Annotated in this window: 55 protein-coding genes (2 of these 55 cut by a window edge); 29 read left to right on the top strand and 26 right to left on the bottom strand. The window is 61.0% G+C overall.

What is annotated here, in order from left to right:
- Positions 1–596, bottom strand: partial view of a 30S ribosomal protein S2 gene (gene rpsB / locus AB5Y47_RS14950; protein WP_010673403.1) — the 5' portion only. It extends 133 nt beyond the left edge of the window; 596 of the gene's 729 nt are visible here — the first part of the coding sequence; its start codon is at positions 594–596; the stop codon falls past the left edge of the window.
- Between the two features lie 358 nt (positions 597–954).
- Here rpsB and map point away from each other — a divergent pair, with 358 nt between their 5' ends.
- The 4 genes from map (at position 955) to AB5Y47_RS14930 (ending at position 6,114) form a co-directional block, all read left to right on the top strand.
- Positions 955–1,743, top strand: coding sequence for a type I methionyl aminopeptidase (map, locus tag AB5Y47_RS14945; protein ID WP_010673402.1), 789 nt, complete (start codon positions 955–957; stop codon positions 1,741–1,743).
- Between the two features lie 64 nt (positions 1,744–1,807).
- Positions 1,808–4,450 carry a bifunctional uridylyltransferase/uridylyl-removing protein GlnD gene (gene glnD, locus AB5Y47_RS14940; protein ID WP_201888672.1) on the top strand — a complete coding sequence of 881 codons (2,643 nt, stop codon included), beginning with the start codon at positions 1,808–1,810 and terminating at the stop codon, positions 4,448–4,450.
- 178 nt (positions 4,451–4,628) lie between these two features.
- Positions 4,629–5,456, top strand: coding sequence for a 2,3,4,5-tetrahydropyridine-2,6-dicarboxylate N-succinyltransferase (gene dapD / locus AB5Y47_RS14935; protein ID WP_010673400.1), 828 nt, complete (start codon positions 4,629–4,631; stop codon positions 5,454–5,456).
- A 274-nt stretch (positions 5,457–5,730) separates the two neighbouring features.
- A complete protein-coding gene (locus tag AB5Y47_RS14930) occupies positions 5,731–6,114 on the top strand; it encodes a DUF3461 family protein (protein ID WP_368220349.1) in 384 nt (127 codons plus the stop codon).
- Positions 6,115–6,275: 161 nt separating this feature from the next.
- Here the strand turns inward: AB5Y47_RS14930 and ptsG are convergent, their stop codons facing one another.
- The 3 genes from ptsG to AB5Y47_RS14915 form a co-directional block, all read right to left on the bottom strand.
- Positions 6,276–7,709: a PTS glucose transporter subunit IIBC gene (ptsG, locus tag AB5Y47_RS14925; protein ID WP_045523587.1), complete on the bottom strand. Its 1,434-nt coding sequence runs from the start codon at positions 7,707–7,709 to the stop codon at positions 6,276–6,278.
- A 429-nt stretch (positions 7,710–8,138) separates the two neighbouring features.
- Entirely contained in the window at positions 8,139–9,113 is a 975-nt protein-coding gene (locus AB5Y47_RS14920) for a MalM family protein (RefSeq protein WP_042015533.1), read from the bottom strand.
- 90 nt (positions 9,114–9,203) lie between these two features.
- Positions 9,204–10,529 (bottom strand): maltoporin, encoded by a 1,326-nt coding sequence (locus tag AB5Y47_RS14915; protein ID WP_069651741.1) that lies wholly within the window; start codon positions 10,527–10,529, stop codon positions 9,204–9,206.
- A gap of 315 nt (positions 10,530–10,844) precedes the next feature.
- Between AB5Y47_RS14915 and AB5Y47_RS14910 the strand changes: the two genes are divergently transcribed.
- Positions 10,845–10,985, top strand: a complete 141-nt coding sequence (locus AB5Y47_RS14910) for a hypothetical protein (RefSeq protein ID WP_010673395.1) — start codon at positions 10,845–10,847, stop codon at positions 10,983–10,985.
- A 72-nt stretch (positions 10,986–11,057) separates the two neighbouring features.
- Here the strand turns inward: AB5Y47_RS14910 and AB5Y47_RS14905 are convergent, their stop codons facing one another.
- From AB5Y47_RS14905 to AB5Y47_RS14895, 3 genes are all read right to left on the bottom strand, one after another.
- Complete coding sequence (locus AB5Y47_RS14905; RefSeq protein ID WP_039039423.1) at positions 11,058–11,498, bottom strand: flavodoxin; 441 nt, start codon at positions 11,496–11,498, stop codon at positions 11,058–11,060.
- Between the two features lie 184 nt (positions 11,499–11,682).
- On the bottom strand, positions 11,683–12,462 hold the full coding sequence (gene truC, locus AB5Y47_RS14900; RefSeq protein WP_368220348.1) for a tRNA pseudouridine(65) synthase TruC: 780 nt from the start codon (positions 12,460–12,462) through the stop codon (positions 11,683–11,685).
- A complete protein-coding gene (locus AB5Y47_RS14895) occupies positions 12,459–12,794 on the bottom strand; it encodes a YqcC family protein (RefSeq protein WP_134997583.1) in 336 nt (111 codons plus the stop codon). Before AB5Y47_RS14895 ends, truC begins: the two co-directional genes overlap by 4 nt.
- Positions 12,795–12,991: 197 nt before the next feature.
- On the opposite strand from AB5Y47_RS14895, the gene AB5Y47_RS14890 reads away from it, so the two are divergent.
- From AB5Y47_RS14890 to AB5Y47_RS14870, 5 genes are all read left to right on the top strand, one after another.
- The gene (locus tag AB5Y47_RS14890) at positions 12,992–14,020 is read left to right on the top strand and encodes a DUF3549 family protein (protein WP_069785581.1); all 1,029 of its coding nucleotides are present in this window, start codon (positions 12,992–12,994) and stop codon (positions 14,018–14,020) included.
- Between the two features lie 68 nt (positions 14,021–14,088).
- On the top strand, positions 14,089–14,385 hold the full coding sequence (locus AB5Y47_RS14885) for a DUF3301 domain-containing protein (protein WP_039039421.1): 297 nt from the start codon (positions 14,089–14,091) through the stop codon (positions 14,383–14,385).
- 59 nt (positions 14,386–14,444) lie between these two features.
- Complete coding sequence (locus AB5Y47_RS14880; protein WP_039039420.1) at positions 14,445–14,681, top strand: DUF2789 domain-containing protein; 237 nt, start codon at positions 14,445–14,447, stop codon at positions 14,679–14,681.
- A 181-nt stretch (positions 14,682–14,862) separates the two neighbouring features.
- Positions 14,863–15,168 carry a DNA-binding protein gene (locus AB5Y47_RS14875; RefSeq protein WP_069651743.1) on the top strand — a complete coding sequence of 102 codons (306 nt, stop codon included), beginning with the start codon at positions 14,863–14,865 and terminating at the stop codon, positions 15,166–15,168.
- A gap of 9 nt (positions 15,169–15,177) precedes the next feature.
- Positions 15,178–15,963, top strand: coding sequence for a Zn-ribbon-containing protein (locus AB5Y47_RS14870; RefSeq protein ID WP_125117466.1), 786 nt, complete (start codon positions 15,178–15,180; stop codon positions 15,961–15,963).
- An 86-nt stretch (positions 15,964–16,049) separates the two neighbouring features.
- Here the strand turns inward: AB5Y47_RS14870 and syd are convergent, their stop codons facing one another.
- The gene (gene syd, locus AB5Y47_RS14865) at positions 16,050–16,598 is read right to left on the bottom strand and encodes a SecY-interacting protein (RefSeq protein ID WP_128343641.1); all 549 of its coding nucleotides are present in this window, start codon (positions 16,596–16,598) and stop codon (positions 16,050–16,052) included.
- A gap of 105 nt (positions 16,599–16,703) precedes the next feature.
- Here syd and queF point away from each other — a divergent pair, with 105 nt between their 5' ends.
- The 7 genes from queF (at position 16,704) to AB5Y47_RS14830 (ending at position 25,772) form a co-directional block, all read left to right on the top strand.
- Entirely contained in the window at positions 16,704–17,552 is an 849-nt protein-coding gene (gene queF / locus AB5Y47_RS14860) for an NADPH-dependent 7-cyano-7-deazaguanine reductase QueF (protein ID WP_368220347.1), read from the top strand.
- Positions 17,553–17,668: 116 nt separating this feature from the next.
- Positions 17,669–19,939: a hypothetical protein gene (locus tag AB5Y47_RS14855; protein WP_134997579.1), complete on the top strand. Its 2,271-nt coding sequence runs from the start codon at positions 17,669–17,671 to the stop codon at positions 19,937–19,939.
- 85 nt (positions 19,940–20,024) lie between these two features.
- A complete protein-coding gene (locus AB5Y47_RS14850; protein WP_029313929.1) occupies positions 20,025–21,626 on the top strand; it encodes a diguanylate cyclase in 1,602 nt (533 codons plus the stop codon).
- Positions 21,627–21,784: 158 nt separating this feature from the next.
- Positions 21,785–23,140: a nucleotide 5'-monophosphate nucleosidase PpnN gene (gene ppnN / locus AB5Y47_RS14845; RefSeq protein WP_010673382.1), complete on the top strand. Its 1,356-nt coding sequence runs from the start codon at positions 21,785–21,787 to the stop codon at positions 23,138–23,140.
- A 120-nt stretch (positions 23,141–23,260) separates the two neighbouring features.
- Positions 23,261–24,058: a flap endonuclease Xni gene (xni, locus tag AB5Y47_RS14840; RefSeq protein ID WP_010673381.1), complete on the top strand. Its 798-nt coding sequence runs from the start codon at positions 23,261–23,263 to the stop codon at positions 24,056–24,058.
- Between the two features lie 142 nt (positions 24,059–24,200).
- A complete protein-coding gene (locus tag AB5Y47_RS14835) occupies positions 24,201–25,208 on the top strand; it encodes an isocitrate dehydrogenase (protein ID WP_010673380.1) in 1,008 nt (335 codons plus the stop codon).
- Between the two features lie 120 nt (positions 25,209–25,328).
- Positions 25,329–25,772 carry a hypothetical protein gene (locus tag AB5Y47_RS14830; protein ID WP_010673379.1) on the top strand — a complete coding sequence of 148 codons (444 nt, stop codon included), beginning with the start codon at positions 25,329–25,331 and terminating at the stop codon, positions 25,770–25,772.
- Positions 25,773–25,838: 66 nt separating this feature from the next.
- Here the strand turns inward: AB5Y47_RS14830 and rlmM are convergent, their stop codons facing one another.
- The 6 genes from rlmM to dinB all read right to left on the bottom strand — a co-directional run bounded on the left by rlmM (position 25,839) and on the right by dinB (position 32,466).
- The gene (gene rlmM, locus AB5Y47_RS14825) at positions 25,839–26,933 is read right to left on the bottom strand and encodes a 23S rRNA (cytidine(2498)-2'-O)-methyltransferase RlmM (RefSeq protein WP_010673378.1); all 1,095 of its coding nucleotides are present in this window, start codon (positions 26,931–26,933) and stop codon (positions 25,839–25,841) included.
- The gene (locus AB5Y47_RS14820) at positions 26,926–27,312 is read right to left on the bottom strand and encodes a DUF423 domain-containing protein (RefSeq protein WP_010673377.1); all 387 of its coding nucleotides are present in this window, start codon (positions 27,310–27,312) and stop codon (positions 26,926–26,928) included. The genes rlmM and AB5Y47_RS14820 overlap by 8 nt, the downstream gene beginning before the upstream one ends.
- A 43-nt stretch (positions 27,313–27,355) precedes the next feature.
- Positions 27,356–27,991, bottom strand: coding sequence for an alpha/beta fold hydrolase (locus AB5Y47_RS14815; RefSeq protein WP_010673376.1), 636 nt, complete (start codon positions 27,989–27,991; stop codon positions 27,356–27,358).
- A gap of 12 nt (positions 27,992–28,003) precedes the next feature.
- Positions 28,004–28,924 carry a transcriptional regulator GcvA gene (locus AB5Y47_RS14810; RefSeq protein ID WP_029313926.1) on the bottom strand — a complete coding sequence of 307 codons (921 nt, stop codon included), beginning with the start codon at positions 28,922–28,924 and terminating at the stop codon, positions 28,004–28,006.
- 286 nt (positions 28,925–29,210) lie between these two features.
- Positions 29,211–31,346 (bottom strand): methyl-accepting chemotaxis protein, encoded by a 2,136-nt coding sequence (locus AB5Y47_RS14805; protein ID WP_010673374.1) that lies wholly within the window; start codon positions 31,344–31,346, stop codon positions 29,211–29,213.
- A gap of 67 nt (positions 31,347–31,413) precedes the next feature.
- A complete protein-coding gene (gene dinB, locus AB5Y47_RS14800; RefSeq protein ID WP_010673373.1) occupies positions 31,414–32,466 on the bottom strand; it encodes a DNA polymerase IV in 1,053 nt (350 codons plus the stop codon).
- Positions 32,467–32,682: 216 nt separating this feature from the next.
- Here dinB and AB5Y47_RS14795 point away from each other — a divergent pair, with 216 nt between their 5' ends.
- Positions 32,683–32,892 (top strand): hypothetical protein, encoded by a 210-nt coding sequence (locus tag AB5Y47_RS14795; protein ID WP_010673372.1) that lies wholly within the window; start codon positions 32,683–32,685, stop codon positions 32,890–32,892.
- A gap of 80 nt (positions 32,893–32,972) precedes the next feature.
- On the opposite strand, the gene nqrM is transcribed toward AB5Y47_RS14795, so the two are convergent.
- The 9 genes from nqrM to AB5Y47_RS14750 form a co-directional block, all read right to left on the bottom strand.
- Positions 32,973–33,197 carry a (Na+)-NQR maturation NqrM gene (nqrM, locus tag AB5Y47_RS14790; protein ID WP_010673371.1) on the bottom strand — a complete coding sequence of 75 codons (225 nt, stop codon included), beginning with the start codon at positions 33,195–33,197 and terminating at the stop codon, positions 32,973–32,975.
- An 11-nt stretch (positions 33,198–33,208) separates the two neighbouring features.
- The gene (locus AB5Y47_RS14785; RefSeq protein WP_029313924.1) at positions 33,209–34,246 is read right to left on the bottom strand and encodes an FAD:protein FMN transferase; all 1,038 of its coding nucleotides are present in this window, start codon (positions 34,244–34,246) and stop codon (positions 33,209–33,211) included.
- A 3-nt stretch (positions 34,247–34,249) separates the two neighbouring features.
- On the bottom strand, positions 34,250–35,473 hold the full coding sequence (nqrF, locus tag AB5Y47_RS14780; protein ID WP_010673369.1) for an NADH:ubiquinone reductase (Na(+)-transporting) subunit F: 1,224 nt from the start codon (positions 35,471–35,473) through the stop codon (positions 34,250–34,252).
- A gap of 17 nt (positions 35,474–35,490) precedes the next feature.
- Positions 35,491–36,087 (bottom strand): NADH:ubiquinone reductase (Na(+)-transporting) subunit E, encoded by a 597-nt coding sequence (gene nqrE, locus AB5Y47_RS14775; RefSeq protein WP_005303538.1) that lies wholly within the window; start codon positions 36,085–36,087, stop codon positions 35,491–35,493.
- Between the two features lie 3 nt (positions 36,088–36,090).
- The gene (locus AB5Y47_RS14770) at positions 36,091–36,723 is read right to left on the bottom strand and encodes an NADH:ubiquinone reductase (Na(+)-transporting) subunit D (RefSeq protein ID WP_368220346.1); all 633 of its coding nucleotides are present in this window, start codon (positions 36,721–36,723) and stop codon (positions 36,091–36,093) included.
- Positions 36,716–37,504: a Na(+)-translocating NADH-quinone reductase subunit C gene (locus tag AB5Y47_RS14765; RefSeq protein WP_045523606.1), complete on the bottom strand. Its 789-nt coding sequence runs from the start codon at positions 37,502–37,504 to the stop codon at positions 36,716–36,718. Before AB5Y47_RS14765 ends, AB5Y47_RS14770 begins: the two co-directional genes overlap by 8 nt.
- Positions 37,494–38,723 (bottom strand): NADH:ubiquinone reductase (Na(+)-transporting) subunit B, encoded by a 1,230-nt coding sequence (locus AB5Y47_RS14760; RefSeq protein WP_010673367.1) that lies wholly within the window; start codon positions 38,721–38,723, stop codon positions 37,494–37,496. The genes AB5Y47_RS14765 and AB5Y47_RS14760 overlap by 11 nt, the downstream gene beginning before the upstream one ends.
- A gap of 3 nt (positions 38,724–38,726) precedes the next feature.
- Positions 38,727–40,070, bottom strand: coding sequence for a Na(+)-translocating NADH-quinone reductase subunit A (locus tag AB5Y47_RS14755; protein ID WP_029313920.1), 1,344 nt, complete (start codon positions 40,068–40,070; stop codon positions 38,727–38,729).
- 419 nt (positions 40,071–40,489) lie between these two features.
- Positions 40,490–40,798: a BolA family transcriptional regulator gene (locus tag AB5Y47_RS14750; protein ID WP_010673364.1), complete on the bottom strand. Its 309-nt coding sequence runs from the start codon at positions 40,796–40,798 to the stop codon at positions 40,490–40,492.
- A gap of 207 nt (positions 40,799–41,005) precedes the next feature.
- Here AB5Y47_RS14750 and AB5Y47_RS14745 point away from each other — a divergent pair, with 207 nt between their 5' ends.
- The 6 genes from AB5Y47_RS14745 (at position 41,006) to AB5Y47_RS14720 (ending at position 46,198) form a co-directional block, all read left to right on the top strand.
- Positions 41,006–42,139, top strand: a complete 1,134-nt coding sequence (locus tag AB5Y47_RS14745) for a methyltransferase (RefSeq protein ID WP_010673363.1) — start codon at positions 41,006–41,008, stop codon at positions 42,137–42,139.
- A 24-nt stretch (positions 42,140–42,163) separates the two neighbouring features.
- Positions 42,164–42,736, top strand: a complete 573-nt coding sequence (locus AB5Y47_RS14740) for a YajG family lipoprotein (RefSeq protein WP_010673362.1) — start codon at positions 42,164–42,166, stop codon at positions 42,734–42,736.
- A gap of 14 nt (positions 42,737–42,750) precedes the next feature.
- Positions 42,751–43,302 (top strand): peptidylprolyl isomerase, encoded by a 552-nt coding sequence (locus AB5Y47_RS14735; protein ID WP_010673361.1) that lies wholly within the window; start codon positions 42,751–42,753, stop codon positions 43,300–43,302.
- 114 nt (positions 43,303–43,416) lie between these two features.
- Positions 43,417–43,746 carry a hypothetical protein gene (locus tag AB5Y47_RS14730; RefSeq protein ID WP_010673360.1) on the top strand — a complete coding sequence of 110 codons (330 nt, stop codon included), beginning with the start codon at positions 43,417–43,419 and terminating at the stop codon, positions 43,744–43,746.
- 187 nt (positions 43,747–43,933) lie between these two features.
- Positions 43,934–45,235 (top strand): MFS transporter, encoded by a 1,302-nt coding sequence (locus AB5Y47_RS14725; protein WP_041201460.1) that lies wholly within the window; start codon positions 43,934–43,936, stop codon positions 45,233–45,235.
- A 156-nt stretch (positions 45,236–45,391) separates the two neighbouring features.
- Positions 45,392–46,198 carry an outer membrane protein OmpK gene (locus tag AB5Y47_RS14720; protein ID WP_039040713.1) on the top strand — a complete coding sequence of 269 codons (807 nt, stop codon included), beginning with the start codon at positions 45,392–45,394 and terminating at the stop codon, positions 46,196–46,198.
- Between the two features lie 103 nt (positions 46,199–46,301).
- Here AB5Y47_RS14720 and AB5Y47_RS14715 read toward each other — a convergent pair whose 3' ends face one another.
- Positions 46,302–46,784: a YajQ family cyclic di-GMP-binding protein gene (locus AB5Y47_RS14715; protein ID WP_010673357.1), complete on the bottom strand. Its 483-nt coding sequence runs from the start codon at positions 46,782–46,784 to the stop codon at positions 46,302–46,304.
- A 358-nt stretch (positions 46,785–47,142) separates the two neighbouring features.
- On the opposite strand from AB5Y47_RS14715, the gene AB5Y47_RS14710 reads away from it, so the two are divergent.
- From AB5Y47_RS14710 to AB5Y47_RS14700, 3 genes are all read left to right on the top strand, one after another.
- Positions 47,143–48,090 carry a ketopantoate reductase family protein gene (locus AB5Y47_RS14710; RefSeq protein WP_201888485.1) on the top strand — a complete coding sequence of 316 codons (948 nt, stop codon included), beginning with the start codon at positions 47,143–47,145 and terminating at the stop codon, positions 48,088–48,090.
- A 30-nt stretch (positions 48,091–48,120) separates the two neighbouring features.
- Positions 48,121–48,696 (top strand): DJ-1 family glyoxalase III, encoded by a 576-nt coding sequence (locus AB5Y47_RS14705; RefSeq protein ID WP_069785018.1) that lies wholly within the window; start codon positions 48,121–48,123, stop codon positions 48,694–48,696.
- Between the two features lie 319 nt (positions 48,697–49,015).
- Complete coding sequence (locus AB5Y47_RS14700) at positions 49,016–50,506, top strand: SulP family inorganic anion transporter (protein ID WP_368220345.1); 1,491 nt, start codon at positions 49,016–49,018, stop codon at positions 50,504–50,506.
- Between the two features lie 148 nt (positions 50,507–50,654).
- Here AB5Y47_RS14700 and AB5Y47_RS14695 read toward each other — a convergent pair whose 3' ends face one another.
- Together AB5Y47_RS14695 and AB5Y47_RS14690 are read right to left on the bottom strand one after the other, a co-directional pair.
- Positions 50,655–51,734, bottom strand: coding sequence for an ATP-binding protein (locus AB5Y47_RS14695; protein WP_010673353.1), 1,080 nt, complete (start codon positions 51,732–51,734; stop codon positions 50,655–50,657).
- Positions 51,731–52,459, bottom strand: a complete 729-nt coding sequence (locus tag AB5Y47_RS14690; protein WP_010673352.1) for a response regulator — start codon at positions 52,457–52,459, stop codon at positions 51,731–51,733. The genes AB5Y47_RS14695 and AB5Y47_RS14690 overlap by 4 nt, the downstream gene beginning before the upstream one ends.
- A 155-nt stretch (positions 52,460–52,614) precedes the next feature.
- Here AB5Y47_RS14690 and AB5Y47_RS14685 point away from each other — a divergent pair, with 155 nt between their 5' ends.
- Together AB5Y47_RS14685 and AB5Y47_RS14680 are read left to right on the top strand one after the other, a co-directional pair.
- Positions 52,615–53,772 (top strand): efflux RND transporter periplasmic adaptor subunit, encoded by a 1,158-nt coding sequence (locus AB5Y47_RS14685; RefSeq protein ID WP_010673351.1) that lies wholly within the window; start codon positions 52,615–52,617, stop codon positions 53,770–53,772.
- Positions 53,773–53,786: 14 nt separating this feature from the next.
- A protein-coding gene (locus tag AB5Y47_RS14680; RefSeq protein WP_368220343.1) for a multidrug efflux RND transporter permease subunit crosses the window boundary here: on the top strand, positions 53,787–56,267 show its 5' portion. The gene runs 645 nt beyond the window's last position; the window shows 2,481 of its 3,126 coding nt (coding positions 1–2,481); its start codon is at positions 53,787–53,789; its stop codon lies beyond the right edge, outside the window.

Raw genomic sequence — 56,267 nt, 5'->3', positions numbered from 1 at the left:
ACATAGTCAACGCCGTCCGGGTTGGAGTTGGTATCAACGATGGAAACTACCGGGATACCCAGGTTGTTGGCTTCTTTGATAGCGATGTGCTCGTGGTCGGCATCGACAACGAACAGAACGTCAGGCAGGCCGCCCATGTTCTTGATACCACCCAGGCTCTTCTCCAGCTTTTCCATTTCGCGAGTACGCATCAGCGCCTCTTTCTTGGTCAGCTTGTCGAAGGTACCGTCTTCGCTCTGGGTTTCCAGATCTTTCAGGCGCTTGATGGACTGACGAACGGTTTTCCAGTTGGTCAGCATGCCGCCCAGCCAGCGGTGGTTTACATAGAACTGGTCGCAACGCTCAGCGGCTTCTTTGACGGCTTCAGACGCGGCACGCTTGGTACCTACGAACAGTACCTTGCCTTTCTTGGCAGCTACGGAGCTGATGAAGTTCATGGCATCGTCAAACATCGGAACGGTTTTTTCCAGGTTGATGATGTGAACTTTGCTGCGGGCGCCGAAGATGTAGGACTTCATTTTCGGGTTCCAGTAACGAGTCTGGTGACCGAAGTGAACGCCGGCTTGCAGCATGTCGCGCATAGAAACTTTAGCCATTTTATACCTCTGTATTGGGGTTAGGCCTCCACACATCCCATATAACCGACCCGTTAAGGCACCCCGGCATATGTGTCGATGTGTGTGTGTTGTTGAGTAAGGGTGATGGCATGAGGACACGAGTTCCCCATTCCGGCGCGCTTTATACCATAACTTTGGTCATGACACCACCAGCCCGGGTGCTAAAAATGGATCCCGGACCATGGTGCGACCGCCTGATGACGTTGCGATGACGATCACACTGGAAGTAAACGGGGGTTGGGGATAAAATTTCGCCCTGATTGCAAACGCATCTATTTTTCATTACCTGGTTGTTGGGCATCGGCAGGATGCGCAATCAGGCCCCAAGAGAGATCCCATGTCCATTAAAATCAAGACACCGGAAGAGATTGAAAAAATGCGTGTCGCCGGCCAGCTGGCCGCCGACGTGCTGGTCATGATCGCCCCCCACGTCAAGGCGGGCGTCACCACAGACGAACTGAATACCCTCTGCCACGACTACATCGTCGACGTGCAGCAGGCCATCCCCGCGCCGCTCAATTACCACGGTTTCCCCAAGTCCATCTGTACTTCGGTGAACGATGTCATCTGCCATGGCATCCCGAACCACAAGAAGCTGCGGGAAGGGGACATCATCAATCTGGACATCACCGTCATCAAGGATGGCTATCACGGCGATACCTCCGCCATGTTCATCGTGGGCCAGACCACCCCCCTGCGCCGCCAGCTCTGCAAGGTGGCCCAGGATAGCCTCTATGCCGCCATCAAGCGGGTGCGCCCGGGCATGTGCATCACCGAGATCGGCGCCGTCATCCAGCCCATCGTCGAGCAGGCCGGCTTCTCCGTGGTACGCGACTACTGCGGCCATGGCATCGGTGCCGAGTTCCACGAAGAGCCGCAGATCCTCCACTACCGCAACGGCGGCAAGCTGGAGCTGAAAGCGGGCATGTGCTTCACCATCGAGCCCATGGTCAACAGCAAGAAGTACCACTGCAAGGTCAATCCGAAGGATGGCTGGACCGTGACCACCAAGGACGGCGGCGACTCCGCCCAGTGGGAGCACACCCTGCTGGTGACCGAGGATGGCTGCGAGGTCCTGACCCTGCGCCCCGACGACACTATCGAGCGTTTTATCCGCCACGTTTGACATTCAACCCCGGCCGCGCGCCGGGGTTGCTCTTTACCCGGCCCGACCGAGAGTGTGACATGCCATGGATGCCAGCCTGCTTTCTCCCCATCTGCTCCCAGACGATCAGCTCACCCGTGACAACTGCAAGGAGTACCTGAGCCGCTTTCTCGCCTGGCTGCACGAGCGCTTCGACGCCGGTGACAACATCATCGAACTGGTGGCCACCCGCTCCGAATACATGGACGCGCTGCTGACCAGGCTCTGGCACAAGTTCGGCTTCGACAGGACCGAACTCACCCTGATCGCGGTAGGCGGCTATGGCCGCGGCGAACTCCATCCCCACTCCGACATCGACCTGCTGATCCTCTACGAAGGAGATGAACTGGACGAGGTGCTGGGGCTTCGCATCGGCGAGTTCATCACCCTCTTGTGGGATCTCAAGCTGGAAGTGGGGCAGTCGGTGCGCAACGTGGCCGAGTGCATCGAGCAGGGTCGCAACGACATCACGGTTGCCACCAACCTCATCGAGGCCCGTTACATCACGGGTCGCCTGGCGGGATTCGAGCAGTTGCAGGCGGCCACCCAGCCCCAGCACTTCTGGCCGAGCGAAGCCTTCTTTCGTGCCAAACGCGAAGAGCAGGCCCTGCGCCACCAGCAGTTTCTCGGCACCGCCTACAAGCTGGAGCCGGATCTCAAGAACAATCCCGGGGGCCTTCGCGACATCCAGACCCTGGCCTGGGTCGCCCGCCGCCACTTCGGCGCCACCACCCTGTTCGAGATGACCAGCCACGGTTTTCTCAACCGGGCCGAGTACCGGGAGCTGCTCGACTGTCAGAACTTCCTGTGGAAGGTGCGCTTCGCCCTGCACATGGCCATCAACAAGGGGGACAACCGCCTCTTGTTCGACCGCCAGCGCACCGTGGCCCAGATGCTGGGGTTCGAGGGGGAAGGAAACGGCCCGGTCGAGCAGATGATGAAGCGCTTCTACCAGACGGTGCGACGGGTGGCCGAACTCAACGAGATGCTGCTGCAACTCTTTGACGAGGCCATTCTCGGCAACACCGCCATGGACGTGCGCCGCATCAGCGACGAATTCCAGCTGCGCGGCCGCCTCATCGATGCGGTGGACTCCGAGCTGTTCGGCCGGGATCCTGCCGCCATCCTGCGACTCTTCTACCAGATAGCCCAGCACCCGGAGATTGCCGGCATCCACTCCGCCACCTTGCGCCAGTTGCGCGAGGCCAGACGCACCCTCAACTGCTGGCTGCAAGATCTACCCGAGTGCCGCCGTCTCTTCATGGCGCTCCTGCGCCACCCCAACGGCATCGGCCAGCCGCTCACCCTGATGCACAAGTACGGGATCCTCGCGGCCTACCTGCCCCAGTGGAACCTCATCGTCGGCCAGATGCAGTTCGACATGTTCCACGCCTACACGGTGGACGAGCACACCCATCGGCTGCTGCAGAACATCCATCGCTTCCCGAATCCGGCCAGCCGCCAGACTCACCCGCTCTGCCACGAGGTGTTCACCCAGTTGCGCAAGCCCGAGCTGCTCAGCATCGCCGCCCTCTTCCACGACATCGCCAAGGGCAGGCGCGGCGATCACTCCGAACTCGGGGCCGTGGATGCGCTGGAGTTCTGCCAGTTGCACGGGCTGGATCGCTACGAGAGCCGACTGGTCGCCTGGCTGGTGCGCCACCATCTGCTGATGTCGGTCACCGCCCAGCGCCGCGACATCTACGACCCGGATGTGGTCACCGACTTCGCCCAGAAGGTGCGGGATGAATTGCACCTCGACCTGCTCTATTGCCTGACCGTGGCCGACATCTGTGCCACCAACGACAGTCTGTGGAACGACTGGAAGGGCACCCTGCTGCGCGAACTCTACTTCGCCACCCAGAAGGCCCTGCGCCAGGGGTTGGAAAACCCGCCGGACATGCGCCTCAAGATCCGTGAAAACCAGCGCCAGGCCAGGCAGATCCTGACCCAGCGCGAGGTGCCACAGGAGGCGGTCACCGCCCTCTGGAACGACTTCAAGGCCGATTACTTCCTGCGCCACAGCCCGGAGCAGATCGCCTGGCACTGTCGCAAGATCATCGCCCACGGTGACAACCCGTCCCCCCTGGTGCTCATCGGCAAGCATCCCATACGGGGCGGTAGCGAGGTGTTCATCTATTGTCGCGATACTCCCAACCTCTTTGCCACCGTGGCCTCGGCGCTGGATCAGAAGAACCTCAGCATCCACGACGCCCAGATCATGAATTCGCGCAACGACTACGTGCTCGATACCTTCATCGTGCTGGAGCCAAACGGCGAGCCCATCAGCCCCAACCGTACCGCCACCATCAAGAAGGCGCTGGAGAAAGCCCTTCAGGAGCCGGGCAAACTGGTACTGCGCAGCAAGCCCCTGTCCAGACGCCACCGCCAGTTCAGCGTGCCGACCAGGGTGGTCTTCCTGCCCCACAAGGGGGAAAACCGCCACACCCTGCTGGAGCTGACAGCCCTGGATACCCCGGGCCTGCTGGCCCGTATCGGTGCCGTGTTCCAGCAGTGCGGCCTCTCCCTCCATGCCGCCAAGATCACCACCATCGGTGAGCGGGTGGAGGACTTCTTCAGCCTCACCACCCTGGCCGGAGAGCCGCTGAACCCGGAGGAGCAGCAAGCCCTCGAGGAGAGGCTGGTCAATCAGCTCAACCCCCAGGAACCGGTTGGCGAGAGTGCCTGACACGCTCGGATGAAGCCTCGAAAGAGGCTTTTTGACATATTGATTCCTCAATCAGAACAAATGGTTGGACCACTCAAGTACAATAAATCGCCCTGATTCTGAAGAAATCGGCGAGAGCCCTTAAAAACGATTGGAAAAGTGTGATACAACAAACAGAATTTTATAAAGGAAACCTGTCATGACCCAGTTGCAACAGACCATCGAAGCGGCCTTCGAGCGCCGTGACTCCATCACCCCCGGCTCCGTCGATGCCGCCACCAAGGCCGCCATTCTGGAAGCCATCGACCTGCTGGACTCCGGCAAAGCCCGGGTTGCCGAGAAGATTGCCGGCGAGTGGGTCGTCCACCAGTGGCTGAAGAAGGCCGTGCTGCTCTCCTTCCGCATCAACGACAACGGCATCATCAAGGGCGACGATGCCCAGTACTACGACAAGGTTCCCCTGAAGTTCTCCAACTACACCGAAGAGCAGTTCAAGGCTGCCGGTGTACGCGTCGTGCCGCCCGCGACTGCGCGCAAAGGCTCCTTCATCGCCCCGAACACCGTGCTGATGCCCTCCTACGTCAACATCGGCGCCTTCGTCGATGAAGGCACCATGGTCGACACCTGGGCCACCGTGGGCTCCTGCGCCCAGATCGGCAAGAACGTACACCTCTCCGGCGGCGTCGGCATCGGCGGCGTACTGGAGCCACTGCAGGCCAACCCGACCATCATCGAAGACAACTGCTTCATCGGTGCCCGTTCCGAAGTGGTGGAAGGGGTGATCGTCGAGGAAGGCTCCGTCATCTCCATGGGGGTCTTCATCGGCCAGTCCACCCGCATCTATGACCGCGAAACCGGTGAAATCCACTACGGCCGCGTCCCGGCCGGCTCCGTGGTCGTTTCCGGCTCCCTGCCCTCCAAGTGCGGCAAGTACAGCCTCTACGCCGCCGTCATCGTCAAGAAGGTGGATGCCAAGACCCGCGCCAAGGTCGGCATCAACGCCCTGCTGCGCTCCATCGACGAGTAATCCACGTCGATGTCATCAAGGGCACCTCTGGTGCCCTTTTTCATGCCCGCTCTCATGGGCGGGCGCCAACTCCCCTGCCCCACCATCACTGCACACCCCCATGAGACGATACCGCTTATCGCAGCGCTGACTAGGCATCACCCTTCCTCCTTGGCTCATTGATTAAATAAGACCCTTTTGACACCAATTTGAATTTGGCGCGCCTGTCACAGGCAAGGCGTCCGGACTCGGGTAAGATAGAGGGGTCAGGATCGTTTCAAACCAAGGAAGCCCGATGTACGAGAATCTCAAGAGCCTGGGGATCCAGGAACCCACCTCGGTGGACAGCTACACCCTGCGCCAGGAAGCCAACCACGACATCCTCAAGATCTATTTCAAGAAGCAGAAGGGTGAATTCTTCGCCAAGAGCGTCAAATTCAAATACCCCCGCCAGCGCAAGACCATGCTGGTCGACTCGGGGACCCATGAGTACAAGGATGTCACCGAGATCAACGCCAACCTCAAATACGTGGTGGATGAGCTGGACAATCTGACCCAGGGCGGCCAGCCTTCCGCCGATCCGGACATCAAGCAGAAGATACTGCGCGACCTGCGTCATCTGGAAAAGGTGGTGCAGAACAAGATCAGCGAGATAGAACGGGATCTCGAAAGGCTTTAGCCGGGCTGATGCAGCAAAGGCGCCCAGGGGCGCCTTTTTCATTGGGTAACACCATGCTGGCGCCGTCAGGAAAGTCCCCGCACATGTCCCGCCACCAAACGCAACCCAGCAAAAAGGGAGGCTTGCGCCTCCCTTTTCGGAACTCGGATATCGGAGCGCAATCAGTTGCTCTTCATCCAGATGTCCATTTCAGTTTTCAGGTTGTCGGACTTGGTGCCGAAGATGGCTTGTACACCGGAACCAGCCACCACCACACCGGCGGCACCCAGCTTCTTCAGACCAGCCTGGTCAACCTTGGCCACATCCTTCACACCGACACGCAGACGGGTGATGCAGGCGTCCAGAGAGGCGATGTTCTCTTTGCCACCGAAGGCGGAGACCAGTGCAGCAGACATCTCGTCCTTGCTTTGACTGGCAGAGGACTCTTGAGCGGCTTCGTCTTCACGACCCGGAGTTTTCAGGTTCATGGCACGGATGACCACGGTGAAGACCACGTAGTAGATGACCGCGTATACCAGACCCAGACCCACCAGCAGCAGCATGTTGTCGGCACGCGGGGATTGCACCACGAAGTCGATGAAGCCGTTGGAGAAGGTGTGACCGTGAACGACACCCAGCATGTTGGTCAGGACATAGGCCAGACCGGCCAGCAGAGCGTGGATGGCGTAGAGTACCGGGGCCACGAACAGGAAGGAGAATTCGATAGGCTCGGTGATACCGGTCAGGAAGGAGGTCAGGGCAGCAGAAGCCATGATACCTACGATCTTGGCGCGGTTTTCCGGCTTGGCGGAGTGCGCAATGGCAAACGCGGCAGCAGGCAGACCGAACATCTTGAACAGGTAGCCACCCGCCAGTTGACCGAAGCCGTTACCGGCAGCACGGGAAGCGTCATCAGCAGTCAGGAAGCAGGTCATGATGCCGTGTACGGTTTCACCGGCGGCGTTGACGCAGGTACCAGCCTGATAGAAGAACGGCACGTTCCAGATGTGGTGCAGACCGAACGGGATCAGGGAGCGCTCAACCACGCCGTAGATGCCGAAGGCCAGGACCGGGTTCTGGTTGGCAGCCCAGTCGGAGAAGGCACCGATGGCACCACCAATCGGCGGCCAGATGAAGGAGAGCACGACACCCAGACCGATGGAAACAAAACCGGTGATGATGGGCACGGCGCGCTTGCCAGCGAAGAAGCCGAGGTACTCGGGCAGCTGGATCTTGTAGAAGCGGTTGAACGCCCAGGCAGCCACGCCACCGGCGAGGATACCACCCAGCACACCGGTATCGATCTTCTCGACACCCATCACAGGCGCCATCACAGTCAGGGTGGCGGTCATGATGCCGTAGCCGACGATGGCGGACAGGCCGGAAACACCGTCGTTATTGGTGAAGCCAAGGGCGACGCCCACGGCGAACAGCAGAGCCATTTGGCCGAATACGGAACCACCGGCCTGCTCCATCAGTTGGGAGACGATTTCCGGCAACCAGCTGAAGTGGGCAGCACCCACCCCCAGCAGAATACCTGCAACGGGCAAGACCGATACGGGCAGCATCAGCGCCTTACCGACCTTTTGCAGATTAGAGAAAGCATTTTTTAACATGTGTGCGCTCCTGAATGGATTTTTTTCCGACAACGACTCAGGGCAGTTTATTGATGACGATGTGCTTCATCCGTCACTGCGCCAAGTGCGTTTTCCGGGTTGCTTATTTTGACCAGCAGAATATAACCCAGCGGGGGTGGAAATGCCTCTGTCGGAAACAAGGGAATAATAAATTTGGAGGAGAGATCACAAGATAATAAATAAGCAGAGAGGGGACTGTCTTGAATATTATTTCGTATTGTTATAGCTTCGCCGCAAAAAGAAATAAACCACTTCAAAATAAATCAAAAAGAAACCTAATAATGCCCAATGATACTCACTGTAACTTAATGTAACTTATTGCGGATTTATATTATCCAGTCTACCGATTAAAAAGGCCTCCAACAAGGGAGGCCTCCAATAAATATCGATTTTAATAAACCGAGATATTTAGTTCTTCTGTGAACGTTTCACTGCATCAATAAAGACCGATTTCGCCTTGGTTGAACCGGCACGCTCGGCTTCATTCACGAGTTGCATCGCCTTGTCGATGTCACCGGCCTTCACCGCTTTCTCGATCTGGGCGTTGTAGAAGCTCTCGGTCTCGCTCAGCATGGCGGGAGCCGGTTTGCTCGGCGCTGCGGCAACGGCTGCCGTGGTGGCCGCCGTCGCAGCCACGGCAGTGGTAGCAGGCTTGGCCTGGCTCATCGCCACCTTGTCGGCGTATTCAGGCTTGAACACGGCTTCCAGGCCTTGTCCCTTGGCCATGTCCGTGACCTTTATCTGTACCAGACCCCAGGGCGAATGCGGGATCACGGGGTCCTTGATATCCGGCTCGACCGTGCCGTTGGCACGGGCAAAGGCCTTCGCGGGGTGCAAGATGGTGGTGCTGCCCGCCGTCTCGTTGGCCGGCGCATAGACCACCATATAGGTTTCAGTGGCGGGATTGCCCGGCATGCTGCGGTCCACAAACACGCGCCCCTCAATCCTGTCGTTGTCGAGCAGGTGGGCTGGTTGATAGGCAAAGACCGATTCACCCAGCACGCGAGTCACTTTGAACTGGGCATCCAGCATGATCACCTTGGGAACCAGGACCGTCTTGCTGACCTGGGAGGCCAGGGTGATGGCCAGATTGCCGGTATTGGCCGGCAGACGATAGGCGGCAAAATAGCTCATGCCCTCGTCAAACTGATAACTGGGCTGCTTGCCGTCGATGGCCAGCAGCGTCTCGCCTTCCGGCAGGGAGACATAATTGAATTCGTTGAACCCTGTGCAACAACTGGTTGCCTGGGAGAGCGCCTGCTTGGCCTGATCGGCATTACTCAGAATGGAGGCGTGCTCCTGCACGGGCACCACCATGCTACCGGAACAACCGGCCAGCAGCGCGGTAACCATGGCCGCGATAGACATCTTTACCAGTTTCATTCTTCTTATCTCCATAACCCGGTTGCCACATCATGCGAAACAAAACTGCCCCCATAAGGGGGCAGTGACTAACTTAACTGAAGATATTGCTTACCACCAGGCTTCTGCTTGTACGCCAACCTGATAGGTGTCTTTGGAGGTGTTGCCTTCGAAGACTTCTTGATCTTCTGTGTTGGCCAAGTAAGAGGCGAACACCCGGATTTCCGGACGGGCCCAGAAGCTGGAGCCAGCGGACCAGGCCTGAGCCAGGGTCAGCTTGTAACCGCCATCCTTGTCGCTTCCGCCGTTGTTATAACTGGTCTTGTCCTTGAACACACCACCTTCGAAGATGGTCTTGTTGAAGTCATCCCACTTGTACATCGGGCGGACTACGGCAGACATGGTTTCGGTCTTGTCGTGGCCATTCCACATCTCGTTGCCTACCCCGTAGACCAGCTGGTGGCCCATCTCCCAGGAGTTGCCCATCGGGATGACGCCCCAGTTGATGAAGCGGTAGCCGTCGGCACCGGCTTTGGCTTCGGCACCGTACCAGGAACCGTCACCGTAGTAGGCCATGGTCTTGGAGTAGCCTTCGGTACCGTACTGCAGCACGGTCTTGTTGAAGCCACCGAAGATGCCTTGGGTCAGTTCGGCAGTCAGCATGACGCCGTTCTTCATGTTGTCGTTCTTCAGATCTTTCTGGGCGTCGGTCTCATTGACCAGGGCATACATGGCGCCCACTTCCAGAGAGCCGTCCTGCCACAGCGGGATGCCGGCATAACGTACATCCAGGGTGTTGACGTTCAGATCTTCGTTTTTACGATAGATGGGGTCGCCAGTATTCGGATCGGTACCAATCTGGTTGTACTGACCGAACACATCGGCCGCGCTGCGGTCGTTGCGTACCCAGGCCAGAGAGAGCTTGCCAGGACCAGCCTGGATGCCTTCGATACCAGCACCCGGACCAGAGATGTTCCAGTAGTAGAAGTCAGAGATGTGGATGTCGTGACGTTGGTAGAAACGCTTACCGGCCCACAGGGTGGCTTCCGGCGCGAAGCCCAGCAGACCCTTGGCTTGCACGTTGAACTGACGCAGTGCGAATTCGGAATCGCCATTGCACTGCTTGGCGTCGAAGTTACAGACGGTACCAGTACCTTCCCAGTCGTTGGAGCCGTTGGAGGTCATGGCAAACATGGAGTCTACGTAGAAAGTCTTGCCATCTTTGTTGAAGACTTCCTGACCCAGCTGGACTTCGCCGTAGGTATCATTTTCGTTACCCAGACGACCAACCTTGTTGACGTTGTATTTGACCATGTCCCCGTCACCGGAAACACCGACACCGGAACGGAAGTAGCCGTGGAAATCAACGGCGAAGGCGGCTTGAGAAGCCAGGGCTGCGGTTACTGCTGCAGCGATCGGGAGCCACTTTGCTTTCATTTTCATTTTCCTTATTCCCGCTGAGAGGAGTGTGATCCTGATATTCAAGTTCTTATCACCGGAAAAACGTTTTGGTGATAACCGGGGTCGATTATAGGTACCCAAATTCCCTGCAAACATGAGCTGATTCACAAAACGATGACAAATCGCACACCACAGACAGCCGCAGCAACAAAATGTCAATAAACTTTCATTTTTTGGCACCAACCACCCAAAATAAGCACAAAAAAGAAAAACAATAACCAAAGAAAGCGCTTTCAAATATTAATTTGCAACGAGAGTTAAGTGATAAATCCATGTCGCAGTAGCAAAAACATGACTGAAATCGCTTTCAATGCGGAACTTTTAATTTTTCAATTTGTCGTGGGTGATGATGAATATGGCCAACCGGTTATCATCATTGGCGAGAAAAATAACCGGACGAAAGAGAGGATATATTTGGGGGCTGAGGCGTGACGCCCCAAAAATAAAACACCCCCGTCAGCACACTCACGGAGTGTGAATTTATTCTCGGGGAGAAGGGCCTGGCTACAGTCTATTTTCCCAGGTTTTCAACCAGGCCAGCGCCGCCACTTCAGGCTCATCTTCTACCGTCGCATCGATTTCCAGGCGCACAACCAGTGGCTCGGCAGCCAGCTCCTGCAACAGGGCATCCAGCGTTCGCCCCGCTCCGCAGAAGTGTTCATAGCTGCTGTCTCCCATGGCGATGAGGGCATAGCGCCATCCCTTCATATAAGGAGCACGATCGGCCAGGGCACTGGCAAAGGGCTGCAAATTGGGCGGTATATCCCCCTGCCCCGTGGTGGCGGTCACGATGAGCAGAAAGCGGGAGGCATCGATGTCGGTCAGCGCCGCGTCATCGAAGATCTGGCAGACATGGCCATTGGCTTGCAGGTGGTCACAGAGGGTCTCGGCCACCAGCATGGCAGAGCCGTAGACGGTGCCGACCAGGATGTCGATCTCGGCCATCAGCGACTCCTCAGGGACAGACATTGGGCCCGGCAAGACCGGGATGGGTAGGAAGAGCCCCCCTGAACAGGCGGGGGGTACGCGATTGCGCAGGCGATATCTCGTTGAGCCATAAGTCATTCCTCTGACGTACCTGGGCTACAGCATGCCACAGCCCGGTCAGAGGCAACAGATGGAAAGAGGCTCAGGCGCCGTAGTCTTGCTCGCTGGCAGGCCAGCCCAGACGGGCGAACAGACCCAGCACCTCGGGGCCCAGGGGCGCCTGGATCCGCATCGGCACCTTGAGCACCGGATGCTCGAAGCTCAGACGGTGCGCGATCAGCAGCAGGCGGTCGCACCCGTAGTGCTCGCGAAAGAAGCGGTTGTGCCGGCCATCCCCGTGGGTGGTATCACCGACGATGGGGTGGAACAGGTGATCCAGATGGCGGCGCAGCTGGTGCTTGCGCCCCGTCTTGGGAAAGAGGCGGACCAGGCTGTAGCGACTGGTGGGATGCTTCTTGGAGACGGCGAAGGGCAGCTCGACCTGATGCAGACGACGAAACGCGGTCACCGCCTCCTGGGCGGGGCGATCCGGGTCGCTGAAGGCATCGGCAATCTTGTCCAGCTGCTCCTTGAGCGGATAGTCGATGAGCCCCTCTTCGGGGGCCCATCCCCGCACCAGTGCCAGGTACTCCTTGTGGACCTGACGGGCAGCAAAGGCCTCGGTCAGGGTACGGGCCACGGCAGGATCGAGAGCAAACAGCAGCACACCCGAAGTGGGCCTGTCCAGTCGGTGCACGGGGTAGACATGACGACCCCCGATCAGATCCCGGGTCATCTGCATGGCGAAACGGGTCTCGGCCTTGTCGAGCCAACTGCGGTGTACCAGGAGACCGGACGGTTTGTTCACCGCCACCAGCCAGTCATCCTGATAGAGCAGAGTCGGCTGCAAGGCATCCGCTGTCCGGGTCTGCTCGTCCTTCATTGTTCGACCACTTTGCCGGAGAGCAGCAGATCGAAACGGGCGATCAGACGAAGCAGGGCCTCGACCTCCGCCAGCTCCTCTTTATAGACCTCACTCGCCATGGGATAGAGGGAGACGCTGGTCGGCAGCGGAGCCTGCAGCACCACCAGCTGCTCCATGCGCGGGATCAGCACGAACTGCAGCCACTGATCGAAACTCAGGGTATCGACACAGAACGGCAGCTCGCTTGCCAGCGCCTCGCTCCCCGGATGGTCGGCTTGCCAGCGTTCCAGACGTTGCAACTCGGCAGTCAGCTCTCCCAGCAGACCGGCAACCAGCAGATATTGATTCATCTCGCTCACTTCCTCATCGCGGGCCCGGTCTTCGACGGGGCCCCACTCAATACGGCCATCAAAAAGGGGCGCTACTATACACCGACCCCGCAATGGCTGCCATGTTGCCGTCACCTTCATACCCTGCATTACCGCCTCTGGCTATCTGGTGCAGCCCCCTTATAATCGCCCCCATTATCTTCAAGCGGGATCTCTTCATGTCTTCCATCAACACCCTGACCGAGTTTCTGACCCAGGCCGATACCCAGTTCCAGCTGTTCGATCTGGGCCGCCAGGTGCGCCCGCTCCCCAGCGACCTCTTCGTGCGCATCGAGCAGCAGCAGGAGCCCTACCCCTGGCCGTTGCAGCAGCACGCCTGGCTCGGCGTGCACTTCTTCCAGCCGACCGAATCCAGGCACTACCTCTGGTTCCTCAAGTTCGCCCTCGATGAGCGCGGCCTGCTCATCTCCAGCGGCCCCAAGCATTTTATGGATCAGGTGGTAGAGACTCTGGGCTACAAGCTCACCGGTGAACTGGACGAAGAGAAGGCCCAGCGTCTGGCGGACAACCCCTACACCTTCCGCCCGGCCGAGGCCAAGATGGCCAGTGTGCACGCCAAGCTGGCCCGCCAGCTGGAACAAGCCCCTTCCGCTTACTACGAGGCCCTCTGCCACTATCTGGCGGCGCCGGGGGAAGAGGGGTGGCAGGCCCTGGGACTGCAAGGGTTTGCAGATCTCGCTGAGCGGCTGCAAGTTGAACGCAACCTGGCACTGGTCTGCAAGGCCTTGCCCGTACTGCCGCAGGCCCCCCTCTACGCCCTGTGCCAGAGCCTGGAGAACGCCCCCCTGCCTCCTGCCCTGCAAGGCGCATTGCTGGAGCGCATCGGCAAGGAGCAGGAGTGCGCCGAGCCTGACCCCGAAACCCTGGCCTATCTGTGCCGGGCACTGGCCTCCTGCCCGGGCAACGGACTGCGCACCAACAAGCTGCTGACCCTGCTGCAAACCCGGCCAAGCCCCTCCCTGCTCCTCGCCATCGCTGGCCGCCTCTGGCCCGATCTGAAACACCCCGAACTGCTCGGCCTGTTTCTGGAGCAGCTCGCCCTGCAACCCACCCAGTTCTTCAACCAGGTATTTGCCGAGCTCGTCACGCTACCGGCCTTGCGCAATGATATGCTGGCAAAACTGCGTGACCCCGAACGCAGCGAGGCCCTGGGTCTGGCCATCGGTCGCCTGTTCGCTGCCACCTAGGCCCGACACAACGGCCCTGTTGCCTGAGGTGAACAGGGCCCCACACACATCACAGAAGGAACCCGCTGATGGGAGAAATGCTTGGGATCTTGCTGCTCGGCCTCGTTGGCTGGGCCTTCTGGCAACAGCGCCGCCAGGCGGAGCTGGCCTGGCAATACATGCGCCGCTACTGCCAGCACCACGACCTGCAACTGCTGTCGCTGGCGCGGACACACCGCGCCCTGGGGCACAAGCCCCTGCGCCTGCTCACCTACTACCAGTTCGAGTTCTCCAGCGACGGAGAGAGCCATTATCAGGGGCAGCTCTGCATGCAGGGGCTGCATGTCGCCGGTGTCGAGCTGCCACCCCATCGTCTCCCCTCCTAGATTTGAGAGCACGGGGGCTGGCTATACTCTTCCACAGCCCCCTTCCAAGGAGTACCGACATGGAATTGCTCACCCATGACATGGCCGCCCTGTTTGCCCAGCTGGGGCTGGCCAGTGACGACATCAGCCAGCAGCGTTTTATCCGCGACCATCCCATCGATCGCCATACCCAGTTGCCCGACGCGCCGTTCTGGACTCCTTCCCAGGCAGGCTTTCTGCGCGATGCCCTCAGCCACGACGCCGACTGGGCGGAAGCCATCGACCAGCTGGACGTGATGCTGCGTCAGGGGACCTGATCCCCGCACTCCCGGCGGCCAGCGTTGGGTCGACGCGGAGCCGCCAATCCCCTCCCTCCATCACCCAGGCGCCCCTCCCTCTCGCCACCCACGCCCTTCGCTCCGCTTTCCTGATGGACAGGCTTTGATTAAGCTCTGTGCCACTATCCACCCGCAGCAAGACGGCCGTGCAGGAGCCAAGATGTCAGCCCAAGAGATCATCCAGATAGCCAACGAACTCAGTGCCAGGGGGATCACCCCCTCTACCGCCATGGTCAAGGCCCGCCTCAGCCATCCCGTGCCCATGGCCGAGCTGCTCAAGGTGTTGAGCCAGTGGAAGCAACAACCCCAGCCTGCGGCGACAGCGCCCGCCCCCGCCAGTGCCCCCGAGGCGCCCCCTTTGGCCACGGAAAGCGTCACTCTTCAGCAACTGAGCGAACAGCTCGCCCGGCTGGAGCAGAAGGTCGATCGCCTCACCGACCTGCTGCTCAACCAGAAGCCGGATTGACCCATCGCCATGTATATCCTCGAACTCACCTTTGAGTGCTACCGCGATACCTCCCTCGGGGAGGCCGAACGAGCCATCGTCCACTACCTCGACATGCTGCGCTATCAGGGTCAGATCCTGGGGCGGGAGTTTCCCACCAGCATGCACGAAGGCTATTTCGTCAGCCGGGTGGTCTGCCCGGAGCAGGACAGCCTGCACCCTGACAACCAGAGCGAGCTGGTCGCCCTTGCCGAGCAAGGTCTGCACCAGGCGGGCCTGCTCGCCCCCAAACTCCACCTGCAAGGGGCGGATCTGCTCTCGGACAGTACGGACCCGTGCGCAGAGCAGGGGGAGCGTCCCAGCTGGATGCTGCTCTACACCAGCTTCCTGCACAGTTGCTCCCCCCTGCGCTGCGGCGACCACTTCGCTCCCATCCCGCTCTATCGGCTGCCCGCCGTCGCCAACGGTGACCACAAGCAGATCATCAAGTGGCAGGAAGATTGGGAGGCCTGCGATCAGTTGCAGATGAACGGCTCCATCGCCGAACACGCCGCCCTGCACGAAATCGGCGAGGTGGGCAGCCGCCTTCATCGCCGGGGCAGCGATCTCGCCAGACGGCTGGAGCTCCTGAGCGGCATTCCCACCTATTACTATCTCTACCGGGTAGGCGGCCTGAGCGCCGCCGAAGAGCGGGCTCGCCCCTGCCCTGGCTGTGGTGGCCCATGGGCGCTGGACGCCCCCCTGCACGAGATCTTCGACTTCAGGTGCGAGCCTTGCAGGCTGGTGTCCAACCTCTCCTGGGACTTCAAGGAGTAGGAGCCTACCGCGCACAATGGCGCAATAAAATGGCGCCATAAAAAGAGAGGGCCTTGCCAGGTGGCAAGGCCCTCTCTTTTGGGGCATCACTGGGGCAAGGTTTCCAGTCGCGCCAGAAAGGCCGGCAACGAGGGAGCCAGCGTCAGGCGCCGCCCGGAGTCCAGCCACTCCAGCCACACCTGGCCGCTCTCGTTATCGAGGGACACCAGCGTCATCTCGTTGCGGGTCGTGGCAATGAAGAGTGAAGGGGATCGCTTCAACTTGCGCAGCATCAGCAGGTGGCCGATGAGGTTCTCCTTGAGCAGATCCAGATCGGCGTCGTTCCACGGCAGGATGAGTTCGATGCGCAGCCCCTTGAAAGAGCAGGGCAGAGGGCGGCTGAACCAGTGGCCAAACAGGGCGATGGCGCTGGGATGCAGGGTCAGCTCCAGGGCGTTCGCCATGGCCGTGAAGTCGGCTGCCTGCTCCCGCTGGAACGGACGCCAGGCTACCCGCCCCTCCCTGGGTTCATCCAGCTCGCAAGGAGAGCGCCAATCGGCCTCCCAGTCACACAGGGGCAGCCCCCGCCTTCCTTCACCATCGCGCTGCCAGCGTAAAAAGAACTGCTTCAGGGCAGACAGGACTTGATCCGACATCGATATTCCCCACAATAGCGGCCTCTGATGGCCGCAAGTACCTGATCGAAAAATCGGGCCATTGCACCATCAAACCCCTTATCAGACAAGCGTGAGCAAACCAGCATGAGCAAACAAGAGAGATACGCCGGCGCCAGTGCGCTGCAAGGCCTGAGCCTGGGGCAGCAGTCCGCCTACATCAGCCAGTACACCCCAAGTCTGCTGCAGCCCGTGCCACGCAGCCTGAACCGCGACGATCTTGGCCTGAGAGGTGAACTGCCGTTCCAGGGGTGCGACGTCTGGACCCTGTATGAACTCTCCTGGCTCAATGCCAAAGGCAAGCCCGTGGTTGCCATCGGGGAGGTCTTTGTGCCTGCTACCAGCCCGAATCTCATCGAGTCCAAGTCGTTCAAGCTTTACCTGAACTCCTTCAACCAGACCCGCTGCGACTCCCTGGAGGCAGTGCAAGCGCTGCTGGTTCAGGACCTGAGTGGCTGCGCTGGTGCCCCGGTGAGCGTCACCCTCTTCACCCTCGACCAGGCCCCCCACCAGATAGCCCAGCTGCCCGGTGAGTGCATCGACAGCCTGGATATCGAGGTGGACGGCTACGAGTTTGACGAGACCCTGCTGCAAAGGGCCGCCGGTCACGAGATCGTGGAGGAGACCCTGCACAGCCACCTGCTCAAGTCCAACTGCCTGGTGACCAGCCAGCCGGACTGGGGATCCGTGGTGATCCACTATCGCGGCCCGCGTCTCGACCGGGAGAAGCTGTTGCGCTACCTCATCTCGTTCCGCCAGCACAACGAGTTCCACGAGCAGTGCATCGAGCGCATCTTTACCGATCTCAAGCACTTCTGCGCCCCGGAACAACTGACCGTCCATGCCCGTTACACCCGCCGCGGCGGCCTGGACATCAACCCCTTCCGCAGCGACTGGGAGCCGGTTCCGGCGAACCTGCGCCTCATTCGCCAGTAATCACCGGCGCCGCCATCCTGCGGGCTGCGGCCCGCTGCGCATCACCTCAGTAAACTCTGGACGGGCGGGGGTGGGCTTGGATAACATGCCTGCACCTCCGTGCCGTTCTTAATCCAATGAATCAACTGTTTTTTCTGGCAATGATGATGTCCTCCCTGTCGGCTCCTGATCTGGATCTGGCCAAGGAGCAGTTGTCCATCGACCTGCAGCAGGCCCAGACCCTGGTGCTGACCGATCCCGCCAGATGTGCCCAGATTGCCACCTCCTTCCTCGAACGCACGGCCAACAATCCCAAGCAGATCATCAGCAACCGTCAGGAGTACGGCTATCGCGAGCCGATGCTGAACTACGGTACCGCCACCCAGACCACGGGCGCCTATCTGCTCAAGGGGGAGTGTCTGCAGCAGCTAGGGCAGTTCGCCCAGGCACAGGAGTCCTTTGAGCAGGGCATCGCCATGGCCGAGAAAGAGCAGCAGTTCGAGCTGCAGGCCCATGGGCTCTATCTGCTGGTTCGAAGCCGCAATCTGCAACAGCATACCCATGGCGCCGCGTCCCCCCTGCTCGACAAACTCGACAAACTGCTGGCCAATCCCGACCTCAAGGAGAGCCAGTTGCAGGTCTACAGCCGCTTGCTGCGCGTCAACGCCAGCGTAGAGGAGCGGCAATTCGATCTCGCCAAACAGCAGCTGGCAGAGACCCGCAAATGGGCGGAACACGCCAAACAGCCTCTGGCCAGGGCCTGGACCAGCGCCGTGGGCGGGGATCTCTATCAGGCGCTGGGTCAGCCCCAGCTTGCACTGGGGGAATACATCGAAGCACAACAGCAAGCCAAGCCCCTGCAGGATCCCCTCTTCCTCGGCCTGCTCTCGAACCAGATGGTCAGCCTCTATCAGGAAGAGCAGGAGCCACAAAAAGCGCTGCAATACGCCAGCGAGGCGGCCAACTATTTTCATGCCCTCGGCAATTCCTCCATGCTGAGCGACGCCCTGATCGTGCTCGCCCGTCTCAACCGGGATCAGGGCGAGATGAACATGGCGCTGGTCTATTTCTTCAATGCCCTCGACCTGCTGGACGAGAGCAGCAACCGCACCCGCATCGCCCACCTCAAGTTCGAGATAGGCAAGACCTACCTGCAGACCGGCAACCTCAACCTGGCGCGAAACTACCTGAACGCCGCACGCCAGTCCCATGAGCTGGGGGATGACAAGGAGTCGCTCATCGACACCCTGCTGTTGCTGGGAGAGTTGCACCTCAAGCAGCAGGAGGCGGGCATCGCCATCCTGCAGTTGGAGAACGCTCTCACCCTGGCCAACCGGATTGGGGACATCCGGCGCCAATTCGAGATCTTCCGCCTGCTCTCCGTCGCCTATGAGCAGAAGGGTTACCTCCAGCAGGCCCTGGAGAGCTACAAGAATTACCACCAGCGCAGCGAACTGGTTCGCCAGCAACAGCTGGCGCTGGAGCAGGAGGCGGTGCGCGACAACTACGCCCAGGTGGAGCGGGTGCAACAGGTCAAGGAGCTGGAACAGCAACTCGACGTCAGCCAGCACCAGCAGGAGCGATACCTCTGGACCAGCGTCAGCACCGGGCTGCTGCTGGCACTCTTCATCTATCTGTTCTTCACCCTCTGGCTGAAACTGCGGGTCGCGCGCCTTCATGCCAAACAGCTGGGAGAAGCCCTGCTGGTAGAGCCGCGCAGCGGCCTGGCCAACTGGCAGCGACTGATGAGCCGCTGGCCGCGGGAGATGGCCAAGCGCCAGCAAAAATCCGAGCGCTGGTACCTGAGCGAACGCCCCACCAGCGAATTTGACGACAAGCTGCACTACCTGCTGTTCCGGGTTCCCTTCCTGATCAACAGCCTGGAGCAGCACGGCTATCAGGTCAGCCGCGAGATAGAGCAGGCCTTCGGCCGTTACGTCAACGAACTGACCCCGCAGGATGGCCGCATCTACGACCTGCGCGAAGGCCACCTGCTCTATGTGGTGCCCCAGCGCCACGTGGCCCAGTTGCATCAGCTGGCCCAGACCCTGCTCGACACCCTGGCAGCCTTCCCCTGCGAGCACCCGCTGGACAGGCGCATCAGCCTCGGCATCGTCAGTCATCCCTTCCTGCCCAAGGCGGCCATGGCCCTCGATCACCACGGCCTGTTCGATCTCTGCTACCTGGCCCTCTCGGGTGCCATTCAGCTCAGCGAAAAATGCCAGCAGAGCGTCTGGCTTGAGCTGGCCGCCATCGATTGCCAGCAGGCCGCATTTTTTAACGGAGATGTGTGGCAATGCTGCTTGATGGCAATTGACAAGGGACTGGTAAAAGTAAATTCTTCTCATGAAAAGCAATGGGTTAACTGGCTTGCGCTTTCACGGACGAAGGTTGCGGACAATCCGTGACAAAAAGGTACTCAACGGGGTCTTTGATTGGCTTTCTGTTGCTGGACGAAACAAAAACGATAATGACAACAGGGCGACCTGAAGAATGAATGATATGGCTGCCGTAACAGGACAACTGGCAAGACTCAGGGAATCCCTCCAGCAGAAACAGCAGGAGCTTGACGGCATGGCGAGCTTCTCCGATGCCGAACGCACCCGCAGTATCCAGTTCATCGGCAAGCTGATGCAAGCCTGTCGTGGCCACGATCGCGAGCTCGACAACCGGCTCGCCAAGCTCAAGCAGAAACTTGAAGGCAACCCTCCGCTCACCTCCATCGATGCCGATCTGATCGCCATCGAGAAGCTGTTGCAGCAGCACAGCCACACCATGGAAGAGTCCATCAGCCTGACCCGGGCAGCCATCGATCTCGGCAGCAAACAGCTCAAAACCATCAAGGGGTTTCCGGAAGATACCCGCCGCGCCCTCAAGGAGTTTCTCGCCAGCCCGGAGAGTTACGGCATCGGCGATCACCAGAAGAAGGTGATCCGGCTGCTGGAGTTCTACCAGCAGGCGATCAAGATCCAGCTGCTGCCGCGCAAGCCGCTGATCCCCCCTTCGGCGGAGATCCCCACCGAGCTCTCCAGCCCGGCCCCTACCGACTCCTTTGACATCAAGGCACATGCCCAGATTTCAGACGAGTTGCAGCGTCTCATCACCGAGCTCGACTTTGCCGGCGCCGTGGGCGAGAGCCTCGCAGACATCCGCCGCCAGTTGCTCGGGGGCATCACCCCTGCCCTGCTGGCCGAAGTCTGCCTGCAGATCATCGAACTCATCATCGAGGGTACCCGGGAAGAGCGCAAAGCCTCCCAGGCGTTTCTCAGCACCCTGAACGAGAGTCTCTCCTCGGTCCATTACAGCTTTACCGAATCCCTGGATGAAGGGCGGGCGCTGCAAAATGCCGCCCATCTCAGCGGACAAGCGCTGGAGCGGGAACTCGCCGCCATCGATCGCGCCATGGCAGCCCATGACTCGCCACAGATACTCAGGGGCGCCATTTCTGGGCATCTGGACACTATCCGCCGGCTGCAGCAGGAGCGGGAGGAGATGGCCAACCGCGAGCGCCACCTGCTCACCCACCTCTCCAACATGGAAGCCAAGCTCAGGTTGATGAAGGACGAGACCGCCGAGTACAAGAAGCGGCTCACCATCCAGAAACACAAGCTCTTCCTCGACAGCCTGACCCAGGTACACAACCGGGCGGCCCTGGACGAGCGGCTCGAGCTCGAATACAAACGCTGGCTACGCTATGGCACCCCCCTGTGCCTGGCCATCATCGACATCGACCACTTCAAGCACATCAATGACAACTACGGCCACATGGCCGGCGACAAGGCATTGAAGGTGGTTGCCAAGGCCCTGCAGAACGCCTTGCGCGACACCGACTTCATCGCCCGCTTTGGCGGTGAGGAGTTCGTGGTCTTGCTGCCGAACATCAATCCGGACAAGTACCAGAAGCCGCTGGAGAACCTGCGTCAGACCATCAAGAGCATCCCGTTCCGCTTTCGAGATGCCAGGGTCGAGATCACCATCTCCATCGGTGCCACTCTGTTTCGGACCGGCGACCATACCACGGATGCGTTCGAGCGCGCCGACAAGGCGCTCTACAGTTCCAAGCACTCCGGCCGGGATCAGGTCAATCTCGCCTGAATCCGCTTTGAGGGGCGGCTAAAAAAGCGGCAAACGCACAGTCCCCCTATTCCCCTGCCCACCCCCTTGCCTCTACTATCGAACCCGAGGGATGCCAAAGCATCCCGTTTTCTCCCCAGGGAAAGCACAACGATAACAAGCGAGTGAAAGGGGAAATTATGATTACACACATCAATCCCGTGGGCAGCATGGACCTGCTGTCCCAGCTCGAGGTGGATCGCCTCAAGCAGACGGCCTCCAGCGATATCTATCAACTGTTTCGCAACTGCTCGCTGGCGGTCCTCAACTCCGGCAGCCATACCGACAGTTCCAAAGAGATACTGGAACGTTTCAAATCCTTCGATATTCACGTGATCCGGCGCGAGCGCGGGGTCAAGCTCGAGCTGTTCAACGCCCCCGAGCACGCCTTCGTCGACGGCGAGATCATCCGCGGCATCCAGGAGCACCTGTTCTCCGTGCTGCGGGACATTCTCTATGTGTCGACCCAGCTCGAGTCCAATCGTCTGGTCAACCTGACCAGCTCCACCCATATCTCCAACGTGGTGTTCGCCATCCTGCGCAACGCCAAGGCGATCCTGCCCGGCGCCGATCCCAACCTGGTGGTCTGCTGGGGCGGCCACTCCATCAACGAGGTGGAATACCAGTACACCCGGGCGGTGGGTAGCGAGCTGGGTCTGCGCGAGCTCAACATCTGTACCGGTTGCGGTCCGGGTGCCATGGAGGGCCCCATGAAAGGGGCCGCCGTCGGCCACGCCAAGCAACGGGTGCGCAACGGCCGTTACATCGGTCTCACCGAGCCTTCCATCATCGCCGCCGAACCGCCGAACCCCATCGTCAACGAGCTGGTGATCCTGCCGGACATCGAGAAGCGGCTGGAAGCCTTCGTGCGTCTGGGTCACGGCATCATCATCTTCCCAGGCGGGGTCGGAACTGCCGAGGAGCTGCTCTACCTGCTCGGCATCATGATGCACCCGGCCAACGATCGCCAACCCATCCCCATCGTGCTGACCGGCCCGAAAGAGAGCGCCGACTACTTCCGCGCCATCGACGACTTCGTCAAGGCGACCCTGGGGGAAGCCGCCACCAGTCTCTACCGGATCATCATCGGCGATGCGCCCGAGGTGGCCCGCGTGATGAAGGAGGCGATGCCGAAGATCCGCGAATACCGCAAGTCGGTGGGAGATGCCTACTCCTTCAACTGGTCCCTGCGGATCGAGCCCGAGTTCCAGCTGCCGTTCGAGCCGGATCACGCCAGCATGGCCAGCCTGGATCTGCATCGCAACCAGCCGCCCCAGCTGCTGGCAGCCAACCTGCGCCGCGCCTTCTCAGGCATCGTCGCAGGCAACGTCAAGGAAGGGGGCATCAGGGCCATCGAGAAGAAGGGTCCCTTCAAGCTGCACGGCGACAAGGAGCTGATGCACCTGATGGACAGGTTGCTGGAGAGCTTCGTCAAGCAGCAGCGCATGAAGCTGCCGGGCAGCCAGTACGTTCCCTGCTACGAGATAGTCAAATAGTCGGGACATCACAATGCACCGGAGGGGCCCATGGGCCCCTCTTTCATTGATGGTCTTCTACGGGGTTAGCAGGAGACGCCAGCATTGTTACAATGGCTTCCCCGACGCCCGGAGTGCCCCATGCCACACCTGCTCATCATCGATGCCCTCAACCTCATCCGCCGACTGCATGCGGTGCAGAGCCAGCAGGGACTGACCCCGGCCCAGGCCCTGCTCGCCACCCGTGCCAACCTCATCAACACCTGCAAGAAGCTCCTAGCGGCCAGCGAGCCGACCCACGCCATCGTGGTCTTTGACGGTGAGGTCCACAGCTGGCGCAAGACGCTCTATCCCCCCTACAAGGAGGGCCGCACCCCCATGCCGGATGAGCTGAGGGAAGGGCTTGCCGACCTGCAGGACGCCTTCTGGGAGTGCGGTGTGGATGCCCTGCTCTCCCAGACCGACGAGGCGGACGATCTCATCGCCACCCTGGCAAGCGGCATTGCCCAGCACGGCGCCAGCGCCACCATCATCTCCACCGACAAGGGGTTCTGCCAGCTCATCTGCCCGCAGATCCGGGTGCGGGATTACTTCAACAAACGCTGGCTGGATGCCGCCTTCGTCCAGCAGCAGTACGGCGTTACACCGACCCAGCTTGTGGACTTCTGGGCCCTGACCGGTATCGGCGGCTCCAACATCAAGGGGGTGCCCGGCATCGGCCCCAAGACCGCCACCCAGCTGCTGCAGCAATACGGGGACCTGGCTGCCATGCTGGAGGCCTGTGAGCGGGAGGATGCCACCAGACCCCTGCTCAAGCTGCGCCAGCACCGGGAAGAGGCCCTGCTGGCCCAACGCCTAGTCCGGCTGCAGCACGATATCCCGCTCGGATTCAACCTGCGGGAGATCCGCTACCCTCCCGTCCCTGATGCCGGGGCGTGATCCCCAGCACACCATTTCCCAAGACAGGCCGTACCTGTTGACATAAATGGGTAAAATGTAAAGAAACATGGAGGATGTGGTGCAAAAATGGTATAAAGCCGACGAATCCTCCCCCTCTGTTCCCTAGAAGTGGATACGCCTCATGTCAAAAAGAAAGATTACCGTCATCCCGGGCGACGGCATCGGCCCCAGCATCATCGAATCCGCCATCCAGATCCTGACCCACGCGGGTTGTGACTTCGACTACGAATACGCAGACGCCGGTCTGGTAGCCCTGGAAAAACATGGCGAGCTGCTGCCCCAGGCCACCCTCGACCTGATCGAGAAGAACAAGGTCAGCCTGAAAGGCCCGCTCACCACTCCGGTCGGCGGCGGCTTCACCTCCATCAACGTCTCCCTGCGCAAGAAGTTCAATCTCTACGCCAACGTGCGCCCCGTCCTCTCCTTCAAGGGCACCAAGAGCCGTTACGACAACATCGACATCATCACGGTGCGCGAGAACACCGAAGGCATGTACTCCGGTGCCGGCCAGAAGCGCAGCGATGACAACCAGAGCGCCGAGGCGATGAGCATCATCACTCGGGAAGGGGCCGAGCGCATCGTCACCTTCGCCTTCGAGCTGGCGCGCCAGGAAGGACGCAAGAAGGTCACCATCATCCACAAGGCCAACATCCTCAAGTCCACCTCCGGCCTGTTCCTGGAAGTGGCCCGTCAGGTCGCGGCCCGCTACCCGGACATCCAGAACGAGGAGATGATCGTCGACGCCGCCTGCATGAACCTGGTGATGTACCCGGAACGCTTCGATGTGATGGTCACCACCAACCTGTTCGGCGACATTCTCTCGGATCTCTGTGCCGGTCTGGTGGGGGGGCTGGGCATGGCGCCGGGCGCCAACATCGGTGAAGGGGCCGCCATCTTCGAAGCGGTACACGGCTCTGCGCCGGACATCGCCGGCAAGAACATCGCCAACCCCACCTCGGTGATCCTCGCCTCCATCCAGATGCTGGAGTATCTCGGCATGCAGGACAAAGCGGAGCGCATTCGCGAGGCCGTGCGGGCGACCATCGAGTCCGGTGATCGGGTGACCCGTGACCTGGGGGGCACAGCGTCCACCAGCGAATTCACCCAGGCCATCATCGACCGTCTATAAATAGAATCCAACCATATGATTTTAAAAGGGAGCTTCGGCTCCCTTTGTTTTATGCCAACGCCTCCCTACCTCCCTCGCCAGATGAATACTATGTTGATATGAGGGATAAGGAGATCCACCATGCGTGCTACTTTCATCTTGCTGATTGTCAGCAGCAGTGCCACGGCATTAGACAGGCCAGTCGACAATGCCTGGTTGACGCCGCCTCCCCAGCACGAGGCGCCAGCCAAGCAGACCTGGCAATCCACCCTGGATACCAACGATCTGCTCAAACAGCCCAAGCCGCTCTCTCTGGGGGTGGATATCACCACCGACAGCAACGGTAATCGGCAGATCACCCCCTATCAGAAGCTGAACCTCACGGCAGAGAAGAGCGTCAGCCTCTCCTTCGAAAAGCAAAAGCCCAGGATCAAGTTCAACGCTGGCGGCATCAACACCTCGGTCAAGCTTCGCGGGGATGGCGTCAAGATGCAGTTCAACCCCAGTGACAAGACCATTCCCCTGCAAATTGAGCTGAAGATCACCGACGACGAGTCCATGATGCGTCTGGACTACCGCTTCTGATGACCCAGACACAAAAAAACCGGACGTCACCGTCCGGTTTTTTCATGCCCTGTTCCCGATGCTGCTTCAGGACTTGGGGGACAGCTTGGAGACCCAGAACTTGTTGTAGACGTGCACCGTGATCTCTTCGCGATCGTGATAGAGCTGTTTGGCCTGAATGATGAAACCGCCATCGATCTCTGCCAGCAGTCCGCGCAGCACCTCGATGTTGTGCACCGCCTCGGCGTAGCGCTTCTTCATCGGCAGCTTGAGGTTGAACATGGCTTCCTGACAGTCGTTCTCCCTGAACCAGTCGGCCACCATGTGGGTCACTCGCGCCGGCTTGTCCACCATGTCGCACACCAGCCAGTAGGTATTCTTCTTGCTCGGCCGCCACACGAAACCATCGTCACGGATGTGCTTCACCTGGCCTGTGTCCATCAGGGATTGGGCCATCATGCCGTTGTCCACCGCCGTCACCATCATGCCACGACGCACCAGCTGATAGGTCCAGCCACCCGGGCAGGCGCCAAGATCCACGGCCTTCAGGCCGGAGCACAGGCGCAAGTCCCACTCTTCCTTCGGCACGAAGACGTAGAACGCCTCTTCCAGCTTGAGGCTGGAGCGGCTCGGGGCATCGGCCGGGAATCGCAGGCGCGGGATCCCCATGTGGAAGGCAGAGTTGTTGAAGGAGTAGGAGTACCCCAGCATCAGGTGGTCATTGGCCAGGAAGAAGGCGTGGAACACGGGACGGTTCGGGGTCTCCTTCTTGGTCAGGATCTCGTTGCTGCGCAGCGCCTGGCGAAGCGGCACGGTGAACTTGCGGCAAAAGGCGGAGAGCTCCTTCGCCTCGTTGGTATCGGCCGTCTCCACCCGAAGATCCCCGCAAATGGCGTAACCGCTCGCCGCCTCCAAGATGGGAGAGACCCGATCGCTTATTTCCAGATCTTTCAGCTCGTGGGTCACCACCAGCATCTGGCGAATGAAGATAAGCTCGCGGAACGGCAGCTTGCGCGCCAGCAGATCGGCCTGCTCCTCGTCATACAACTCGAAGATCACATAGCCGCTGTCGTCCTTGACCCGGGCAAAGCCGTAGCACTGCATGTTGCCGGCACGCTCGGTGATCTCTGCCGCCGCCTCTTTCTCAAAACCCGGGCGGCAATAAAGCAGCAGATTATTCATTCTTTCCTCCAAGACGACAGCCGGCCCACATCAGAGCCGCCCATCCCAACATAAAACAGAGGCCACCGGCCGGGGTGATGAGCCCCAGCCCCTTGCTGCCAAGCAGCACCATGGCGTAAATACTGCCGGAGAATCCCAGGATCCCCAGCACAAAGACGGCGCCCGCGAAGGTGATCACCTTGCCGCGCACGCCGCACAGCCCCAGCACCAGCAGGGCCAGGGCGTGGAAAAACTGGTATTGCACGGCGGTGTTGAACGCCGCCAGCAACGAAGGAGCAATGCCGGTCGCCGCCAGCCCGTGAGCGCCGTAGGCCCCGAGCATGGTGGCCGTCAGGCCGAAGAAGCCCGCCAGCACCAGCCAATGTCGTTGGATCTGCATCTTCTCTCCTTGCACGCTTCTTCTCTCGACCCGCTCGAGATGGTCAGGAGCGGCCCACCGCCGCGATAAAATCCTTGATCCGCTCCGCAGCCAGTCGCAGGTTCTCCTGCTCGCTCATGCCGCTCGCCTTTCTCGGTTTGAAACCATGATCCCCGTCGGTCAGCCAGTGGACCGATACGGCGGGTGAGAAGGGGAAATCGGCCAGCTCGGCGCGGGAACCGAAGGTATCGCGCTCCCCCTGCAGCAGCAGCGTGGGCGTCGTGATCAGCTTGAGCACCTCGCCCCGCCATGCGTCGGGCTTGGCCGGGGGGTGGAAAGGATACCCGAGAACGATCAATCCTGCAGCATCCATCTCGTCGCCCCCCTCGCAAAACAGCTCGGCCGCCATCCTTCCCCCCATGGACTTGCCCGCCAGAAACAGCCGGGGATGGGCAAACTGACGCACCATCTCGCGCCAGTGGGCGAGCAGCACGGGTTGTCTGTCCGGCGGCCTGCGTTTGCCGTCCTGAGCCCGTTTGGTCATATAGGGGAAGTTGAAGCGCACCACCTCGATATCCGGCCCCGCCAGCAGTCGCGACAACTCGGCCAGGAAGCTGTGCTCCATGCCCGCCCCTGCGCCGTGGGCCAGCAGAATGCGAACGGGGGCGTCACTCGCCCCCTCTCTTGTCAGGTCAGTCACCAGGTCAACTCCTCAGGCATCGGCAAGGCGGGCACGCCTGCGGGCCTCTTCCTGCTCCACCAGTTCCAGCATCCAGTCGCGAAAAGCCACTATCTTGCCCTGATCGGACTGCTGCTCCTGACACACCAGATAGAAAGCGTTCTTGCTCACCAGCACCTGTTCGAACGGGCAGATGAGACGACCCGCCTCTATCTCCGGCTGGGCCAGCACGCTGTGGCCGAGCGCCACCCCCTGACCGTGGATCGCCGCCTGGATCACCATGGTGGAGTGGCTGAAGATGGGCCCCTGGTTGACGTTGGGCGCGTCGATGTCGAGCTGGCGGAACCAGGCCTTCCAGTCGCGCCGGGAGGTGTCGTGCAGCAGGGTGTGACGGGTCAGATCGTCCGGGGTGCGCAGGGGCTTGGGGCCGGTCAGCAGCAGGGGCGAGCAGACCGGGATCAGGTACTCGGTGTGCAGCTTGTCCGAACGAAGACCCGGCCAGTTGCCGCGGCCGTAGTAGATGGCCACGTCCACGTCGTCGGTCAGCGACCCCTCGTCCATGTCCACCGCCTTGATCCGCACATCGATGTCCGGGTGGCGTTCGCTGAACTTGACCAGGCGGGGCACCAGCCACTGGATGGCGAAGCTCGGCTGCAGGGAGACGGTGAGCGCCCCCTTGGCGCTGCGGGCCAGCAGCTTGTCGGTCGCCTCGGAGATGGAGGCAAAGATGTCCTTGATGTCGAGGAAGTAGCTCTGCCCCTCCTCGGTCAGTAGCAGGGAGCGATTCTTGCGGCGAAACAGCTTGATGCCGAGATACTCCTCCAGCGCCTTGATCTGGTGGCTGATGGCTGCCTGGGTCACGAACAGCTCTTCTGCTGCGCGGGTAAAGCTCAAGTGACGAGCCGCGGCTTCAAACGCTTTCAGTGCATTGAGCGGAGGTAAACGACGAGACATGGAATCGGCCGACGATGAATTTTTCTAATGGGGCGCATTATAAATTGTCGGTTGCGGGTCGACCAGTGAATAAACATAATTCGCCACGCAATTCGTTGTCATATGGCTCACACCTTCTCTTCCATGTTGGTTTACATGTGGTTTTTGTGAGTGAGTCGACAGTGATTGTGGTGTTGTGTTTCTTCCTCTGCGGGAAGAAGGGCTAAATCAGGTCGATTTAACCCAGTCTGTCATCTGAATGTGTTTGGCGCCTCCGGTTGGATGGCGCCTTTTTTCTTATCCTCCCCTACACCCGGAACTGGCCCACCAGTTGCTGCTGCTTGTCCGCCAGTTGCGACAGCTCGCGCCCGTTGTCGGCGGAGGTCGCCGCTTCCGCCCGAATGGTATGGCTCACGTCGCGAATGTTGCTGACGTTGCGATTGATCTCGTCCGCCACTCCGCTCTGCTCCTGCGCAGCCCTCGCGATCTGCTCGTTCATCTGGTGGATGGTGCCGACAGCCTGGATGATCTGCTCCAGCACGCTGACCGACAGCTCCACCTTGGTGAGGGTCAGATCCGCCTGGTGATGGCCGGTCAGGATCGCCTTCACCACCGCCTCCGTCCCCGACTGCAACTGGCCGATGAGGTTCTGGATCTCGACGATGGCGTTCTGGGTTCTGCCCGCCAGGTTGCGCACCTCGTCGGCGACCACCGCAAAACCGCGCCCCTGCTCACCGGCTCGGGCCGCCTCGATGGCCGCGTTCAAGGCCAGCAGGTTGGTCTGCTCGGCAATCCCCTGGATCACCACCAGGATGTCGTTGATGTTGTCGCTGTTGGCGGAGAGGTGCTCCACCACTGGTTTGGCATCGCTTATCACCGTCATCAGTCTGGACATGGCCTCCTGGGTCTGCGCCACCACGGACTTGCCCTCCTGGGCCGCCGTGTCGGCCTCATCGGCCGCCGCCACCGCCGCATTGGCATTACCGGCGACCTGCAGGGCGGTGGCGCTCAACTCTTCAAACGCGGTCGCCACCAGATCCACCTCCTGATACTGGGACTGCATGCCGGCGCTGGTACGGGCTGCCCCTTGCGCCGCCAGGGCCGCACTGGCCCGAGTGCCCGCAACGGTGTCGATCACCTGGCTGATGGTGGATTGCAGCTTGTCCAGAAACTTGTTGAACCACTTGGCCAGCTCGCCTATCTCGTCATCCCTGCGCAGATCGATGCGCTGGGTGAGATCCCCCTCCCCGCTGGCGATGTCCTTGAGGCGTGCCACCACGGCGCGGATGGGCGCCACGATGCGCTGGGCCATCAGCCAGATGCAGAGCAGGGCGAGCGCCGAAATCCCGCCACCTATCGTGAGCTGGGTTGCCACGCTGCGCTGGGCCTGATCCTCAAGCTCCCCTTGCAGTTGCAGGGCCGAGGCGAGCACCACGGCGCGGGGCAGCTCGATATAGATGCCCCACTTGCGATCCGTACCGCGCATGCTGACCGGCACGAAGGTCTGCAACAGTGCGCCATCCGGGCTCCAGCGCGTCACCACATCTCCCTTGGTCAGCCACCCCTTGAGATCCTGCGCCAGCCCTTGCTGCTCCAGCAGATTGCCAAGGGCGACCGGGAACCCTTCCACGCCGGCCACCCGCCCTTCACTGCTGAGCAGAAGCACCTTGCCCTGCCCCTTGTAGAGGGTCCGGCCCATCTCTTCCACCAAGCTCTGCAGGGTCCCCAGGGAGATGTCGACCCCCACCATGCCAAGCAGGGAGCCCTGGTCCAGCAGCGGCACGGTTACCGAGGTCATCAACACCTGCTGGGTCCCCACCTCGTCCACATAGGGTTCGAGCAGACAGAGCACCTTGCTGCGGATGCTGCAACTGTACCAGTCGTTCTCAAGGCCGCCGTGTCCGGAGGGCTTGTCGTTGGCCAGCATCGCCTCGTCCATCACCTCCAGGTTGACCTTGCCGTCGACCCTGGCCCAATAGCTGGAAAAACGCCCCTTGTCGTTGGCGCCGAGCGCCGTCGACCCCTGATAGTTGTCATCCTCCCCGTCGAGCTGGTTGGGTTCGAATACCGCATAGACACCGAGCAGGTTCGCTGACGACTCCGCAGCATCCTGCAACTGCTGGTTGACGGCATTGCGCAGCGCCTCGGAGTGAACGAAGTTGTCGGCCGCGTTCTTGCGCTGGAACAAGATGCCCTCGGCAAGCAGGGTCGCCCTGAAGTAAGCCTCATCGAGGTAGCTGGTCACCCGGGCTGCCTGGGTCGCCCCCATGGCCTGCATCCAGTTTTCTGCCGCGTGCTGCCCCTCCAGGGTGGTGGAGGTGAGCACCTGCTCCTGCATGCGGGCCGCGTTGAAAAGAGAAGAAGCCACCAGCGCGACGGCACTGGCCAGCAGACAGCAACCGGCGATCAGGGTGATCCGTCCCTGAACAGAAAGAGAACTCATGCCACTATTTCCTAACGTCTACAGATGTGAACACTGTATCGGTTTTGGATACAAAAACTTAACTAAATCAGCAGAGATCCAGGCTTAATTGATTGATTTCACCCGCTCCGGGCAAACCAACGACCAGACCGAGCAGGCGAATGGGTTTTCCTTGAGCCCGTTGCAGTCCCTCGTGCAGCAGATCGTGGAAGCGGGCCGCCTGATAACTCCCCTTGCGATAGACGGTGGTCTGGTGAAAATCGGCAAACTTCAGCTTGATCCCCTGCCCCATCAGCATCTCCGCAGGGCAGGCCTTGGCAAAACGCTGCTCCAGCTCAGGAATGAGCCGGCTGAGCACCTGCCAGCAGGCGTCCTCGTCCAGCACGTCGCTGGCGAGCGTCGTCTCCACACCGATGCTCTTGCGCACCCGCCTGGCCTGCACCGGCTGATCATCATGCCCCCAGATGCGGCCGGCCAGCATCTCCCCGAGCTTGCCGAAACGGGCGATCAGCTCCTCGTTGCCGAGCTGGCGGGCATCTTCGCAGGAGTAGAGCCCGAGGGACTCCAGCCGCTCTGCCGTCTTGCGGCCGATGCCGGGCAGCTTGCCAAGGGGGAGCTGGCGCACGAACTCGTCCACCTCCTGGGGGCGGATGACGAACAGGCCGTCAGGCTTGCGCTGCTCGGAGGCGAGCTTGGCCAGAAACTTGTTCGGCGCCACACCGGCCGAGGCAGTCAGCCCAAGCTCGGCGCTGATGGCGGCGCGGATCTCCGCCGCCATCAGGGTGGCGCTGCCACCGCAGCGGGGACTCTGGGTCACGTCGAGATAGGCTTCATCGAGGGAGAGCGGCTCCACCTGCTCGGTATAGCGCAGGAAGATGGCGCGCAACTGGCGCGAAGTTTCTTTGTAGACGGCCATCCGCCCGGGGATCAGCACCAATGGCGGACAGAGCTTTCTGGCCAGGGCGCTCGGCATGGCGGAGCGTACCCCGAAGCGGCGCGCCACGTAGTTGCAGGTGGAGATGACTCCGCGTCGGTCAGCAGCGCCACCGATGGCGAGCGGCACCTCCCTAAGGGCCGGGTTGTCCCGCATCTCCACCGCGGCGAAGAAGCAGTCCATGTCGATGTGAATGATCTTGCGCATGGCCGTGTCTGTTGCTGTGTCGACAGCCTCCCGAACAGATCATAGGGATAGACCCTGGGCATCCGGCGAGGAGGCGTGTCGAACGACAAAAATACTGTATGGATAACCAGTTGAACGTTCCATGCTACCCCAAGCCTGTCATTTCTGCCAGCGCGCCAGCGCGGGCTAGGGCATAGACTCTCAGGGCTCCCATTTGCGGGGGCTGGGAGGTGCAGGATGAAAAGATTCTGGCCGCTGCTGGGCCTGCTGCTGCCGCTGACGGGCACGAGCAAGGATCACCCGACTGCGGAGTGCAACTGGCTCTATCAGCGCATCGCCGCCTTGGAAAAAGCCATACAGCAAGGGGATGAACTGGGCACCAGGGAGGAGCTGGCAAAGCGAAAGAAAGAGTTCAAGGCAAAGGCATGCAGCCAATATGACTACTGACCCCATGCCACATAAAAAACGAGCCGACCCAGGGGTCGGCTCGTTTCGTTGCAAGGCTGCCTTCAGAGCGATATCCGCCGTTAGATGATGCGGTTGTCCACAAGCATCTTGCGACGGGCCTCTTCCTTGGCCATCTTCTTCTTGCGGTTGTCGCAAGGCTCGGGGCAGTCGCACTCCTTCTCGATCCCGATGGAACCCAGGCCGCCACAGGAGCCGGAGATGGACTTGCGCTGGAAAATGTAGCCGATGGCCATGGCCACCACGACCATCAGAAACACCCCGAAGGTGATCAGAAAGATCTGCATGTAGTTACCCCTTACTTCTTGACCAGATATGGTTTGAAGGCATCCGAATAAGCCTCTTCGAACCCGTCATCCGTCTTGGTGATGGTGAAGATGGCCAGCCCCCGTTCCTTGGCATAGGCCAGGCTCTTCTCCGGCCCCATGACCATAAACACGGTCGCCAACCCGTCTGCTGTCATGCAGGAGGGGTGGATGACGGTCACCGACACCAGGCGGTGCTGGATGGGCTTGCCCGTCAGCGGATCCATGGTGTGGGAGAAGCGCTTGCCGTCCAGCTCGTAATAGTTGCGGTACTCGCCCGAGGTGGCCACCCCGTTGTCACCGGGCAGGATCACCTCCTGTACTGAACCGGCATTGACGGTCGGCTTCTCGATGGCGACACGCCAGGGATGCCCCTTGCCGTTGACACCGTTGATGCGCAGCTCGCCGCCTATCTCCACCAGATAGTTGCGCGCCCCCTGGGACTCCAGGTACTCGGCCACCTTGTCTACGCCAAACCCCTTGGCAATGGCGGAGAGATCCACGTAGAGGTCCGGGATGTCCTTTTGCAGGGTATCGGCATCGGCAGAGGTTATCACATGCAGATTGCCAAGGCCCGTCTTCTGCCGGGTCTGGGCGATCAGCTCGTCGGACGGCACCTTGGTCGGTCTGGCATCCGGCCCAAAGCCCCACAGATTGACCAGAGGACCGACGGTGACGTCCAGCGCCCCGCGGCTCTCGCGGCCAATGTGAATGGCCTCGGTTACCACCCGTGCGGTATCGCGGGAAACCACCACAGGGGTATTGCTCTTGTGCTGGTTGAAGCGTGACAGCTCGGAATCCGGGCGATAGGTCGACATCTGATCGTTGACCCGCTCCAGCAAGACGTCGACCTCGGCTTGCAGCCTGGCGGCATCCTGAACAGCACTATCTGCCACCTTGATGGAGTAGTAGGTACCCATGGTGCTGCCGGTGATGTGGATCTCCGGCTTCGATTGGACCGTTTCCTGACCGCACCCAGTCAAGAAAAAGGCTAGCCCGAAGGCTAGCCAGGTCTTTACAACGCTGTGCATGGATTAACCACCGAAGTCATCCAGCAGGATGTTCTCATCTTCAACACCGAGGTTTTTCAGCATGTTGATGACGGCGGCGTTCATCACGGGAGGCCCGCACATGTAGAACTCGCAATCCTCAGGCGCCTCGTGGTTCTTGAGGTAGTTCTCGAACAACACGTTGTGGATGAAGCCGGTGTAGCCATCCCAGTTGTCTTCCGGTTGCGGATCGGACAGGGCGACGTGCCACTGGAAGTTGTCGTTCTCGGCCTGCAGCATGTCGAAGTCTTCGACATAGAACATCTCGCGCTTGGAACGGGCACCGTACCAGAAGCTCATCTTGCGCTTGGTCTTCAGACGGCGCAGCTGGTCGAAGATGTGGGAGCGCATCGGCGCCATACCCGCACCACCACCGACGAACACCATTTCGGCGTCGGTGTCCTTGGCGAAGAACTCGCCGAACGGACCGGAGATGGTCACCTTGTCACCGGCCTTCAGGCTGAAGATGTAGGAAGACATCTGGCCGGGAGGGGCAGTCCAGTTGCTGGGCGGCGGAGTCGCGATCCGCACGTTCAGCATGATGATGCCGAACTCTTCCGGATAGTTCGCCATGGAGTAGGCACGGATGATCGGCTCGTTGACCTTGGACTCCAGCTCGAAGATCTTGAAGCGATCCCAGTCGCCACGATACTCCTCGGGAATATCGAAGTTCTTGTACTGCACGTGGTGGGCAGGCGCTTCGATCTGGATATAACCACCGGCGCGGAACGGCACGCTCTCGCCATCCGGGATCTGCAGCTTGAGCTCCTTGATGAAGGTGGCCTTGTTGTCATTGGAGATGACGGTACAGTCCCACTTCTTCACGCCGAAGATCTCTTCCGGCAGCTCGATGTCCATGTCGGAACGCACGGTGACCTGGCAGGCCAGACGCTCCCCATGACGGGCTTCGCCCTTGCTGATGTGATCCAGCTCGGTCGGCAGGATGTCGCCGCCGCCGGATTTCACACGCACCTTGCACTGACCACAGGAGCCGCCGCCGCCACAGGCGGAGGAGACGAAGATACCGCTGCCGGCGAGCACGCCAAGCAGCTTGCCACCCGCCGGGCTGGTCACAGCCTTGGCCGGGTCGCCGTTGATGCTGATTGTCACGTCACCGGCGGTCACCAGCTTGGACTTGGCGAACAGAATGACTGCCACCAAGGCCAGCAGGATCACGGTGAACATGACCACACCCAGAATAATTTCCATCTATATTTCCTTTCCGATTACAGGGAAATACCAGAGAAGGACATGAAGCCCAGCGCCATCAGACCCGCGGTGATGAAGGTGATGCCAAGGCCACGCAGGCCTTCGGGAACATCGGAATATTTCATCTTCTCGCGGATCCCTGCCATCGCGACGATAGCCAGCATCCAGCCTGCACCCGAACCCACGCCATAGACCACGGACTCAACGAAGTTGTAGTCACGCTGCACCATGAAGGAGACGCCGCCGAAGATGGCGCAGTTCACGGTGATGAGCGGCAGGAAGATACCGAGGGCGTTGTAGAGGGCCGGGAAGTACTTGTCCAGCGCCATCTCCAGGATCTGCACCAGGGCCGCGATCACCCCGATGAAGGTGATGAAGCTCAGGAAACTCAGATCCAGACCGGATACCAGGGCACCGTCTTTGAGCACGTAGTTGTAGATCAGGTTGTTGGCCGGGACGGCAACGGTCTGAACCACGATAACGGCAATCCCCAGGCCCATGGCGGTCTTGACCTTCTTGGACACCGCCAGGAAGGTACACATCCCCAGGAAGAAGGAGAGCGCCAGGTTCTCGATGAAGATCGAGCGAATCAACAGACTGATATAGTGTTCCATACCTTAATCCTTCGCCTCCACCTGCTTGGGATCCTTGGTGCGCACGCCCCAGATGATCAGACCAATGAGGAAGAACGCACTCGGCGGCAGCAGCAGCAGGCCGTTGGGCACATACCAGCCACCATTGTTCACCAGCGGCAGCAGCTCGATGCCGAACCAGGTGCCGGAACCCAGGATCTCGCGCACGGTGGCCACGGTCAGCAGCACGGCGCCATAACCCAGACCGTTGCCGATACCGTCCAGGAAGGAGGGCAGCGGGGCACTCTTCATGGCGTAGGCTTCGGCACGACCCATCACGATACAGTTGGTGATGATGAGGCCGACGAACACCGACAGTTGCTTGGAGATGTCATAGGCATAGGCCTTGAGCACCTGGTCAACCACGATAACCAGCGAGGCAATCACCGCCATCTGGGCGATGATCCGCACGCTGTTCGGGATCTGGTTGCGGATCAGGGAGATGAACAGGTTGGAGAAGGCGGTGACCGCGGTAACGGCCAGCGTCATCACGAACGCCGTCTTCATCTGGCTGGTAACGGCCAGCGCGGAACAGACACCCAGCACCTGCAGTGCGATGGGGTTGTTGCCGAGCACAGGCGTCAACAGCAACTTTTTCATTTCGCTCTTGTCAGCCATTGTTGATTTCTCCTGCACGTACCTTGGCCAGGAAGGGACCGAAGCCCTTGGGGCCCATCCAGAAGTCGAAGGTGTGCTGTACACCATTACCGGTCAGGGTTGCACCAGACAGGCCGTCGATTTCATGCTCGGAACCAGCCGGAGCATGGCCCTTGATCACCCGCAGCGCAGGCTGGCCGTTCTGGTCGAACAGCTTCTTGCCGACGAACAGCTCGCGCCAGGCCGGATTCTCGATCTCGCCACCCAGACCCGGGGTTTCACCGTGGTCATAGTAGGTGATGCCCTTGATGGTCTGGCCATCGGCCGCGACTGCTACGAAGGCGTACATGGTGGACCACAGACCCTGGCCGTAGATCGGCAGGATGATGTTGTCGACCTTGCCTTCGGCATCTTTGGCGAAGAACACCGGGATCAGTTTGGAGATTTGACGCAGGCCGGCCTTGTCGTCGGCCGGGGCCAGACGGATGCTCTTGGCCGGGTCCTTGGCGGCAACCTTGGTGTCGAAGTTGTCGGCATCGCCGTCAACGAACTCACCAGTGGTCAGATCCACCAGACGCGCTTCAATCTTGTCGCCATAGAGCTGGGCCAGGTCACGCTTGGCCACGGCGCTGATGTCGACGCCGGCGACGGACAGGATGTTGCTTTGCTTGTCCAGCGCCTTGTTTTCCAGCTGGGCCGGACGCAGACCCACGGCGGCCACGGAGACCACGATGGAGCAGACCAGACACAGACCGGTCACTACGGCGAGAGTGCCGGTAGTAGAGTCTTTATTAAACGCCACGTGCGATCCTCCGCTTGATGTTCGCCTGTGCCACGAAATGGTCAAACAAGGGGGCAAACAGGTTGGCGAACAGAATGGCCAGCATCATGCCTTCCGGGAATGCAGGGTTCACTACCCGGATCAGCACCACCATCACGCCGATCAGGGCGCCATACCACCACTTGCCCTTGTTGGTGAAGGCAGCGGAAACGGGGTCGGTCGCCATGAAGGCCATGCCGAACGCGAAGCCACCCAACACCAGGTGCCAGTGCCACGGCATGCTGAACATGGGGTTGGTATCGGAACCGATGACGTTGAACAGCAGGGAGGTCGCGACCATGCCGACCATGACGCCGGCGATGATGCGCCAGGAGGCGATGCGCATGTAGACGATCATGGCTGCGCCGATGAGGATCATCAGGGTGGAAACTTCACCGATGGAACCGGGCAGGTTGCCAAGGAAGGCATCCATCCAGCTGATGGCTTCACCGGTGGCACCGTTGATCAGCGCCATCTGGCCGCCCTGGGCCCACTGGCTCAGTGCGGTTGCGCCGGAGAAGCCGTCAACGGCAACCCAGACCGCATCACCGGAGATTTGACCCGGGTAGGCGAAGAACAGGAAGGCACGACCCGCCAACGCCGGGTTCAGGAAGTTCTTGCCGGTACCACCGAACACTTCCTTGGCCAGCACCACACCGAAGGTGATACCCAGGGCAGCTTGCCACAGGGGCAGCTCGGGCGGCACGATCAGGGCGAACAGGATGGAGGTCACGAAGAAGCCTTCGTTGATCTCGTGCTTGCGCACCATGGCGAACAACACTTCCCAGAAACCACCGACGATGAAGACGGTGATGTAGATCGGGAAGAAGTGCGCCGCACCGATCAGCATCTTGCTGCCGATGCCGGCGACGGCCGGATCCAGCGAGGCACCGAACAGGGTGGCCAGGGCGTATTGCCAGGAATCGGCACCGGCCGCGCTGCCCATGTGGGCGATGGCGGCGATAGACTGGTTGCCGACGTTGTACATGCCCCAGAACATGGCCGGGAACACAGCCAGCCACACCATGATCATCATGCGCTTCAGATCGATCGCATCACGGACATGGGCGGCATTGCGGGTCACGGAACCCGGGGTATAAAACAGGGTGTACGCCGCTTCGAACAAGGCATAGTACTTTGCGTACTTGCCACCCGGCTCGAAGTGATGTTCCATATTTTCAAGAAGTTGCTTGAAACTCATCGCTTAACCTTCCAGTTCGATCTTGGTCAGGCACTCACGCAAGACGGGGCCGTACTCTGTCTTGCCGGGGCAGACGAAGGTACAGAGCGCCAAATCTTCCTCATCCAGCTCCAGGCAGCCGAGCGCCTGCGCGCTGTCGGTGTCACCGGAGATCAGATCCCGCAGCAGCAGGGTCGGCAGGATGTCGAGCGGCATCACGCGCTCATAGTTGCCGATAGGCACCATGGAGCGATCACTACCGTTGGTGGTGGTAGTGAAGTTGATGAGTTTGCCCTTCATCAGGTGAGAGAGGGTGGTACGGGTGATGGAGAACTTGTTGGCACTGGGTTTGACCCAGCCCATGAACTCTTTCTCACGGCCTTCGCCCAGCACGCTCACCTGGTTGTGGAAGCGACCCAGGTAGTCATGGACCCCTTCGGCCTTGGCACCGCTCAGCAGGGAACCGGAGATGATGCGGTTTTCGTCCGCACGCAGCTCGTTGTTGGTCAGCTGGCTGAGGCTGGCACCCAGACGGGTACGCAGCAGACGCGGCTTGATGACGTTCGGGCCAGCCAGGGAGATCACCTTGTCGGTGAAGATCTGGCCGGTGGTGAACAGCTTGCCGTAAGCGATCACGTCCTGATAGTTGATGTGCCACTGCACCTTGTTGGCACCGACCGGATCCAGGAAGTGGATGTGGGTGCCCGGCAGACCGGCGGGATGCGGACCGACGAACACGGCTTCCTTGACCTGGGCCAAGGAGGAGTGCGGCAGGCTGGCTTCGCCCTTGCAGACGTGGACGGTACCATCGGTCAGGCGGGTCAGCACGGCCAGACCGTCGAGGAAGGCCTGGGCCTGTTCCTTGATGATCAGCTCCGCACTGGCGGCCAGCGGGTTGGTGTCCATGGCGGTGACGAAGATGGCGCGCGGGGTGGAACCCACGGCCGGCACCTTGCTGAACGGGCGGGTACGCAGCGCGGTCCATTGGCCTGATGCGACCAGGATCTCCTGCACCTTGCTGCGCTCGAGCTGTGCCAGCTCGGCGGAGGCAAAATGCTCAAAGGTCACCTGCTCGTCGGACCCATCGATGTCGATGACGACGGACTGGAGAACACGCTTTGCACCACGGTTGATCTCAGAAACCACACCGGTGGCAGGGGCCGTGAATTTAACGCCAGGATTCTTCTTATCTTCGAAGAGCTCCTGACCTTTAATGACGCGATCACCTACTTTGACAAACATAGTAGGACGCATCCCCACGAACTCTTCGCCGAGTGTAGCAACACGGGTGATGGCCGGGCCATCGTAGATTACTTGCTCCGGAGCACCCAGCACGGGGATGTCCAGTCCTCTTTTAATTGTAATCATACTCACTTGCACTACCGTTAAGGGAAGACAGGTTGGTTAGCGCCGAGAAATACATCACGACGAGTTGTTGAATGAGCCCGTCAACATCGCGGAAAGCTGTCGAAGAAATAAACAAATCAGCAACATACAGGATCATTCAAAAGCGCCTGAGTTTACCACCTTAGGCGAGTTAGCCGCCACGCCAAATGGGGAAAATCCCCGCCCTATCACAAAATTAACCTTCACTGAATATTTCGCGCACGTCCTTGGAAACCGTGGTTTTAAAGGACTTTTCGCAAAACTAACCATATAGAGGTATTTTTCAGGCATAAGGAAAAGGATTAGAAAAAATAATGCTACACCCCTCATCCCTGGCTGCACACCATTCGTGATAGCGCTGTTAATGGCCCGAGGAAGGCGCCATCAGGAGGTCCAACGGCTCACGCAAAGGGGGATTTGCTGACGCAACCCGGCGTCTTTGGCGCCTGCTCCCGGGCCTGCCACTCGGATTCGGTATAGGTATGCAACGCCAATGCATGAATGGCTCCCGCCAGCTCGTCGGCCAGCACCCCGTTCACCTGACGATGGCGACCCAGCAAACGCTGTCCCTCAAACGCCTGGCTCACCACGACTACCTTGAAGTGGCTTTCGGAGCCCGGTGCCACCCTGTGCATGTAGCTCTCATTGATCACTTCCAGGTGGCTCGGGGAGAGCGCGGCGGCCAGCTTGGCCTCTATCTGTTGTTGCATGCTCACGGTAAGGACTCCTCGTTGAATATCCGGCCATTGTAGCCAGGGTTGTGCGCCCGATGCATCAGGTACGAAGGATCCGCTCGCTCTCGCCGCACCGGACTGGTGAATTTCTCCGCCGCCGCTAGAATAGCGCCACTTTCACCGCTGCCGGGCAACACGGGGCAGACGGTCGCCATTCATCAATCACACGTTGGACTCTTGCCTATGCAAACCCTGCTCGACACGGCCCACTGCCGCCTGACCCTGTATCGTTACCCACGGCAGAGCCAGGATCCCCTGCAGGCCTGGGATGCGGCGGACGAGTACCTGATAAGCCACCTTGCCGAATCGCAACAGGCACCTGACGGCCCCGTCATCATCATGAACGACGGCTTCGGCGCCCTGGCAGGCTACCTGCATGCCCACGCCCCCGTCTGCGTGACCGACTCCCACATCAGCGAGCGGGCCACCCTGGCCAATCTGGCGGAAAACGGGCTGGATCCCCACGCCATCACCCTGCAGGATGCCCTGGCCCCCCTGCCCGATGCCCCCGCCCTGGTGGTGATCAAGGTCTCCAAGTATCAGGCGCTGCTGGAGCAGCAACTGCTTGCCCTGCGCGGGGTCGTCACCCCCGCGACCCGCATCATTGCTGCCGGCAAGGCCAAGGACATCCACACCTCCACCCTCAAGCTGTTCGAGAAGTATCTGGGGGAGACCCGCACCTCACTCGCCTGGAAGAAGGCACGCCTCATTCATTGCACCCCGGCCGCCGAGCGCCCGTCCCTGACCAGTCCCTTCCCGACCGTCTGGCCGCTGGAAGGCACCGACATGCTCATCCACAACCATGCCAACGTGTTCTCGCGCACCAGCCTGGATATCGGCGCCCGCTTCATGCTGGACAACCTGCCCATCCACAGTGCCCGCAGAGTGATCGATCTGGGATGTGGCAACGGCGTGCTCGGGCTCTCCCTGCTCGCGCGCGACAGCGAGGTGGAGGTGACCTTCATCGACGAATCCCGGATGGCGGTAGCGTCCGCACGGCTCAACGTCGAGCACAACCTGCCCGATGCCCTGCCCCGTGCCCACTTCATGGTCAACAACTGTCTCGATGACGTTCCCGTCGGGGCAGCGGACAGGATCCTCTGCAATCCCCCCTTCCATCAGTTGCAGGCAATCACCGATCACATCGCCTGGCAGATGTTCAGCGATGCCCACCGGGTGTTGCCTCAGGGGGGCGAACTCTGGATAGTAGGCAACCGTCATCTGGACTATCACAACAAACTCAAGCGCCTGTTTGGCAACGCACAAGTCGTTGCGTCGAACAGCAAATTCGTTATTTTGAAAGCCATCAAACGCTAAAGATAAAGCTAAAGGAAACCCATGATGAAAAAGTCACTCTTGCTGCTGGCCGCTCTGGTATTGGGCGGTTGTGCTACTCACTGGCCCGAGAGCGCCCTGCTCAACCCGCAAGTCATCCCCTCCAACCAGCAGTACTACTCCGGCAACCGCATCACCATGGAAGGGGTGGACAAGCGTGAAGCCGCCTATGTCTTCTCCATCAAGAAGAAAGAGAAGGCTCCTGTGCTGGTGAACAGCAGTCAGCCTCTCAACAGCCTGCTGGCTGAAAAACTGGCGGAAGGGCTGCGCAGCCAGGGCCTGGAAGTGGGCAACAGCGGCACCACCAACCTGACGCTGGCCATCTCCACTGCCGCCGTCACCGTGGAAGAGAAGACCTTCACCTATGTCACCAAGTCCCGCGTCAGCCTGCAGGTGATTGCCGACTTCCAGGGCAGCAAGCTGACCAAGCAGTTCAACATGTCCTCCAGCAAAGAGAGCCCGGGCGAGCCGAGCATGGCCGATCTGGAATCCACCCTGAACCAGCAACTGGGCAGCGTGCTGCAGCAGATCATGGCCGACGAGGCGCTGCGCGGTTATCTCAAGGGTCAGCCGAGCTGAGCGAGGACATATAAATGAAGAAACTCTGGTTACTGGTCACCCTGATCGCCCCCCTGGCTTTTGCCGGTCAAAAAGTCCAGATGGAGACCAACCATGGCACCATCGTCGTGGAGCTGGCCCCCAAACAGGCGCCCCAGACCGTGAAGAACTTCCTGCGCTACGTGGCAGACGGCAGCTATGACGGCAGCCTGTTCCACCGGGTGATCCAGAACTTCGTGGTGCAGGGTGGGGGCTACAACCAGCAGTTCCAGCCCCTGCCGACCTTCGATCCCGTGGTCAACGAGTCCAGAGGCGGCCTGCCCAACAAGCGCGGCACCATCGCCATGGCCCGCACCCAGGCGGTCGACAGCGCCACTCGCCAGTTCTATTTCAATCTGGTGGACAACGACAACCTCAACGCCAATGCCGGCGCCGGTTACACCGTGTTCGGCCAGGTCGTGAAGGGGATGGAGGTGCTGGACAAACTGGCCCAGGTCCAGACCGGCTACAGCTCCATCCTGCGTGCCAACGACGTCCCCACCAGCCCCATCATCCTGAAGAAAGTGGTGCTGCTCGCGGACAAATAACGCGGCCCGGATCACATTCCACCGCGTCCCTGAACGGGTCACCGGTCTCTTTTTCTATACTCTGCTCCCCGATGTGTGCCACGCATCGGGGAGCAGAACCAGAAGGAGGAGCCGGTGACCTGTCATGATTACATAACCCAACACGCCGACCCGCTGGCACAGGCGGTTCGCCATTTTCTGGCACGCAAGATTCCCTATCAGCAGCTGGAAGACTTGAGCTGGCAGCTCCTCTCCCACTGGCAGGCGCTCTGCGTGATCCCCATGGACAAAACCCCCGCCAACGCACAGGAAGGAGTGTTCTGGCATCTGCTTCACAGCCTGCACCTGTGGGATGAGCAGCGCCTCCTCTGTGATGACGCGCTGCGCCTGCAACTCATGGCCTGCGCCAATTTTCTCGCCGACGAGGGCCCCTGCCCGCACCACTGCATCGGCTCGCGCCCCTGAAACCTGCCGCCCGCCACTCGGCTTGCCTTGGCTACGCCTACCGAACCTGACAAAATGACCCCCTTTTCCCAGAGGAGTCAGGCTGTTGAACAATCTCCGCCCGCCCAGCCACACACCGGGCCGCGCCACCCGCTGGCGAGATGCCCTCGCCGTCTATCTGGAAGCGCGGGTACTCATCCTGTTCGCCATGGGATTCTCCTCCGGCCTGCCCTTGCTGCTGGTCTTTGGCACCCTCTCGTTCTGGCTGCGCGAGGCGGATGTCAGCCTGACCGACATCGGTTACATGAGCTGGGTAGCGCTGGCCTACGGTTTCAAGTGGCTGTGGTCGCCCCTGGTGGATCGGCTGCCCCTGCCCCTGCTGTCACGGCTGCTTGGGCGACGACGCAGCTGGATGCTGTTCTCCCAGGTGCTGATCGCCCTCTCCCTGGTGGGGATGGCCTATTGCGATCCCAAGACCCAGCTCGCCCAGCTGGCCCTCTTCGCTCTGCTGGTGGCCTTCTCCTCTGCTACCCAGGACATCGTCATCGATGCCTATCGCATCGAATCCGCTCCCGAGCGGCTGCAGGCGGCCATGGCCGCTTCCTATATGACGGGGTATCGACTCGCCATGATCATGGCGGGAGCGGGGGCGCTGGCGCTGGCGGCCTGGCTAGGCAGCAACAACGGCTATGACTATCGCGGCTGGCAGCTCACCTATCTGCTGATGGGAGGGCTGATGTCTCTTGGCATCCTCACCACCCTGATGAGTCACGAGCCGCAGATCGATCTCAAGAGTCAGGACGAGCAGCAGATGGCGCGCAAGGCCACCCTGCTGGCTCGGGGTTGGTCCCCTACGCTGGCCGGGCTGGGGGCCTGGACCTACGAGGCCATCTGGTGTCCCTTCGCCGACTTCTTCCGCCGCTACGGCTCCTCGGCCCTGCTGATCCTGGGGCTTATCGCCTGCTATCGCATCTCGGACGTGGTGATGGGGGTGATGTCCAACAGCTTCTATGTGGATCTGCAGTTCAGCAAGACGGAAGTGGCCACCATCACCAAGGTCTATGGTGTCATCATGACGCTGGTGGGAGCCGCGCTCGGGGGCGTGCTGGTGATGCGCTTTGGCACCCTGCGCATCCTGTTCCTCGGCGCCGTGCTGACCGCCAGCACCAATCTGCTGTTCGCTCTCCTCAACGAAGTGGGCCACAACCTGGAACTGCTGACTCTGATCATCTCGCTGGACAACCTCAGCGCCGGCATAGCGACGGCTGCGTTTGTAACCTATCTATCGAGCCTCACCAACGTCGCCTTCTCCGCCACCCAGTACGCCCTGTTCAGCTCCATCATGCTGTTGCTGCCCAAGTTGCTGGCGGGGTTTTCTGGTCGCGTGGTGGAGCAGATCGGCTACAGCCACTTCTTCATCGGCACCAGTCTGCTCGGCATTCCGGTGATGATCCTGATCATCATGGTTGCCAAACGAGGCAGCACCTTGTCACCACAAACGCACAAATAGCAAGCGTTTGCGCATTTTAGGGGGTGATTAGATTCACAAATCCTGACAAAGTTCCCTGGTGCTTGTTTATCCGCTGAATTTATTTGGCTAGAATCCCTCCCGCTCCTTGTGGGCAGGCTACGGAAAACCTCAACTAACGCACAAGAGACCAATAAAATGGCCAAATTTACCAAGACTCTGATCGCTGCCGGTCTGCTGGCTGCCTCCGCCACTCCGGCCTTCGCTGCCGACTACAGCGGCGACATCCACAAGAACGACTACAAGTGGTTCCAGTTCAACGTGATGCACACCATCGACCAGCTGCCCTACGCTGAGTCCGAAGGTGGTTACAACGATACCTACTTCGAAATGGAGTTTGGTGGCCGTTCCGGTATCTTCGATCTGTACGGTTACGTCGACGTATTCGACATCTTCCAGAACCGTCACGACGACAAGCACAACCAGGACAACCTGTTCATCAAATTTGCACCGCGCATCTCCATCGATGCCATGACCGGCAAAGATCTCTCCTTCGGCCCGGTGCAGGAAGTCTACATCGCCAACCTGATCAACGTCGGTGGTCCGGATGGTCTGTTTGAAGCCATGACCGGTCTGGGTGCAGACGTCATGGTGCCCTGGTTCGGCAAAATGGGCATGAACCTGTATGCCCGTCACGTCAATGAAGGCGGTGGCGAGCAGGGCTGGAACGGCTATCAGTTCTCCATGAACTGGTTCAAGCCTTTCTACACCTTCTCCAACGGCAGCTTCGTAGCCTATCAGGGTTACCTGGATCACCTGTTTGATGCCAAGGACACTTCCACCGACGGTACCGCCATGTTCAACGGCCTGTACTGGCACTCCGACCGCTACGCCGTCGGTTACGGTCTGAAGTACTTCAACGACATCTACGGCATCCAGAACGGTTCCTACGGTCTGAAGACCACTGGTTTCGGCCACTACTTCTCCGTGACCTACAAGTTCTAATCGAACTCGTCACACGGACACAAAAAAACCGGAGCAGCTGCTCCGGTTTTTTTATGCCCTCATGCTGGCAGTGGGGGGAGAGCCGCGCCCTCCCCGTTCGCCATCAATCGCGGAAGTTCTGGAACTGCATCGGCTGGCCCAGTTCGGCGCCACGCACCAGAGCCATGGTCTCTTGCAGATCGTCGCGCTTCTTGCCGGTGACCCGCACCTCGTCGCCCTGGATGGCGGCCTGCACCTTGATCTTGGAATCCTTGATGAGCTTCACCAGCTTCTTGGCCACTTCCTTGTCGATCCCCTGCTTGAACTTCACGGTCAGGTGGAAACGCTTGCCGGAGTGGACGCTGTCACCCACGTCCATGGAACTGTTCTCGATCTGGCGCTTGAGCAGGGCGCCGCGCAGGATCTCGACCATCTGCTTGAGCTGGAAATCGGCGTCGGCTTCCAGCTTTACTTCTTCCTTGTTCAATTCGAAGCTGGCTTCCACACCACGAAAATCGAAACGGGTCGCCAGTTCACGGTTGGCGTTATCAACGGCGTTCAACACCTCGTTCATTTTGACTTCAGAGACAATATCGAATGACGGCATAGCCGGGCTCCTCATGCTGTACTTCAGGTTGTGCTGACAGGTGGGCAAATCTACCAGAAAACGGGCAAATTTGCTGATTTCGATGGGATTGCTCTGCTAGAATCCCCTGCGCACAGGAATGGTGAGACCCGTTAGAACCCGTCCAGGAGCGGTCGCGAGAGGTCCGACACTCGGTGAAGTGCAGCCCAGGAACCCGTATGGTCATGCATACATGAGGCTCCCTGGTTGCGCATGAACCTTGAGCACGACCCGGCAACCAGCTCATGCACCGGTTCCAGGTATTCACCAAGCGACATCTTCCCTTATCCCGGGTTGGCGGTTGACAGGATGGCAGCCCTTCCCATGATCGAGCCTCTTCATGCCAAGCGGATTACGCGACAACAACCTGAAAACACGCCGTCACCCTGTCTCTCCCGAGTGGACCTTGCTGGGCTGCGGCGCCCTGGGCGGCGTCTTCGCCTCCCTGTTGACCCAAAGCGGCCAAGCAACCCGCCTCCTGCTGCGCGAGCGCCATCGTGCCACCTTGCACCCCGGCGTCGACTTTACCTCCCTTGAGGGGCATACCCAGCTCCTGGCCATCGAACGCGCCTTCATCGACAAGCCGGGCTGCATCAAACGCCTGCTGGTGATGACCAAAGCGGGGCAGGTGATATCGGCCCTCACTCCTCTGGTCGGGCAACTGGCGGCAGGAGTGCCCATCGTGCTGCTGCACAACGGCATGGGGATCGCCGATCAGGTGGTCGCACTCTTCCCCGACAATCCGGTGATCGCCGGCGTCACCAGCCATGGCGCCATGCAGAGCGGCCACTTCGTGTTCCGCCACACCGGCAAGGGGGAGACCTGGCTGGGCCCTGTCAACGAAGCGGCCCGTGCCCATGCCCACCTCGCCGACGAGCTGGCCAGCGCCCTGGGTCAGGCCGGTTGGGATGAGCAGATCCTGACACGCCAGTGGCAGAAACTCGCCGTCAACTGCGCCATCAATCCCCTCACCGCGCTCTACAAGCTCAAGAACGGTGAATTGGCCGGTCCGCGTTTTGCCGATGCCCTGCAGCAAATCTGCGTGGAAGTGGCTGACGTCATGCGGGCCGAAGGTCAGCCTACCGGCAGCGAAGAGCTGTTGCGCCGTGTCATGATGGTGGTGGAGCTCACCGCCGACAATTACTCTTCCATGTATCAGGACATGGAACAGGGCCGCGAGACCGAGATCGAGGCCATCACCGGCTTCCTGCTGAACAAGGCCGCCCTTCACGGTATCGCGGTGCCGGTCAATCAGGGCCTCTATCAGGCCGTCAAAGAGAAGCGCTGAGCAGAGCAGCTGGCAAGCAAGGAGTGCTAGATGAGCGTACTGGTATTGGTGGCCCCCGGGTCGGAAGAGATAGAGACGGTTGCCATCGTCGATACCCTGGTCCGGGGTGGCATCGATGTGGTGCTGGCCTCCTGCTGCCCCACAGGAGCGCGCCAGATCCGAGCCTCTCGCGGGGTGCAACTGGTGGCGGATTGCCATCTCGACGAGCTGACCACTCGTGACTTCGATGCCATGGTCGTACCGGGCGGTCTGCCCGGCAGCGAAGTGATCCGCGACACCCCCCTCGCCATCGACCTGCTACGGGAGCAGGCAGGCCTCGGCCGCTGGCGCGCTGCCATCTGTGCCGCACCCGCCGTGGTACTGCACCATCACGGCTTGCTGGGGGATGCGAGCACCACCTGCCACCCGGGCTTTCAGGCCCGTCTGCCCGCGACACAATTGAGCACGGCAAGGGTAGTGACCGATGAAGCCCATCGCCTGATCACCAGCCAGGGACCAGGCACTGCTATCGAGTTCGCTCTCGAGATAGTACGGGTACTGCGAGGTGACGAGGCCGCCCGTACGGTGGCCGGTCCCATGGTGTTGCCCCCCTCGCTATCGCCATAACCACATCGGGCACTCCGATGAAAGCGACAGAGCCCCCTTGTTTGGTCTATGTTGGCTGCTCTTGTGCTAGATAAAACAATCCGGGCTTCCCCGGCCTGGCACCGACTGTTAACATGCGCCCCTTATGCCTGTTATGTGCTCTGGGGTGGCCGTCACGCCGCCCTGACCCTGCCCTGTGCGGCCTCTGCCGCCTGACTCCGGTTATGCCGACCGGCCGGTTTACCCGACCATCAACAGCCAGTCCAACCCTGTGATCCCCGCCATTCCCCCTGATTTGCGGGCCTGTGGCCATGGATCCTCAACGAGCGAGAAAATCCCCATGCTGGAACGTGCAAAACAAGAGTGGTTCTCCAACATACGGGGCGATCTGCTGTCGGGCATCGTCGTCGCCCTGGCGCTGATCCCGGAGGCCATCGCCTTCTCCATCATTGCGGGCGTCGACCCCAAGGTCGGCCTCTATGCCTCCTTCTGCATCGCCGTGGTCATCGCCTTCGTCGGCGGTCGTCCCGGCATGATTTCCGCCGCCACCGGCGCCATGGCGCTCCTGATGGTGACCCTGGTCAAGGAACATGGCCTGCAGTATCTGCTGGCGGCCACCCTGCTCACCGGCCTCTTCCAGATAGCGGCGGGCTACCTCAGGCTCGGCAGCCTGATGCGATTCGTCTCCCGCTCCGTGGTGACCGGCTTCGTCAACGCCCTGGCCATCCTTATCTTCATGGCCCAGCTGCCCGAGCTCACCAACGTCACCTGGCAGGTCTACGCCATGACCGCAGCCGGGCTTGGCATCATCTATCTGTTCCCGCTCGTTCCCGTGGTGGGCAAACTGCTCCCCTCCCCCCTGCTGTGCATCGTCATCCTGACGGCGGTGGCCATCACCCTGGGCATCGACATCCGTACCGTGGGCGACATGGGCGAGCTGCCCGATACCCTGCCGGTCTTCCTCTGGCCCGACGTTCCCCTCAATCTGGAGACCCTGGCCATCATCTTCCCCTATTCAGCGGGGCTGGCGGTGGTGGGACTGCTCGAGTCCATGATGACGGCAGCCATCGTCGACGAGATGACCGACACCCCAAGCGATCGCAACCGCGAGTGCAAGGGTCAGGGGATCGCCAACATCGGCGCCGGTCTGCTGGGAGGCATGGCGGGGTGCGCCATGATTGGCCAGTCCGTCATCAACATCAAATCCGGTGGCCGCGGCCGCCTCTCCACCTTCGTGGCGGGGACCCTGCTCATCCTGATGGTGGTCTTCATGGATGAGTGGATCCGTCAGATCCCCATGGCAGCCCTGGTGGCCGTGATGATCATGGTCTCCATCGGCACGTTTTCCTGGGAGTCGGTACGCAACCTGAAGAGCCACCCCCTCTCCACCAACCTGGTGATGGTGACCACCGTCGCCGTGGTGGTCGCGACCCACAACCTGGCACTCGGGGTCTTCGTGGGGGTGCTGCTCGCCTCCCTCTTCTTCGCCCACAAGGTTGCCCGCGTCATGGTGGTCAAGAGCGACAGCGAGCGCAGCGGCGCCGTGCGTACCTATCTGGTGCGGGGCCAGGTCTTCTTTGCCAGCGCCGAGCAGTTCCTGGCCGGTTTCGATTTCAGGGAGGAAGTGGAGAAGGTGGTCATCGACCTGACGCACGCCCACTTCTGGGACATCACCGCCATCACGGCCCTCGACAAGGTGGTCATCAAGTTCCGCCGTGAGGGGAAAGAGGTGGCGGTCATCGGCCTGAACGACGCCAGTGCCACCCTGGTCGATCGCTTTGCCATCCACGACAAACGCCAGGAGGGAGAGCCCCTGCTGGCCGAGCATTGATCCCGGCGCGCCCCAAGAGGGCGCTGCCTGCAAGCCATAAAAAAAGCCCGTCTCTCCCCATGAGATGGGCTTTTTTTATGGGCTGTTGGATCACAGTCAACACACGCGCCTCGGCTCGCCCATCCCGAGCCGATGCGGCAATGCGGGGTCATGACCTGCCGTCAGGGTGCAAGAGGGGCCAGGAAAGCAGGAACAGGGTGCCGCCCCGCCCGCCGGATTGGCAGACCGCACTGCCGCCGTGGGCCTCGGCAATCGCCTTGACCACGGCCAGCCCGAGCCCGCTGCCGCCACTCTTGCGCGAGCGTGACGGATCCCCCCGGCGAAACGCCTCGAAGATATGGGCGGCGACCTCCTCGCTGATGCCGGGCCCTTCGTCTTCCACGCTCAGGATGCACTGGGTGCCAGAACGATGCAGGCGCACGGTCAGCATGCCCGGCACCGCGTGCTTCTGGGCATTTTCCAGCAGCGCCATCAGGGCCTGACGGATGCGAAGTGCATCGCAACAGACCCAGAGCTCGGTATCGAGCTCCCGCTTGAGGGTGAAACCGCTCGCGGCCAGAGGGGTGGCAAACGCCTCAAGCACCACGGCAAGCTCGTCGGACAGCCTGATCTCCTCTCGTTGCAACTCCAGGTGGCCGCTGTCGTTGAGACTGAGTACCCGCAAGTCTTCGATCAGGTGGGTCAATCCCTCCACCTGACGCAGCAAGCCTTCAAAGAGCGCACGCTCTGGCGGAAATACCCCTTCGGCCAGCCCCTGCAAGCGGCCACGCAAGATGGTCACCGGGGTGCGCAATTCGTGGGCGATGGCGGCATTCCAGAACTCCCGCTCACGGGTCATGCTCTGCAGCCGTTCGGCCATGGTGTTGAAGTCCCGCACCAGTTGCGCCGTCTCCCCGATCGCCTGTTCATCCAGCGGCACGCGCGCATCGAGCTTACCCTCGGCCACCTCGCGCAGGCTGGTTGCCACCGAGTTGAGGGGAGTCAGGATGCGCCGAGAGAGGCGCACTGCCACGTACAGCGCCATCCCCAATGCAATGAGAATGGTCGAGCCAATCCAGATCATCTCGACCCTGGAGGGCATCCAGCTCTCGGAGATGCTGCCAGGCACATAGGTCACGGCAATGGCGTAGAACACATAGGTGCCGATCACCGCGAGGCAGATGATGCCGAGCGCCATCAGCCCCAGGGAGCGGATGATCTGCCTGCGCAGGCCGGGTGCCGATGTCACGCATCACCCCCGAAGCGATAGCCGACGCCCCAGACACTGGCGGGCACCCCCTGGATGCCCTGTGCCTCCAGCTTCTTGCGCAGCTTGCTGATGTGGCTGTCCACCGTGCGCTCCTGGGTATCCCCCTCCGGCAGGCAGTGGGTCAGCAGTTCGACGCGGCTGAACACCCGCTTGGGTGCCCGCATCAGGGAGGCGAGCAACTTGAACTCGGTCAGGGTCAGATCCAGCACCTGCTGCCCCTCATCGCGGCAAATGCTGGCCTCGTGGCTCTCCAGATCGATCTGGAAGGGGCCGACCCGCAGCACCCGGGCCATGGTCTGCTTCGCAGCCTGGATGCGTCTGAGCACCGCCTGTACCCGGGCCACCACTTCGGCCGGGTTGAAGGGTTTGACCACATAGTCATCCGCCCCCATGCGCAGCCCCATCAGCTTGTCGAGGTCCTGATCCAGGGCGGTCAGCATGATCACCGGCGTGTCGCCACGGGCACGGATCTCGCTGAGCACCTGCCAGCCATCGAGCTGCGGCATCTGCACATCCAGCAACAGGAGATCGGGTTTGCATGTCTGGTGCATGGCCAGGGCTTCGCGGCCATCGGCGGCATGCAGGGTGCGCAATCCGTGGCGTTGCAGGTAAGCGGCGAGGATGTCGGCTATCTCGGCTTCATCCTCTGCAATCAGTACCAGTGACTGGGCCGCCGGGTTGGCGGAAGCAGGAAGATACGACATGGTCGGACTCGAAAATGGTGGGCTTGAACTTTATCACCGCCTCCATGGATTCTCCACAAAGCCTCGAATCATTCGCAATAGCCCCTCTCCATAATGCCCGTTCGATGTGCTCTCGCGGCAGTACCATGCCCGGGAGACGGTTTAACGAGGTGAGTATGATGTTTGTCAAACAGCGGTATGCGGGCACCCTGCTCGCCGTCATTGCCGTATTCGGATTGGCAGGTTGCGATGGGGCGTCGCAAGCGCAAGATGCGCCGACCCGTCCTCAGGTGTCGGTGATGACGCTGGCAGGTCAGGACCTGGTCATCAGCGAGGATCTGCCCGCCCGGGTGGCCGCGGTGCGAAGCGCCGAAATTCGGGCCCAGATTAGCGGCATCGTGCAGCGCCGCCTGTTCGAGCAGGGCGCCGAAATCGGCGCAGGCACCGTGCTGTTCCAGATAAATCCGGCCCCCTTCAAGGCGGATGTCGACAGCGCCGCCGCAGCATTGCAGCGCGCGGAGGCCGTGCTGGCCCGCGCCCGTATCCAGATTGACCGTCTGGTGCCGCTGCTGCGCACCGAGGCCATCAGCCGCCAGACCTATGACGATGCGGTCTCCCAGCGTGATCAGGCGGCCGCCGACGTGGCTCAGGCCAGGGCGACCCTGGCCCGGCACCAGCTGAACCTGCAATTTGCCAGCGTGGAAGCCCCCATCGCCGGGCGCATCGATCAGGCGCTGGTGAGTGAAGGGGCTCTGGTGTCCCCCACCGACGCCACCCCCATGGCCAGGATCCAGCAGATCGATCAGGTCTACGTCGATGTCCGTCAACCGGCCTCTGTGCTCGACACCCTGCGCCAGCAGGCTGGCTCGACGGCACCGGAACTGGCGGTGGACATCCTCGGCAGCGACGGCAAGCCGCTCGGCATGCAGGGGCACATCCTCTTCTCCGGCATCGAGGTGGATGCCGGTACCGGTGACGTACTGCTGCGGGTACTGGTGGACAACCCGGAGCGGCGGCTCTTGCCCGGCCTCTACGTACAGGCGCGCATTCCCCGTGCCCGCTATGCCAACGCCCTGAGCGTGCCTCAGCAGGCGGTGGTGCGCACATCGGGCCAGACCAGCGTGTGGGTGGTGGATGGCCAGGGGCAGGCACAACTGGTTCCGGTCAACACCGCTGAACTGGTGAATAGCCAGTACCGCATCACGTCCGGGCTCAACGCCGGACAGCGGGTGGTGATCGAGGGGATCGACCGCCTGACCCCGGGGACGCAAGTCATTGCCCATCCCTGGCAATCCCCCGCAGTCAGCCAGCAGGCTGACGCCGGTAACCGTTGAATCGGAGACATTTCATGCCGCAGTTTTTCATTCATCGCCCGGTGTTTGCCTGGGTGCTCGCCCTCTTCATCGTGCTGGCGGGGGTCATCGCCATCCCCAAGCTGCCCATCTCCCGCTATCCCTCGGTGGCGCCGGTGTCGGTGACCCTCTATGCCACCTATCCGGGCGCCACGCCGCAGACCCTGAACGATGCGGTGGTGAGCCTTATCGAGCGCGAGCTGTCGGGGGTGAAGAACCTGCTCTACTTCGAGTCATCGGTAGATGCCTCCGGCAGCGCGCAGATCACCGCCACCTTCAAGCCGGGCACCGATCCGGAGCTGGCCCAGATGGACGTGCAAAACCGCATCAAGGCGGTCGAGCCTCGCTTGCCACAGGCGGTGCGACAAACCGGCCTGCAGGTGGAGTCCGCCTCGTCCGGCTTTCTGATGATGGTCGGCATGACTTCACCGGATGGCCGCTTCGATGAGGTCGCGCTGAACGACTACATGGCGCGCAATATCGTGCAGGAGCTACGCCGCATCGACGGGGTGGGGCGAGTGCAGCTGTTCGGCGCCGAGCAGGCCATGCGCATCTGGGTAGATCCGGGCAAGCTCGCCGCCTACGGGTTGACCATCAGCGAGGTGGCGCAGGCCATCGAGCAGCAGAACGTGCAGATTGCACCGGGGCGCCTCGGCGACGAACCCGCCCTGCCTGGCCAGCGACTGACGGTTCCCCTCACGGTACAGGGGCAGCTGACCACTCCCGAGGCGTTCGCCGCCATCGTGCTGCGGGCCGGTAGTGATGGCGCCAAGCTGGTGCTGGGTGACGTCGCCCGGGTCGAGCTGGGGGCGCAATCCTACGCCTTTTCCAACCGGGAGAACGGCGTGGCCGCCACCAGCGCTGCCATTCAGCTCTCCCCCGGCGCCAACGCCGTGCGCACCGCCGATGCGGTGCGCACCCGTCTCGCTCAGCTCGCCCCCACTCTGCCGGCGGGCATGGCCTATTCGATCCCGTTCGACTCGGCCCCCTTCGTCAAGGTCTCCATCGACAAGGTGATCCACACCCTGCTGGAAGCCATGGTGCTGGTGTTCCTGGTGATGTTTCTCTTCCTGCAGAACCTGCGCTACACCCTGATCCCGGCCATCGTCGCCCCCATCGCCCTGCTTGGCACCTTCGCGGTGATGCTGCTGGCCGGTTTTTCGATCAACTCCCTCACCATGTTCGGCATGGTGCTGGCCATCGGCATCATCGTCGACGACGCCATCGTGGTGGTGGAGAACGTCGAGCGCCTGATGGCCACCCAGGGGCTATCGCCCAGGGAGGCGACATCGCGGGCCATGAAGGAGATCACCGGGGCGGTGATCGGCATCACCCTGGTGCTCACGGCGGTGTTCATCCCCATGGCGTTCGGCAGCGGCTCCGTGGGGGTCATCTACCAGCAGTTCACCCTGTCGATGGCGGTGTCGATCCTGATTTCCGCCTTCCTCGCCCTGACCCTGACGCCAGCGCTCTGCGCCACCCTGCTGCGTCCGGTCAGCCCGGATCACCATGAGAAGCGCGGCTTCTTCGGCGCCTTCAACCGGGGCGTCAAGCGGCTCACGGTGGGCTACAGCGTTCGGGTCACCCGGCTGGTCGGGCGCAGCGGACGCGTGATGGTCACCTTCGCCGCCCTCTGCGCCGTGCTGGCCATCGCCGCCACCCAGCTGCCCTCCTCTTTCCTGCCGGACGAGGATCAGGGCTACTTCATGACCTCCATCCAGTTGCCGACCGGTGCCACCAGCGAGCGCACCCTGGCCGTCATCAAGGAGTTCGAGGCCCATGTAGCCTCTCGCGAGGCGCTCGACACCAACCTGGTGGTGCAGGGCTTCAGCTTCTCCGGCGCCGGCCCCAATGCGGCCATGGCCTTCACCATGCTCAAAGAGTGGGACCAGCGTCATGGTGCCACGGCCGCCAAAGAGGCTGAGCTGGCACAGGCCGCCATGGCCAACAGCAAGGAAGGCACAGTGATGAGCCTGCTGCCGCCCGCCATCGACGAACTGGGCACCTCTTCGGGTTTCACGCTCTTCCTGCAAGACAGGGCCAACCAGGGGGAGGCCGCGCTGCAGGCCGCCCAGGCGCAACTGCTGGCACTGGCGGCCCAAAGCGAGGTGGTGAGCGATGTCTATCCCGACAGCCTGCCCCCCGGCGAGAGCATTCACCTCGAGATCAACCGGCAGAAGGCCGAGGCCATGGGACTCTCGTTCACCAGCGTGAGCAGCACCCTGTCGGCGGCGATGGGGTCGCTCTACATCAACGACTTTCCCAACGGCGGGCACATGCAGCAGGTCATCCTGCAGGCCGACGCCAAGGCGCGCATGCAGCTCGATGACGTACTCGGCCTGCGGGTGCGCAATGCCAGCGGCGGCATGGTGCCCCTGCGAGAGGTGGTGACGCCGACCTGGCGCCAGTCGCCGCAACAGATGATGCGCTTCGAGGGCTTCCCCGCCGTGCGTCTCTCCGGGAGTGCCGCCCCCGGG

The organism is Aeromonas sp. R7-2 (assembly GCF_040908105.1).
Classification (GTDB): domain Bacteria; phylum Pseudomonadota; class Gammaproteobacteria; order Enterobacterales; family Aeromonadaceae; genus Aeromonas; species Aeromonas caviae.
Note: the sequence above shows the minus strand (reverse complement) of the source record. Positions and strands in the feature narration are given on the sequence as shown.

Excerpts from the sequence above, each read along its gene's own strand:
- nqrF (WP_010673369.1), bottom strand. The coding sequence starts at position 35,473 with ATGGAAATTATTCTGGGTGTGGTCATGTTCACCGTGATCCTGCTGGCC.
- AB5Y47_RS14710 (WP_201888485.1), top strand. The coding sequence starts at position 47,143 with ATGCCAAGCGGATTACGCGACAACAACCTGAAAACACGCCGTCACCCT.
- AB5Y47_RS14750 (WP_010673364.1), bottom strand. The coding sequence starts at position 40,798 with ATGCAACAACAGATAGAGGCCAAGCTGGCCGCCGCGCTCTCCCCGAGC.
- AB5Y47_RS14820 (WP_010673377.1), bottom strand. The coding sequence starts at position 27,312 with ATGCAGATCCAACGACATTGGCTGGTGCTGGCGGGCTTCTTCGGCCTG.
- AB5Y47_RS14810 (WP_029313926.1), bottom strand. The coding sequence starts at position 28,924 with ATGTCTCGTCGTTTACCTCCGCTCAATGCACTGAAAGCGTTTGAAGCC.
- AB5Y47_RS14785 (WP_029313924.1), bottom strand. The coding sequence starts at position 34,246 with ATGCACAGCGTTGTAAAGACCTGGCTAGCCTTCGGGCTAGCCTTTTTC.
- ppnN (WP_010673382.1), top strand. The coding sequence starts at position 21,785 with ATGATTACACACATCAATCCCGTGGGCAGCATGGACCTGCTGTCCCAG.
- xni (WP_010673381.1), top strand. The coding sequence starts at position 23,261 with ATGCCACACCTGCTCATCATCGATGCCCTCAACCTCATCCGCCGACTG.
- AB5Y47_RS14920 (WP_042015533.1), bottom strand. The coding sequence starts at position 9,113 with ATGAAACTGGTAAAGATGTCTATCGCGGCCATGGTTACCGCGCTGCTG.
- rlmM (WP_010673378.1), bottom strand. The coding sequence starts at position 26,933 with ATGAATAATCTGCTGCTTTATTGCCGCCCGGGTTTTGAGAAAGAGGCG.
- truC (WP_368220348.1), bottom strand. The coding sequence starts at position 12,462 with ATGAAGGACGAGCAGACCCGGACAGCGGATGCCTTGCAGCCGACTCTG.
- AB5Y47_RS14835 (WP_010673380.1), top strand. The coding sequence starts at position 24,201 with ATGTCAAAAAGAAAGATTACCGTCATCCCGGGCGACGGCATCGGCCCC.
- dinB (WP_010673373.1), bottom strand. The coding sequence starts at position 32,466 with ATGCGCAAGATCATTCACATCGACATGGACTGCTTCTTCGCCGCGGTG.
- AB5Y47_RS14915 (WP_069651741.1), bottom strand. The coding sequence starts at position 10,529 with ATGAAAGCAAAGTGGCTCCCGATCGCTGCAGCAGTAACCGCAGCCCTG.
- nqrM (WP_010673371.1), bottom strand. The coding sequence starts at position 33,197 with ATGCAGATCTTTCTGATCACCTTCGGGGTGTTTCTGATGGTCGTGGTG.
- AB5Y47_RS14875 (WP_069651743.1), top strand. The coding sequence starts at position 14,863 with ATGTCAGCCCAAGAGATCATCCAGATAGCCAACGAACTCAGTGCCAGG.
- queF (WP_368220347.1), top strand. The coding sequence starts at position 16,704 with ATGAGCAAACAAGAGAGATACGCCGGCGCCAGTGCGCTGCAAGGCCTG.
- AB5Y47_RS14770 (WP_368220346.1), bottom strand. The coding sequence starts at position 36,723 with ATGGCTGACAAGAGCGAAATGAAAAAGTTGCTGTTGACGCCTGTGCTC.
- AB5Y47_RS14795 (WP_010673372.1), top strand. The coding sequence starts at position 32,683 with ATGAAAAGATTCTGGCCGCTGCTGGGCCTGCTGCTGCCGCTGACGGGC.
- nqrE (WP_005303538.1), bottom strand. The coding sequence starts at position 36,087 with ATGGAACACTATATCAGTCTGTTGATTCGCTCGATCTTCATCGAGAAC.
- AB5Y47_RS14885 (WP_039039421.1), top strand. The coding sequence starts at position 14,089 with ATGGGAGAAATGCTTGGGATCTTGCTGCTCGGCCTCGTTGGCTGGGCC.
- AB5Y47_RS14745 (WP_010673363.1), top strand. The coding sequence starts at position 41,006 with ATGCAAACCCTGCTCGACACGGCCCACTGCCGCCTGACCCTGTATCGT.
- AB5Y47_RS14880 (WP_039039420.1), top strand. The coding sequence starts at position 14,445 with ATGGAATTGCTCACCCATGACATGGCCGCCCTGTTTGCCCAGCTGGGG.
- AB5Y47_RS14850 (WP_029313929.1), top strand. The coding sequence starts at position 20,025 with ATGAATGATATGGCTGCCGTAACAGGACAACTGGCAAGACTCAGGGAA.
- ptsG (WP_045523587.1), bottom strand. The coding sequence starts at position 7,709 with ATGTTAAAAAATGCTTTCTCTAATCTGCAAAAGGTCGGTAAGGCGCTG.
- dapD (WP_010673400.1), top strand. The coding sequence starts at position 4,629 with ATGACCCAGTTGCAACAGACCATCGAAGCGGCCTTCGAGCGCCGTGAC.
- AB5Y47_RS14735 (WP_010673361.1), top strand. The coding sequence starts at position 42,751 with ATGAAGAAACTCTGGTTACTGGTCACCCTGATCGCCCCCCTGGCTTTT.
- AB5Y47_RS14870 (WP_125117466.1), top strand. The coding sequence starts at position 15,178 with ATGTATATCCTCGAACTCACCTTTGAGTGCTACCGCGATACCTCCCTC.
- AB5Y47_RS14905 (WP_039039423.1), bottom strand. The coding sequence starts at position 11,498 with ATGGCCGAGATCGACATCCTGGTCGGCACCGTCTACGGCTCTGCCATG.
- glnD (WP_201888672.1), top strand. The coding sequence starts at position 1,808 with ATGGATGCCAGCCTGCTTTCTCCCCATCTGCTCCCAGACGATCAGCTC.
- AB5Y47_RS14895 (WP_134997583.1), bottom strand. The coding sequence starts at position 12,794 with ATGAATCAATATCTGCTGGTTGCCGGTCTGCTGGGAGAGCTGACTGCC.
- map (WP_010673402.1), top strand. The coding sequence starts at position 955 with ATGTCCATTAAAATCAAGACACCGGAAGAGATTGAAAAAATGCGTGTC.
- AB5Y47_RS14890 (WP_069785581.1), top strand. The coding sequence starts at position 12,992 with ATGTCTTCCATCAACACCCTGACCGAGTTTCTGACCCAGGCCGATACC.
- AB5Y47_RS14910 (WP_010673395.1), top strand. The coding sequence starts at position 10,845 with ATGACTGAAATCGCTTTCAATGCGGAACTTTTAATTTTTCAATTTGTC.
- AB5Y47_RS14725 (WP_041201460.1), top strand. The coding sequence starts at position 43,934 with ATGGGATTCTCCTCCGGCCTGCCCTTGCTGCTGGTCTTTGGCACCCTC.
- AB5Y47_RS14715 (WP_010673357.1), bottom strand. The coding sequence starts at position 46,784 with ATGCCGTCATTCGATATTGTCTCTGAAGTCAAAATGAACGAGGTGTTG.
- AB5Y47_RS14855 (WP_134997579.1), top strand. The coding sequence starts at position 17,669 with ATGAATCAACTGTTTTTTCTGGCAATGATGATGTCCTCCCTGTCGGCT.
- AB5Y47_RS14740 (WP_010673362.1), top strand. The coding sequence starts at position 42,164 with ATGAAAAAGTCACTCTTGCTGCTGGCCGCTCTGGTATTGGGCGGTTGT.
- AB5Y47_RS14700 (WP_368220345.1), top strand. The coding sequence starts at position 49,016 with ATGCTGGAACGTGCAAAACAAGAGTGGTTCTCCAACATACGGGGCGAT.
- AB5Y47_RS14690 (WP_010673352.1), bottom strand. The coding sequence starts at position 52,459 with ATGTCGTATCTTCCTGCTTCCGCCAACCCGGCGGCCCAGTCACTGGTA.
- AB5Y47_RS14760 (WP_010673367.1), bottom strand. The coding sequence starts at position 38,723 with ATGAGTTTCAAGCAACTTCTTGAAAATATGGAACATCACTTCGAGCCG.
- AB5Y47_RS14720 (WP_039040713.1), top strand. The coding sequence starts at position 45,392 with ATGGCCAAATTTACCAAGACTCTGATCGCTGCCGGTCTGCTGGCTGCC.
- syd (WP_128343641.1), bottom strand. The coding sequence starts at position 16,598 with ATGTCGGATCAAGTCCTGTCTGCCCTGAAGCAGTTCTTTTTACGCTGG.
- AB5Y47_RS14755 (WP_029313920.1), bottom strand. The coding sequence starts at position 40,070 with ATGATTACAATTAAAAGAGGACTGGACATCCCCGTGCTGGGTGCTCCG.
- AB5Y47_RS14830 (WP_010673379.1), top strand. The coding sequence starts at position 25,329 with ATGCGTGCTACTTTCATCTTGCTGATTGTCAGCAGCAGTGCCACGGCA.
- AB5Y47_RS14705 (WP_069785018.1), top strand. The coding sequence starts at position 48,121 with ATGAGCGTACTGGTATTGGTGGCCCCCGGGTCGGAAGAGATAGAGACG.
- AB5Y47_RS14805 (WP_010673374.1), bottom strand. The coding sequence starts at position 31,346 with ATGAGTTCTCTTTCTGTTCAGGGACGGATCACCCTGATCGCCGGTTGC.
- AB5Y47_RS14685 (WP_010673351.1), top strand. The coding sequence starts at position 52,615 with ATGATGTTTGTCAAACAGCGGTATGCGGGCACCCTGCTCGCCGTCATT.
- AB5Y47_RS14930 (WP_368220349.1), top strand. The coding sequence starts at position 5,731 with ATGTACGAGAATCTCAAGAGCCTGGGGATCCAGGAACCCACCTCGGTG.